This is a genomic window from Nocardia sp. NBC_01329, from assembly GCF_035956715.1.
Classification (GTDB): Bacteria; Actinomycetota; Actinomycetes; order Mycobacteriales; family Mycobacteriaceae; genus Nocardia.
The window spans coordinates 2,354,009-2,411,679 of sequence record NZ_CP108381.1 but is presented as its reverse complement, the minus strand read 5'-3'; the positions used below and the strand labels follow the sequence as shown (position 1 = coordinate 2,411,679).

Genomic DNA, 57,671 nt, shown 5'->3' with positions numbered 1-57,671 from the left:
ATGACCAGCTCCCCGGACTCACCGTCCAGCCGCACCGGGCCCTCACCCTCGGCGAGCACCGCTTCGAGTTCACCGACCGCGGTGTGCAGCTCGTCGATGACGGCGGCCAGGGCGACGCCGGGGTCGGCCGGGCGCCCGACCAGACGGCAGAACTCACCGCGCTGTGGTTCCCACTGCTCGGTTGTGAGCAGGTAGGCGGCCGGGTCGGCGTAGCGGCGTGAGCCGGGCACGTACACGTCCCCGCTGCGCAGCCCGTCGCGCAGCCCGAGCAGCACGCACAGCTCCCAGTAGTGCCGGTAGGCGGTAGCGCTGCCGGACTTGCGCGCCGCGTCGAGGTAGCCGCGCCACTTCGCGGGCACGAAGCCGGTCGGGGCCTCGTCGAAGACCTTCCGGCGCCCGGTGGCGTTGAGTTCGCGCAGCATCGCCACCGCGATCAGCAGCTCGGACGCGGCGGTCCCGCCAGCGAAACCAACCGTCGACAGCACCGCGGGCGTGAACTGGCGCAGGTAGTTGTAGGAGGAGTCCAGCGCGGCCAGATGCCCGTGATCACGCGGCAACCGGGGTTTGGCCTGAGCGATCGCCGCGCGCAGGCGCTCCCACCCGATCGCATCGCCGCGGATCAGCGCGCCGATCTCCTCATCGGCCACCGCCGGGTCGGTGACGATCGCCAGCAGGTCGTCGAGCAGGGCTTGGCGGTCCTCTCCGGAGCGGCCGCGTTCGGCCAGTTCCTGCTGCATCCGGCGTTCGGCGGCACCGAACTTCGCCGAGATCGCCTGATCGAACAAGGCCACGACCTCGTCGAGGACGTCGGTGCCCGACTGGGCCAGCACCGTGAGCAGGATCGGGTACCGGCGCTGCGGGTCCCGGCGTTCCAGCGCCTGCGGGGTCAACCGGCGCCCCATCGTGGCCAGGAACCGCCGCCGCTCGGTCGGGAGCACCGACATATCGAGGCGGTCCGCGCCCAGCCCGCGCTGGAACGCCAGCTTGTCGACCTCCGCGCGCGCCGCGGCCGCCGACGCCTCCACCGGACCGGTCGACAGCCACCGCAACCGCGACACCCCCAACGAGGCATCGGTGACCAGCAGCGCGTCCAGCTCGGTGCACCGGGCCGGGGTGAACTCGTGGGCCAGCCGGTCGTAGGTCTCGCGCTGGGCCTGCTCACGGGCATGAGCGATGCGTTCGACCATGCTCACCGGGCCGGGCCGGATCACCCGCGCCGAGATCAGGTACTCACATCCACCGGAACAGCAGAGTCGGGGAATCGTGCTCCATCGCCCGTGCGAGCAGGAACTCGTCGAGCTCCTTGAGTTCGAGCGCACCAGCCGCCCGCCAGCCCAGATACTGGGCGACCAGGCGCAGATGATCGGTGCGGGTCTGGGCGCGGCGGCCGTAGGAACGGATCTCGCTACCGTCGAGGCGCAGCTGCTCGGCCAGCCTGGCCACCGCGACCGGCGGGGCGCCCACCACGCGGTCCGGCACGAACCCCAGCCATGGCAACGTGCACAACGCGATCGCGATACCGAGCCGATCAGCCGGACCACGCCCGCGCCCCGGATCGACGAACGCCAGATCCGCCGGCGAGAGCGTGAAGAACCGGAACAGCTCTTCGCGGCCGATCTCCGGGAACTCCCGCAGACGCGCCAACTCCTCATCCGCGAACACCCGCGTCGCCACGAAACCGACCTCCCACCAACCAACCACGTTGGGAGCCAAGCCAACCAGTAACCCGCCTCCACCGCAGACCGAACCTGGCCTCACCAGCGGCCAGCTGCGGCTACGCCATATCCGTTGGTTTTTCGGCGGTTACGGCACGTGGGGTCCAGATCCGAGAAATCCGGCGGTAAGGCCCGGCGCACTGCCGCAGCGGTGAATCCTGTTGGCGTTGGAGCGGATTCGCCCGCCTCGACTGGCAGGCTGACCCAGCAGGTGGTTTCATGACCGGCTGTGCGTGATGAGGTTGTCGTCGAATACGGCCGGTTCGGTGCGTTGTCGCGGGTGGAGCTGGAGCGGTTCTTCTACCTCGATGACGAAGACCGCAAGCTGATCGCGGCCCGGCGCCGCGGCCACAACCGGCTCGGATTCGCGATCCAGCTCGTCACCGTCCGGTACCTGGGTCTTTTCCTCGCTGATCCGCTCGACGTGCCCGCCGACTTGGTCGCCTACCTCGCTGAGCAGCTCGACATCGCCGACCCCGGTTGTGTGAGCGCCTACACCGAGCGGGAGAAGACGAAACTCGAACACGCATGGGAGATCCAGACCGTGTGCGAGCTGACCTCGTTCGCCGACGTCGAAGGCGAGTTGGTGGCCTGGGTCGTTGATCAGGCGTGGACGACCGGTGACAGCCCGAAAGTGTTGCTCGACGGCGCCGTGCGATGGCTGCGCGAATGCAACGCCCTGCTGCCTGGCGTCACGACGCTGGAACGGCTGGTCACCGAGGGCAAGCAGGTCGCGGACACACGGCTGTGGAGCCATCTCGCCGAACAGCTACGCGGCGGCGAGCCCGCCCGGTTGCTCGGTCTGCTCGACAGCCGCGAGGAAGGCCCCCGCCGCCGCAAGGTGGTCGAGTTGGAGCGGCTTCGCAAGGGCGTGTTTGCGCCATCCTCAACCGGCATGAAAAACGCGTTGGGGCGGGTGCGAGACCTGAACGCGGTGGTCCCGTCCTCGGTGGACCTCACGCAGGTGCCGGCGCGGCGGTTGATCGCGTTGGCCTCACACGGGATCACCGGCAAGACCTCGCATTTGCGGCGGCTGCTGACCCAGCGGGAGCGCGCGTTGGCGTTGCTGACCGCGACGGTGTTCACCCTGCGGTCCAAGGCCATCGACGACGCACTCGAGTTGTTCGACCTGCTGATGGTGACCGACCTGATGGCCAAGGCTGATCGCCAGTCCAAGGACGAGAAGCTGGCGCGCTACCCGAGGGTGAGTCGCAACGCCGGCAAGCTTGCTCGCGCGGTGCGGGTGCTGTTGGAGATGGGTGAGAGCGCCCCGCACCTGTCGTTGGAGATGGTGTGGGACCTGATCGAGAACACCGTGTCGAAGGCGGAACTGAGGGCCGCGCTCGCGGCGATCGACGAGCTGGTGCCCCAAGCCGACCCCGAGCTCGACGAGCAACGGTTCGAGGAGTTGATGAACCGGTTCGCCACGGTGCGGTCGTTTCTGCCCGCGATGATGGCGACTATCGATTTCGGTGCCACCGGGGCGGGCAAACCGGTGCTGGCCGCGATGGAGGTGCTGGCGGATCTGATCTCACCCCAGCGTGGTCGCGGGAAACACCCCGCTCAGTGGTTGGACGCGCGGGAAGTCGATCACGATCTGGTGGGCGGTGGCTGGAAGCGGTTGGTGTACCCGGAGGGGCGGCCGCAGGAGACGGTGGACCGGGCCGCGTACACGCTGTGTGTGCTCGAACAGTTCCATCGACAGCTCAAGCACCGCAACATCTTCGCCGAGAACTCCTCGAAGTGGCGCGACCCGCGCGCGCACTTGCTGACCGGCATGGACTGGGAGCAGGCCCGGGAGAAAGGGCTCAACGCGCTCGGGCTACCCGACAACCCGCGTGCACAGCTCGCCGAACTGGCGGAAAGCCTCGACGCGATGTATCGCGAGGTCGCCGAACGCCTCGGCGACGCCGCTCCCGCCTCCGTCGACGAGAACGGCCGACTGCACTTGGCCGCGCTCGCGGCGGTGCCGGACCCGCCATCGCTGACCGATCTGCGGCGCCGCGCGGCCGCGATGATTCCTCGGGTGGATCTGCCCGAGATGGTGTTGGAGGTGATGAGCTGGCACCCGGAGTTCGGTGAGGCGTTCACCCACGTCGCGGGCAGCAGCGCCCGTGTCGCCGATCTCGGGCTCTCGGTCGCGGCCGTGTTGTGCTCGGAAGCGATGAATGTCGCGTTGACCTCGGTGGTCTCGCCCGGCAACGAAGCGCTGACCAGGGACCGGCTACGGCATGTCGATCAGCACTACGTGCGGCCGGACACGATGGCCGCGGCCAACACCGTGCTGGTCAACGCCCAAGCGGCGGTGCCGTTGGCGGCGTTGTGGGGCGGCGGGGCCGTCGCGTCGGTGGACGGGATGCGGTTCGTCGTGCCGGTCCGGTCGATCCACGCCCGACCCAATCGAAAGTATTTCGGTCCGAAACGGGGCTCGACTTGGCTGAACATGCTCAACGACCAAGCAGCCGGCTTGAACGCGATGGTCGTCTCTGGCACCCCGCGCGACAGCCTCAACGCCATCGATGTGATCTTGCGCCAACCGACCGGCAGCAAGGTGCCCGAGGAGATCATCACCGACAGCGGCTCCTACAGCGATATCGTGTTCGGGCTGCTGCATCTGCTGGGCCGCAAGTATCGGCCGCAGTTGGCGAACCTGCCCGATCAACGGCTGTGGCGCATCGACACCCGCGCCGATTACGGCCCCCTCGACGCCGCAGCGCGCGGCCGCATCGATCTGGACAAGATCAGCGAGCATTGGGAGGATATGTGCCGGATCGCGGTGTCGATGAACCGCGGTGAGGTCTCCGGCCACGAGGTCACCCGGATGATCTCGCGCGACGGTAACCCGACCGGGTTGGGGCAGGCGATCGCGCACTACGGGCGGATCTTCAAGACCTTGCACATCCTGCGCCTGGCCGACGACGAGCCCTACCGACGTGAGGCCAAGGCCCAAGCCAACCTTCAGGAAGGCCGCCACGACCTGGGCCGCACCGTGTTCCACGGTAAGAAGGGCCAGATCACCCGCACCTACCTCGACGGCATGGAGAACCAGCTCTCCGCGCTCGGGTTGATCCTGAACTGCGTGGTGCTGTGGAACTCGGTCTACCTCGACCGCACCCTCGATCAGCTCCGCGCCCAGGACTATCCGGTCCGCGACGAGGACACCGCCCGGCTCTCGCCGTTCATGCGCAAACATGTGCGACTGGAAGGGCACTACAGCTTCCACCTGCCCGAACTCGAGGGCAAGCACCGTCCGCTGCGCGATCCCGACGCGAGCGAAGACGACGAGTGAGCGTGGGTCAGGCGCGCAGGATGCGGTAGCGGCCGGGGATCTCCTGGAAGTTCACCGCGGCGCTGATCTCGTCGTCACTCATCGTCGTGCCGGACGCCACGACGACCAGTTTGTCGTCGTCCTCGTCGGTACGGTGGACGATCGCGATCACCTCGCCCTGCGCACGTTCCAGGGGCACCGTGGTGCCCAGGAAGTAGGCGTCGAGTTCGTCGCCGTCGGGTGCCCTGGTGCCCGGAACGAACCCGTAGTTGGCCTCGTACCGGAAGCCGTGGCGCACTTAAAAGACAAGCTCAGAGCGCGTCTGAGAACCATAGGGCACTGTCGCCCGAATACCTCAGAGCATGTGTCTGGCAACGTAGATGGCTTGGTCAAGACGGTCGTCGCCATAGGCGGCCGAGTTGGTCAGGTGCCCGTCATACGGCCCAACCTTGCTCACGGCCCGACCGTCCCTGAACACGATCTGCAGGCCATGCTCTGGCTCCCAGTCGCATTCGCATTCCAACTCCACATAGACATGCCGATCACGGTAGGCATCGCGGACGATTCTTGGTTCGTCGCCAAGCCGGACATGGTTGAACACATCGTGCGGGCTTTCGATACCGACGTACCAGTCATCGTCCCCGGAGGCGACGATGTCATCCATAATGTCGCGGTAGTACGCGAAAATTGACGTTGCAGCCGCCCGAAGCGCCGACGGGTCCAGGCCCAGGAAGGCCCGGATTGCCGCATGGAAGTCTTCCGGTGCCGGGTCATCGTCATAGCCGTCGAGGATCAGGCGGCACCAAGCGCCGTCAAGGACTGCCACCGGGATCGGCTCGCTCTTGTACCAGCCCAGCTCACCGTCGAGCACAAACGTGCCGAGGTCGGGAATCTGCATGCGCTCGAACGTTACTCCGAGGGGAAGCAGTCGGCGTGTGATGCCTGACATGTAGAGAGACTCCCGGTACGACTGAGGTTTCCACACCAAATTGTCGGAGCTCGAAAGTCCCTGTGTCAGGGTCGCTTACCTGCCCGTGTTCGTCGTGCCCGAGCAGTTAGCGGCGACGCCGGGTGAGCGGGTCGGTGTCGGCTTGCCAGCGCATCAGCGACTCTGCCGATGGCCGCGAGTACTTCCCGAGCGAGCGGACCGAGGTGTGTCCGCTCATCCGCATCAACATCGGTGTCGACGCGCCGTCCTCGGCGGCGTGGGTGAGCTTGGAATGACGCAACTGGTGCAAGGTGAACGGTCCACGGGCGAATTCGCTGGTGTGCTGTTCGAACAGCTCCAGCGCGCGGCGATACGACAGCCGCCCACGCAGGGTCGTCTTGTCGATGTCGTTGACCGCCACACCAGGTCTGGCTTTACGGTCGGTCAGGAACACCGGCCCAGTTCGGCGCCCGACCAGCATTCTGGGCAGCAGTCGGGCGGTGCCGGTCTGCCAGGCCACGACATCGGTCGCGCCGCCTTTGCGGGTGACGGTCGCAGCGCGGTTCACGGTGTCCAGGTCGGGCACATCGAGCCCGAGCAGTTCCTCTGTGCGTGCCGCGGTCTCGTACAGCATCGTCCACAGCACCTTCTCTCGCAGCGCCACATCCGCGCCGAGTACTCGGCCGACTTCGTCACGGGTCATCGCCCGCGAATGATCGGGCGCCACCTTGCGCGGCACCAACCGAACGAGCGGGTCGCCGACCAGCCATTGTTGGAGCCGCCAGTAGTCGCACGCCGCGCGGAGTGAGGCGAGGCGGACGTTGAACGTTTGCGCCGAGACTCCGCCCCACTTGTAAGTGAACCAGCCACCCACCCGCTCGGCTTCGAGGAGACCGACATCGGAATCGGCACCGAAGTCGCGCACCAATTGCTTGAGGGCCACCGCATACCCTCGCCGGGTATTCGGGCTCGGGATCGTCGATAGAAACTGTTCAGTGGCGTCCTTGAGTCGCACGCCCCGCATCGGCAATGTCCGCACCTGTCCCACGATCACCCTTCCGCTCGACCGCTGGAGCCCGATCGACACTACCGCAGATAATTTACGGAGTCGCCCCGAACGGGCCGGGGAGTAGCGCCAGGTCGCTCGAACCTGCCGACCTAGGTTACCGCAGATAATGGGCGGTTATCTGCGGCAACTCCTTAGCGCCGGATTTCGTGAATCTGGGCGGGAACGCTCCGAAACCCCAGTCCGCCGAATAACTCCCGACCGCCGGCCCGTAATGGAAGACTGGCACGGTGTCGGGATTCACGCGCGACAGCTATCACTACGGCGACCGTCTCGTGTACGAGGCGTTGCACTCGAAGTGGGGCCGTCACCATGCCCGCTACTGCGGGTGTGGCCAAGATTGGCTCACCACCCACGCCGAGTCGGCCGGGTTCACGGTGGTGAAGTCCGGCGGCGGATACACCGCACTGGTCGGACCCGGCCTCACCGAAGGCGTTGACGAGGACGCCTTGACGGCGAATGCGTTGTGGGAAGCGGTCACCGGAACCCCGGCAACCCAGGACTGGACCGACCCGGTGCATGTGGTCGACCGCAGCCCCGAGACGCAGGCCGCGCTCAAGGCCGCCAGCGCCGCGCGCTACGCGCAGCTGCGCGAGCGCACCGCAGCCGCCAAGGTCGAACCCGCCAGCGTGAAACAGGTCGCCTACCTCGACACCCTCGCCGCCCAAACCGATCCCGACCGGTTCGACGCCGAGTTCGCCAAGGCGGTCAAGGGCAGCGGCATCCTCCCGCGCGGAGAAGCCGAAACCGCCGGCCGCGCGGTGCGGCGGCTCACCCGGGCCAGCGCCCGCAAGCTCATCACCGCCCTCGTCGGCCACCGCTGAGCCTCCGCCGCACCCAGTCGCGCCGGATCTACGCCTCCGAATCAGGATCCAGCCTCAGCAGCCCGAGCTGCTACGGGACATATTCGCTGGTCGAGCCATTGTCGTTGTTTTCCGCGCGACTACTACGAGCCCTTAGCGCCGGATTTCTCGGATCTGGACCCCACGTGCCGTTACTACCGGAACCCCCGCACGCGCGAGCGAGCGACTGTTCGGTGGGGAATTCGAGCTCGACGACCTGTGCAGCGTCGAGTAGGAAGTAGCCGAGGAAGGTGACACCGTCGTTCTGCGCGTCGAAACGTTGAATGCGGACCTCTGCGGGTTCGTAGAAGACATCGCCGGGATGCAGGGACTGTGGATGGTTCGCCCTGCATGACGGCGACGATCGTCAGGGCAGTACGAAGTAGTGCCGGAGCGGTGGACTGAGCCGCCGAACCCCGATTCGGCCTGTAGCTTCCTGCGGCTCTACCAGCGTGGGGGTGGATGCCTGCCCGGCCACGTAACCGCCGGTCGTTCCCGGCTCGACCGCTCCGCCGCGATGACCATCGTCTCTACATGCCTCTCGCGGCATAGACAGCCGCCGCCCAGCTGCGCGATTTTGGCTACCAAGACAGACGGCTGGCTTGATGTGCTAAATTTTGGCTATGGTGCCAAATTCTGATCATGACGGCCAGTCGCGTTCCTTCATCGAAGAGGCGCGCCGAACTCAGATCGTGACCGCCGCCGTGGAGACCATCGCCGAGGTCGGTTACCACCGCGCGTCGATGGGCAGGATCGCCGCCCGTGCGGGGATCAGTCGCGGGCTGATCTCGTACCACTTCGCGGGGAAGTCCGAACTGATCGGGCAGGTCATGACCACCGTCTACGCCGACGGGGCCGCATTCACAGCACCGATGATCGACGCCGAAACCACGCCCACCGGCCGGTTGCGCGCCTACATCCGCTCGAACCTGGAATACATGCGCGCCCACCCGACGCGGATGGTCGCGATCGTGGAGATCGTCACCAGAGGCGGTCTGGCCGACCTGCCCGGCATCGACCCGACCGAATCCGACCGGCAGATGCTGCTGCCGCTGGTGGAACTGCTCACCGCGGGCCAGGCGGCCGGCGAGTTCCGGGAATTCGACGTAACCGTCATGGCCCGCATCGTCCGCGCCGCGATCGACGCCGTCCCCACCGCGCTTTCCCACGATCCCGACCTCGACATCGACCGCTACCTGCGGGAAATCACCACCGCCATCGACCTCGCCACCCAGCCCAGCCCACACCTGGAGAACATATGAGCCCCCTCGACGGAAAAGCCGTACTCATCACCGGCGGTGCCGGCGGAATCGGCGCCGCCATCGCCCGGCGGTTCGCCTCGCGCGGTGCCCGCGTCCTCATCGCCGATGTGGACCAGGCCGGAGCGGCCGTCGCAGCCGAGCTGGGCGGAGTGTTCGTCCACACCGACGTGACCAAGCGGACCGACAACCTCGCGGCGGTGGAGGCCGCGACCGAGCACTTCGGCGGTCTCGACATCGCGGTGCTCAACGCCGGAATCGGCGAAAAGAGCGGCTTCGTCGAGGAGTTCCGGCCCGAGCACTACCGCGACCTGGTCTCGGTGAACCTCGACGGAGTGGTCTACGGCCTGCACGCCGCGCTGGAGGTGTTCACCGCGCAGGGTTCCGGCGCGATCCTGGCCACCTCCAGCCTGGCAGGGTTGACCGAGAGCCCGATTGGACCGCTGTACGCGGCCACCAAGCACGCCGTGATCGGGCTGGTCCGGTCGGTCGCGCCCACCGTCGCCGCCCACGGCATCACCGTCAACGCCCTGTGCCCGACCTTCATCGACACCCCGATCCTCGGCGAGGCGACCCCGTTCATCACCGAGATGGGGGTGGCCGTTCTGCCACCGGAGCGGGTCGCCGAGGTCGCCGAGCTGGTGCTCACGCGCGGCGGCACCGGGCAGGCGTGGCCGGTGGTACCGCACGGCGAACCCGGGCCGTTCGTCTTCCCCGGCCTCCCGCCGATCATGACCGACCCCAACCGACAGGCCACAGCATGACGATTCTCGCCCGCACTCGCGACCTCACCCGCAGGTACGACAACAAGACCGCGCTGGACGGCGTGACCCTGGACATCCCAGCCGGACAGGTGCTCGGGCTCCTGGGCCCCAACGGCGCCGGGAAGTCCACATTGATCAATGTGATGGTCGGTCTGCTGCGCCCCAGTTCCGGCAGCGTGGAACTATGCGGCGGCGACCCTCGGAACGAGGCGACCCGCCGCGTGATCGGGGTGACGCCGCAGGAGACCGGGCTACCCGAGACTTGGCGGGTCGCCGAACTGGTGGACTTCGTCTCGGCACACTTCCCCGACCCGGTAGGCCGCACAGAACTCCTCGACCGCTTCGACCTCACCGAGTTGGCGGACCGGCAGACCGGCGGCCTTTCCGGTGGCCAACAGCGCCGGGTCGCGGTGGCGCTGGCCTTCGTGGGGCGTCCCCGGCTGGTCTTCCTCGACGAACCGACCACCGGCCTCGACGTCGACGCTCGCCGGGCTCTGTGGGACGGCATCCGGTCCTTTCACGCCGACGGCGGTGCCGTCGTGCTGACCAGCCACTACATCGAAGAGGTGGAGGCGCTGGCCGACCGGGTCGTGGTGCTGGACCACGGCCGGGTGCTGGCAGACGGCGGAGTCGCCGAGATCCGCGGCCGGGTGCGGCTCAAACGGGTCACGCTGACCGACCCGGTGCTGCCCGAACTGCGCGGGGTCACCTCGATCGAGACCGATGCCGACCGCGCCCACCTGCTCACCAACGACGCCACCGCGCTGATCCGCGAACTGGTCACCACCGGCGCGTCTTTCACCGACATCGAGATCGAATCCGCCTCGCTGGAGGACGCCTTCCTGGCGATCACCGGCGACCGGCCGATCACCTGACCCGAAAGGCCCGATCAATGTCCTCATTGACCATGACCTACACCCGGCGGAACCTCGCCGAGACCATCCGCACGCCCACGATGTTCCTGACCGTGGCACTGGTCCCGGTCGGAGTGATGGTGTTCTTCGTTGTACCTTTCATCGGACAGGACGCGGCGGCCATCACCTCGGCCGCTGGAACGCTGGTGGTGTTCGGGGTGCTGATGGCCTGCGTCGGCCACTTCAGCGTCGCGATCGCGGCACAACGGGAATCGGCCTGGGGGAACTATCTGCGCACCCTTCCGGGCGGAATCGCACCGCAGATGTTCGGCCACCTGCTGGTCGGGCTGGTGGTTGTCGCGGCGGCGATCATCCCGATCCTGCTGGTGGCCGGACTGTTCACCGCCGCCTCGGCTCCGCCGTGGCGGGTGCTGGCGGCGGCGGTGGCGCTGCTGATCGCGGTGGTGACCTTCACCCTGCTGGGGGTGGCGATGGGCTACCTGATGTCACTGCGGGTGGCCGCCATCGCGAACAGCATCGGTTTCCTTCCGCTGGCGGTGGCCGGCGGGATGTTCTTCGACCGCGCCGACACACCGTCGTTCATCACGCAGATCGCGCCTTTCGTGCCCACCCGGGGCGCGACCGACCTGGTGCTGGTCGCGCTGACCGGGGAGTCGGTGGGCCCGCTGTCACTGGTGATGCTCGCGGTGTGGATCGCGGTGTTCGCCGGGCTCACGGTCTGGGGCTACCGCCGCGACCAGATCCACCGGTTCGACTGAGACCGTCGCCCGGCTGGGCGACTCCGACCGGATACTCCGCAATCCTACGAGCGCGGGGTCCGGTGAACTCGTGAGTTCATCGGACCCCGCGTCGGCTGTATCCGGTGGCCGGGCGAGCACCCGGCCGGATGTGCAGCTCTATTACTGCTGGCGAACCTGCTGGCGAACCTGGTGGAACTGCAGCTCCCACTGCATGGCGCGATCCTGGGAGCGGGTGGACTGATCCTCGGCCTGCTGCGCCAGCTGCGCGGCCTGGTCGGCCTGGTCCTGGGCCGACTGACAGCGCTGCGCGGCCTGGTTGGCCTCGCCCTGCGCCTGCTGGGCCTGGGCCTGGGCCCGGTCGGCCTCGCTCAGTGCCTGCTGGGCCTGGTTCTGCGCCTGGATTGCCTGCTGGCGGGCCTGCTGGGCCTGGTTGTTGGCCTGGTTGGCCTGGTTCTGCGCGATCTGCGACTGGTGTTGCACCTGGCGGGACTGCTGTTGCACCTGCCGGGCGAGGTTTTGTGCCTGCTGCGCGTATTGCCGCGCGTTCTGGCATTCCTGCCGGATCTCGTCCAGGCCCATGCGCAGCATGTCCAGGCTCTGGATTTCCTGCTGACTGCTTCCGTTGCTGGAACGGGTGGCAGTACTGGTTTCTTGCGCCATCTGAGCATCCTTCCAAAGGTGGTTTGAAACGGAACGACTCGTGGAGCGCTCAATATCCTCGCACAGCACGGGGCCGTACCCGTGGTCACGTTCGGGCAAACTTCGCGGGAACAACCGCAGCTCGGACGGCATATCGCGGTTATCGGACTCGACCCCGGCATGACGCCGAGCGATACGCTCACCCGCTACATCGGCGGATGCCATACCGAGACCTCACCGTCATCCGCACCGGTACCGGCTCGCTGTCACAGTCCGAGTTTGGTGACCGCGTTGTCGGCGAGGGGGTCGGCGGTGCGGATGTAGCGGTGCACGGTGCGCGGATTGCTCCACCGTCCTTGCCGCATGATCTCGCGGTCGGCCGCGCCACCCAGCGCGGCTTGGGTGGCGAATCCGGCGCGCAGGGAATGTCCGGAGAACAATGCGGGGTCCAGGCCCGCGCGGGCTGCGTAGCGTTTGACGAGTTCGGCGACGGCTCGGCCGGACAGCGGGGACGCACCCAGTCCGCCGTGCCGGTTGATCGCGGGGAACAGCGGCTGCTGCGGTCGCAGTCGCGGGTCGGGGTGGTAGCCGTGGCAGCGATGGATGCGGGGGTCCGGGGCGGCCTGTTCCTCGACCCAGGCGCGGAGGCTGCCCGGATCACCGGTGTGCGCGGCCAGCAACCGCATCCAGTCGGTGCAGGCGCAGACGGGGCAGGTGTGTGCCTGACGGCCGCGGGGGAGCGCGACGTGTTGTTCGGTGATGCCGGTGGGGTCGGTTTTCGTGGTGGGCAGGTGGATCAGCAGGAGTGGTTCGCCGGTGCCGTGGTCGGTGCCGAAGTGGATATCGGCGATTCGCAGGCCCGCGAGTTCGCTGCGGCGCAGTGCTCCGGCGAAACCGAGGAGCAGTAGCAGGGTGTCGCGGCGCCGGGCGGGTTCGCCGGGCCAGCCGGATTCGGGTAGCCCGGCGAGCAGTTCGCCGAGGGTGTGCAGCAGGATCGGTCGTTTTCGGTTGGGCCGGCTGCGTCGGGTGCGTCGGATACCGCGCAGGGTGAGCCGGACGACGTCGCTGCGGGTGGGGGCGGGTAGTCCGTTGGCGGCGTGGACCGCGGCGATGGCGGCGGATTTCCGCTCCAGGGTGGCCGGCCCGTAGGCATAGCGGCCGTCGGGTGTGCGGGCGTCGGCGGCGGCGGCGAGGTAGACGGCGATATCGAGTGGGTCGGCGGGAAGTGCGCAGCGGTTCTCGGTGGTGCACCAGGCGGCCCAGGCCGTCCAGTCGGTGCGGTATGCGCGCAGGGTGTTGGGGGATTGGGAGGCGGTGAGGTAGCGGCCGAGCGCGGTGGCCTGTTCGCTGTCGAAGCGTTCGCGTACCTGTCGCAGGGCGGCGGTGTCGACGAGGACGCTGGTGACGCCGCGGCGCAGTTCGGTGCGGACGGTATCCGGCAGTGCGAGGTCGGTGTCGTATTCGGTCACGTGGGCCCCTCGGTAATTTCGTAGCAGAATTCGTTTGGTTGCGGTGAACGTAACGAAACGTATTGCAGATCAGCCGTTCTCCACACACTCTACAATCCTGACCTCCGATAATGTTCACTTATCGGAGGTCAGACCAAACCCGGTCTCCGAAGGCCTTCCGGCGACTCTCGCTATTGTGTTTCGTGTAAATACGTAGTGCGCAAACGAAACAACGCTACGATTCTCCAGTGCCCACAGTTTGCAACTACCCTGGCTGCGCCCGCCCCCTCGCCAAGCCCACCGGCCCCGGCCGACCCTCCGAATACTGCGAACTCTCGGACCACACGCGTTGGCGCGCATGGCGGGAACGGCAGCGTCTACAACAAGAGGCGGACAGCCCAACCGAAAACGTCACTGTGACATCACAGGGTCCGGTAACCACCGCCCGACTGCGCGCCGATGAACTACTCACCCAATTCCGCACTCTCGCCGACCAACTCGGCAACACGCTCACCGCTGCCGTCACCGAAATGAGCACTCTCGCCGACCCGTCCGCTGCCGAGGCGCAAGTCCAGGCGGTCCAGGCAGACGCGGCACGCCGGATCGCCGAAGCCGAAATGGCCGCAGCCGCAGCCGAACAGTCACGACGGGAAGCGCACGAGGCCCGGGACCGGGCCGAAGAAGCTGCCGAGGACGCGGCCTATGCCGCCGAGGCCGCCGAAACGAGCATCGCTGCCGCGGATACCCGCACGTCCGAGGCCGTACGCGACCGCGACGAAGCGCTACGTGAGGTCGAAAAGATCACCGCCCGCGCCGCCGAGGACGTTTTCGCTGCCCGTAGCGCCGCCGAAGCCGAGATCCGCGCCGCGCGCAACGAATCGGCGGAAGAGCAGCAGCGGTTGCGCGACAACTGCGCTCAGGAAATCGAGCGAGCGCAGCGCGCGGCCGAGGCGGAGATCGAACGGATGCGCCGCGAATCCGCCCAACGCGAATCCGCGGCGGCGGCAGAACGCGACCTCGCCGTCCAGCGTGCCGCCGATACCGAGCGCGCCCTCGAACGTGCCGAACAGTCGGCCACCGAACGCGCCGAGACCGCCCAGGAGATGAGGGCGGAACTGCATCGCCTGCGAGCGGATACCGACCGGCTCCGCAACGAATCCGCCGAATTCCGCCGCACCGCCGCCGCTGAACTCACGGCCGCGCGCACCGAAGCCGGCGACCGGTTGGAGAAGGCACGCGCGGAGGCCGCGCAGCGTCTGGACGCGCTGGAACACGCGCGGATTCAGACCCTTGCCCGCGCCGAACGCGCCGAACGTCAGCTCGATGCTCTGTTCGCCGAACACGGGCCGCACACCCCGCAGATACCGGTGCCGGTCGGCGACGCGGGCTGACGGAGGAGCACAATCTCCGGTATGGCTGTCATCCACCGCACGACCATGGAACCGACGAAAATCGAGCTGCTCGGCCGTTGGCTCCCGAGTCGCCCGTGGTATTCGGGTCCCGGCAGAGCGGAGAGCCTACGCAGAGTGGGCGGCTTCCGTCTCGACGACCCGACCGGCGCGGTGGGGATCGAGATGCTGGTGGTGACCGATATCGGCAGCGCCGAGCCGATCACGTATTTCGTACCGCTGAGCTATCGGGACGCCGAACTGGAGACCGAGGCCGATGCGCTGCTGGACACCGCGGAACACGGGGTGCTGGGCACGCGCTGGATCTACGACGGCGCTCGGGATCCGGTGGCCGTCGACCGGATGGTGGCATTGCTGGCAGGTGGGGCGCAGGCACAGCACGGCACCGACAGCGATACTCCCGACATGGGTGTTCTGGTGGCCGCCGCCGATCTGCCCGCCGACGGTTCGGCGCTGGTATCGGCGGCCGAGAACCCGGCGGGCACCGATATCACCGTCACCGGCGGCCAGTTGCGCGTGCACCGGGTGCTGGGCCGGTCCGAGCCTGTCCTGCGTACCGGGCAGGTGGTCGTGCCGTGGACCGCGCCCGATGGGAGCACGGTTCGCAGCGTGGTCCTGTCGGAGCTCCGCTGAGGCGGAGACGCAATGCGATAGGCCGCACCGTTGCGGCGCCCGCCGGGGAACCGGTGGGCGCCGCACTGTCGCGAGTTACTTCACGTACACCGTGTCGTAGAACTGCATCGCCGCCGCGATTCCGACGGGCACCCCGATCAGGACCACGCCTGCGGCGACACCGAGGGTGACGCCGGCCGCGGCCCCGGTGATACACAACCCGATCGGTCCGACGAAGAAGGTCGGAACCACCAGTGGTGCGCCGATGATCGCTCCGGCGACGCAGCCGAGGGCGCCGCCGATGAGACTGCCCAGCAGGGTGCCGATTCCGGTGGCCAGACCGAACTGGGTGGCCGCCGTGCTCAGTGCGCTGTCGAAGTCCTCGGCGCCGACCGGTTGCAGCATGGCGGCCGGGCGGGCCTGCGCGGGATCGGTGCTGGGTGTGAAGGTGGCGGTGTTCCCGTCGACCTTGGCCGCGATCGGCCATTCCTTCCCGTCTTTGAGGTAGGTGAGGGGCAGACCGGCGACAAGGTGTCCCTGGTCGTCGAGGACCTGGAACTGGTTGCCCTGCACGGTGAGGGATCCGCCTTCGGTGCGCAGCACGACCGAACTGTCGACGACGCTCGCGGTGTAGTGGATACCCGGCATGATGTCGGTCTGCAGCGTAGAGCCGTTATCGGGCGCGGTGGGAACCGGCGCGGCGTAGGAGGTGGCGGAGGCGGCGCCGAGAGCGGCGACGGCGAGCAGGGAAGCGGCGATATACCGGCGAGTTTGCATCTGTCTACAGCCTTTGTCTTGCAGCAAATGGACATCGAGCTGCCCTCTGCGGAGGTCTCTCATCCAGGGGGTGTACTCGGTGGGTCCGTACCGGCATACGCACCCGCCAGACGATGGTGTGCGCGCAGTGTTGCCCTCCCGGTACCCGGGGCGTTCCCGTCTCGTTAACGGGTCCACGAAATGTTGTGGTCACGTTAACGTTTCGCCGCCCCGACATCACATGCGCAGCGGCAGACCGGCTTCCGTCCGCGCGACCCGGTCCGCGTGCACGATATGGGCCTGTTCCAGTAGCGCCATCAGTTCGGTTTCGCCTTCCCGGATACGGCGCGTGTATTTACGGGGGAGCGCGGCGATCGTGTCCTCTTCGGCGGCCATCTTCGTGTAGGTCCGTTCACGCAACGCCTGATCGGCTTCGTAGCCGAGGTCGAGATACCGGGTGGCGTGCCTGCGGGCATTGGCTACCGCGGTCTGGGCGCGCCCCGCCGGGCTGAGCAGCGATGCCGCGACCGTCACCAGCAGCACCGCCACGATCACCGCCAGCGACGCGGCGGTGGATATCTCGGTGACCGGCACCGGGTCCCCGTTGTTGATGAACGGCACACTGTTCTCGTGCAAGGCGTGCAGGACGAGTTTCACGCCGATGAAAGCCAGGATCGCGGCCAGACCGAAGCCCAGATAGATCAACCGATCCAACAGGCCTTCGAGCAGGAAGAACAGTTGACGCAGGCCGAGCAGGGAGAACGCGGTGGCGGTGAAGACGAGGAACACGTTCTGGGTGAGACCGAAGATGGCGGGGATCGAATCCAGGGCGAACAGTACATCGGTGGCGCCGATGGCGACCATGGCCAGCAGCATCGGAGTCAGCCGTTTGCGGCCGTCGATCACGGTGACCAATTTGTCGCTGTCGTAGCTGTCGGTGGTACGCAGGAACCGGCGGGCCAGTCGCAGGACGAACGTATCGCCGGAATGGCTGTCCTCACTCTCCGGTTTCAGCATGTTCCCCGCGGTGATCAGTAGCGCGGCCCCGAACACATAGAACACCCACGAGAACCGGCTGATGAGGGTGGCGCCGACGAAGATGAATCCGGTGCGCACCACCAGCGAGAACACGATCCCGACCAACAGCACCTTCTGCTGGGCCGCGCTCGGCACCCGGAAGGTGGTCAAGATGATGAGGAAGACGAACAGGTTGTCCACCGACAGGGCCTTCTCGGTGATGTAGCCGGCGAAGTATTCGACCCCCATGGTCGTCCCGCCGAACACCCACACTCCGAAACCGAACGCGACGGCGACACCGACATAGGCCGCCGACCAGATCGCGGCCTCGGTCAGCGACGGAGTGTGCGCGCTGCGGACATGGAAGAAGAAATCGAACAGCAGCAGAGCGGCGATCAGCACGAGTGCACACACCCAAGCCAGCGCGGGAACGGTCACATCGGTCTCCTGCCCGGTGCGTGGGTGCGGGACTGGGGCGACTGTAGCGCCGGAATCACGCCCTGCCGGGTTTGTGCAGGTGGTGTCGTGGGGTCGCCGTGGCGCCCGGGTTGCTCTGTGTCCCGATCGGACCGGGCGACCGGGACCTGGGTGAACGTGATCCGGTTGACGGTCACTTCGGCGAATCGCGGCAACCGTTGGGCAATCCGAGGTGTAGACCCATATCATTCTGCTATGCCGACCTACGAGGAAGCGGAGGCCGCTCCGGTGTTCGGTCGCGGTGTCCGCCAGACAATGCTGGCGATGGGGGTCTGTTCGGTGGTGATCGGGGTGGCGACGGTGCTCTGGCCGGACAAATCCCTGGGTACGGTCGGCAACCTGTTCATGTTCTCGCTGTTGTGCGGCGCGGTGACCCTGGCCGCAGTGGCGTTCGGCAGCCGGCTGGGCCGATTCCCGCGGGCGTTGCTGCTGCTCGCCGCGCTGGTATCGCTGTTGACGGCGGCTCTGTGTTTTCGGGCGGGCGACTGGACGCTGTTGCTGGCGATGTGGCTGGGGCTGGCGTGGTCGGTACGGGGGATCGCGCACGCGGTGGCGGGGGTGTGGGACGACGATGAGGTGACCGGCAGCGGGAAACAGGAAGTGTTCGGTCTGATGACGCTCACCGCCGGGCTGGTGATCGCGATCGCGCCGTTCGACGATATCGCGACACTGGCTCTCGTCGCGGGCTGCTGCATCACGGCGTTCGGGGTGCTGGAGGTGTGGACCGCCGTTCGTTCACCGGCAGCGATCCGTGGTGCGGGCTCCGGGTGGCAGACACCGGACGAGCATCTGACGACGGTGATCGCGAGTGCGGGAGGTTCCGGGGGACGCACCCGAGACTGAGGCGCCGGACGAGCCCCGATTTCGATACTCTTCCAGGTATGGCGATCATTACGAGCCATCGGATCATGCGCTTGCGTGCCCTCATCGAGCACCCCAATACCGGCGCCGACGAACGCGCGACCGCACAGCGCATGCTGGATCGGATGCTGGACCGCTCCGGCTATTCGGCGACCGGTGACCGCACGTACGGGAATCGTCATCACCGCGTCGGTAAACATGCCGCGCTGCCGTCGGTGGCCGAGATGATCCGGGCCGATATCGCGCTCGGCCGCATCATGTTCGCCCCGCAGACCCGCCTCGGCGAGCCGGCGATACGGGATCCGCTCGGTGACGCGCCGGTGCAGATCGAGATCACAGTGGACCTACCTCATCACGGGTGCATCGATATCACGATCGACAACGTTCCGCGGGAGTGGGGCTGGGTGATCGAGGACAGCATCGAATGCGTCAGTCCGCAGTTGCAGGAGCTGGCGACCGAGCTGGCCGATATCATGAACGGCTACAACTGCGATGGCAGCGATATCGCGAAACGTTTCTTCGGCCGGGTGCGGATCCCGGATTACACCCTGGTCTGGTAGCGGCCCGGCTGGTGGACGAGTACCGGCTCTTCGTCGGCCGGGTACTCGTGGGCGGATTCTTCGCGCAGATCCACCATGCGGAATTGTTCAGGTGGGCCAGTTGAATTCGGGGTCGCGGGCGTAGTCCTGGCGCCGCTGGTCCAGGGCGATGGCCACCATCTGCTGAGCGCCGGGTCCGATGATCTTGCGCAGTGGCGGGTCGGGAAGATTCACCAGTTCCAGGACGGCGGCCGCGGCGACAGCCGGGTCGGCGTCCACCCATTCCGCCTCCTCGGTTCCCTCGGCGGCAGCCGGTTCGGTCGCGACAGCGCGCGGATCGGGGTAGTCCGCCGTGCCGAGTGTCGCGGTGCGCAGATCGGCGTAGACGGGATTCGCGGTCGCGAAACGCATACTCGATCCGGCCCAGTCGGTGGCGAATCCGCCCAGCTGCGCGATCGTGACCGCGATACCGAAGGGGCGGAGTTCATCGGCGAGTGCCGCGCTGAACCCTTCCAGCGCCCATTTCCCGGCGTTGTACATACCGAACAGCGGCATACTGCCGACCGCTCCGACGGTGGATATCTGCACGATATGGCCGTGTCCTCGGTTGCGCAGATGAGGGGCTGCGGCTTGGGATACCCAGACGGCGCCGTAGAAGTTGGTATCCATCTGGTCGCGGATCTGGGATTCGGAGAATTCCTCGATGGCGCCGACGAGTCCGTATCCGGCGTTGTTGACGATGATGTCGAGCGAGCCGGTGGCCGCTATGGCCTTGTCCACGGTCGCGCGCACATCGTCGCGGTCGCGGACGTCGAGGGGGAGGACCGTGAGCCGGTCCTGGGCGAGATCCTCCAGGGTGCGGGGGTCGCGGGCTGTTCCCACCACGTGGTCGCCGTGGGCGAGTGCCGCTTCGGTGAAGGCGCGGCCCAGACCGCGGTTGGCGCCGGTGATAAACCATGTTCTGGTCACAAGGACCCCTTTCGGAACGAGACGTTTCGTCTCGCCAAGAGTGACAGCGAGCGTGTTCATTGTCAAGACGAGACGTTCCGTCTCGCTGATGCTAAGGTCGGCCCATGGCAGAGACTCCGGCCACGCGCCGCAGCCACCGGGCCCGCACTGCGATCCTCACCGCGACCGCCGACCTCATCGGCGAGATCCCCTACGCCAAGCTCACCGTCGAGGCCATCGCGGCCCGCGCCGGAGTCGGTAAACAGACCATCTACCGGTGGTGGCCGTCGAAGGGGGCGGTGGTGTTCGAAGCCATGCTGGAATCCGACGCCGGCCCCGAAGGGCTCGCCCTCCCGGATACCGGCGATATCGACTCCGACCTGCGCACGCTGTTGCGTGGCTCGGTCGAGACGCTCACCGACCCCCGGACCGCAGCTTTCCTGCGCGCGATGTCGGTGGAGATCCAGCAGGACGCCGACCTCGCCGCCACCTATCGGGAACGTCTGCTGCTGCCACAGCGCGCCGCCGTCGCCACCCGGCTGACCTCCGCGATCGAAGCGGGGGAGTTGCGGCCGGACCTCGATCTCGAACTCGCGATCGATCTGCTGTTGGGTCCCGTTCAGACCCGCTGGTCACTCGGACTCGGCGGCCTCACGCCCGCCTACGCCGACGCCGTCCTGGCAGCGGCCCTCCACTGCCTGCGTGCCTGAGCCGCCACGACCCGTACACAGCGGAGCGCCCGGGAGTCGGAGGACTTCCGGGCGCTCCGCTACTGCTATCCGGTCACGCAGTCCGGATCAGACCAGATCGAACCGGTCCGCATTGATCACCTTGTTCCAGGCCGATACGAAATCGCGCACGAACTTTTCCTTCGCGTCGTCGGCCGCGTACACCTCGGCCACCGCGCGCAGTTCGGAGTTCGAGCCGAACAGCAGGTCGTAGCGAGTACCGGTCCACTTGACCTCGCCGGTCACGGTATCGCGGGCCTCGAAGGTCTCCTGGGACTCGTCGGTGGACTTCCACTCGATACCCATATCGAGCAGGTTCACGAAGAAGTCGTTGGTGAGTGTCCCGACCTTGTCGGTGAACGCCCCCTGCTCGGACTGCTTGTAGTTCGCACCCAGCACTCGCAGGCCACCGATGAGCACGGTCAGTTCCGGAGCGGTCACACCGAGGAGGTTCGCGCGATCGATCAGCAGGTGCTCCGACGGCAGCCGGTGACCTTTACCGATGTAGTTGCGGAAACCGTCGGCGCGGGGTTCGAGTACCGCGAAGGAATCCACATCGGTCTGCTCCTGCAGCGCGTCGTTGCGCCCGGGCGCCACCGGCACGGTGACCTGCACGCCCGCCGCCTTCGCGGCCTGCTCGACACCGGCGGCACCGGCGATCACGATCAGATCGGCCAGCGACACCTTCTTACTGCCGGACTGGGCGCCGTTGAACGACTCCCGGACCTTCTCCAGCGCGCTCAGCACGGTCGCCAGCTGCTCGGGTTCGTTGATATCCCAGCTCTTCTGCGGTTCCAGCCGGATGCGGGCACCGTTGGCACCGCCGCGCTTATCGCTGGACCGGAACGTCGAGGCCGAGGCCCACGCGGTGGACACCAGCTGCGGAACGGTCAGGCCGGTGGCCAGGACCTGTTCCTTGAGCGCGGCGATATCGGCTTCGTCGATCACCTCGAAGTCCACGGCCGGGATCGGGTCCTGCCAGAGCAGGACCTCGGAGGGGACCTCCGCACCCAGGTAGCGCTCGACCGGGCCCATATCGCGGTGGGTCAGCTTGTACCAGGCGCGAGCGAAAGCGTCCGCGAACTGGTCCGGATTCTCCAGGAAGCGGCGCGAGATCGGCTCGAACTCCGGGTCGAACCGCAGCGCGAGGTCGGTGGTCAGCATCATCGGCTTCTTGCGCCCGGCCGGGTCGTGCGCGTCGGGGATGATCTCTTCGGCATCCTTGGCGATCCACTGGTTGGCACCGGCCGGGCTCTTGGTGAGTTCCCACTCGTAGCCGAAGAGGATCTCGAAGAAATCGTTCGTCCACTGCGTCGGTTTGGTGGTCCAGGTGACCTCCAGACCGCTGGTGATCGCGTCGCCGCCCTTACCGGAACTGTGCGTGCTCTTCCAACCGAAGCCCTGCTGCTCGATGAGCCCGCCCTCGGGCTCGGCACCGACGAGTGCGGCGTCACCGGCGCCGTGGCCCTTGCCGAAGGTGTGACCGCCGGCGATGAGCGCGATGGTCTCCTCATGGTCCATCCCCATCCGGGCGAAGGTTTCCTTGATGTCCACGGCCGCGGCCAGCGGATCGGGGTTGCCGTTCGGGCCTTCGGGATTGACGTAGATCAGACCCATCTGGACCGCGCCCAGCGAGTTCTCCAGATCGCGTTCCCCGCTGTAGCGCTCGTCGTCGAGCCAGCCCGTTTCCGGGCCCCAGTAGACGTCCTCGTCCGGCTCCCACAGATCGGCACGCCCACCGGCGAAGCCGTAGGTCTCGAAGCCCATGGATTCCAGCGCGACGTTACCGGTGAAGATCATGAGGTCGGCCCAGGACAGCTTCTTGCCGTACTTCTTCTTGACCGGCCACAGCAGCCGGCGGGCCTTGTCCAGGTTGCCGTTGTCGGGCCAGCTGTTCAGGGGCGCGAAACGCTGCATACCGCCACCGGCGCCGCCGCGACCGTCGCTGGTGCGGTAGGTGCCGGCGCTGTGCCAGGCCATGCGGATCATCAGCGGGCCGTAGTGACCGAAGTCGGCGGGCCACCAGTCCTGCGAGTCGGTCAGGATCGCGGTGATATCGCGGCGGACCTCGTTCAGGTCGAGAGTCTTGAACTCCGTCGCGTAATCGAAGTCGGGCTCCATCGGATCGGAGGCGGGCGCGTTCTTGCGCAGGATCTTCAGGTTGAGCTGGTTCGGCCACCAGTCACGGTTGCCGGCACCCGTCGTGGGGTGTTTGGCTGCGAACGGGCACTGGCCTGTGGTGCTGTCGGGCACTGCGTTCCTTCCGGTGAACGTCGGTCATTTCGGGCTGGGCGATACAGAACAGTCGGGGCACAGACCCCAGTAGATGACCTCGGCTTCTTCGATGGTGAAACCGTGGTCGTCGGCGGCGGTCAGGCACGGGGCGGGGCCGGTGGCGCAGTCGACGTCGGCGATCGCGCCGCAGGACCGGCATACGAGATGGTGGTGGTTGTCGGCGACCCGCGTTTCGTATCGGGCCACCGAACCGGTGGGCTGGATGCGACGCAGGAGACCGGCGGCCGTCAGCGCCCGTAGCACGTCGTAGACGGCCTGGTGGGAGACGGCTCCCAGGGATTCACGTACCCGGCCGATGATCGCGTCGGTATCGGAGTGCGGGCTTTCGTGTACCGCGCTCAGCACCGCCAGACGCGGCGCGGTCACACGGAGCGCGACTTCGCGCAACATGTTCTCGAACTCCGCGGTCGTGGTCACGAATCGGAGCTTACCGCTTTTCTTGAATGAATCAAGTATCAGTTTGCATCAAGAGTTTGGCTCTATCAAGAAAATCCTGCTCAGCGGAGACACGGCGGATGCCATGCCCCCAGCACGTCGTGAACGACTCCGATCCGCCCGGGAGGAGCAGGATATATGCGTTCCACAGTCCGCCGCAGGGTTATCGCCCTAATCGGTGCGGCCGCCATCGGCTGCGCCGTCCCCGTCGCGACAGCGACCGCCCAGCCCACCTACTACGACCCCGAGATCGGCCATTGCGGGCATCCGTTCCGGGCTCCGCCGGACGCTCCCCGCGCCGGCGCGGCGGTGTACCGGGCAGGCGTGCCGGCGACCGGACACCACACGACGGACAGTGCATTCTCGCTGCGGTAATACCGGGGTATTATCGTGTGCAGTCGTGGAGTACGAATGGCACGCGTCCAGCGCACCGTTCCTTCGACACTTCGAGGTCGCGGCCTGGGAAGTGGTGGAGGTGCTGTACTCGCCGCGGCGGTGGTCGCGTCCGGCGACCACCGCTCAGGCACTGGCGGTGCTCACCGTCTGGGGCCGCACCGAGGACGGGCGGCCACTGGTGGTGGTTCTGCGACCGCGTTCGTACCCCGACCGGTGGCAGATCCTCATGGCCGCACCCATGGGGTCACGTCAGCTCGCCGAATTCACCGCATGGGAGGCGACCCGAGATGAATAACGAACACGAACCCGGTTTTCCGCGCAGCGCCGCCGAAGCCGAACAGTTCCTCGACGAGTTGGCTTTCGACGACACCGTTCAGGTGCCACCGCTCCCGCCGGCCACCGACGAGATCGAGCGCGGCATGGTCACGACCTCGCTCAAGCTGCCGCAGGATATGCGCGACCGCATACGCGAGGCCGCCGCGGCGCACTGCATCACGCCGTCGATGCTGATCCGCCAGTACATCGAACTGGGCCTGTCCAGTGAACAGCCCGAACGCATGATCCCGCTGTCGGATGCCATCCGCGTGCTGTCCAGCCTCCGGCCCACCGCCTGAGCCGAGACTCCGCCACGGGGTTGCGCGCAGTGACCGCGCACGGCCCCCACCCGGCCCGTAGCGGGCTGCGCCCTGCGCCCGGCCTCCCGGTGACCCCACACCTCCCGGACTCCACCGAGTGGGCCGCGCACCCTCGGTGGGTTCCCGGGATCGGTCAGCGCGTCGATCGACGAGTTCCGATAAATTTCGGGACGGTCTACGATTGATTCGGACGCCGGAGTATAAAATTCGCAGACTGCGCCCTTCGCCCCGCTCTCCGCAGGGGTCAGGGAATCGTCGTTGCGGACCTCGCTCAACCTCGCTTACTATGGCGTTCCGAAGCTGGTCGTCGAGATTATCGGAATGCACTTCGGCGACTGCCGGTCCGATTGCCGGAAATGCGGCAGGTCGGCACAACAATGGGTTCTCCCGATTGTCGGGGTTGCGGGGAATCCACCGGAAAAACCTGCACCAAGGTAAGCCACGGCCAGAAGGCGATTTGGTGAAACCGATGAATACCGACAGCGTTCACCTCCCGCTCACCGAACCCGACTCGGTTCCGAGCCACATTCGTGACCTGCATGTATCCCACTTTCGGGACGGTAACGATGCGTGCACGCACAGCAAGGGGCCCGTATGCGGCCGGACCGCCGGTCGGCGCCGGCGTAGCCATCCGCTCCACCGAAAACGCCGCACCACGTAGGCCCTTGCGGCCGCTCCGTCCGCCGGCCGAGCCAGCCGCCGGAAATCCACGGCCTTCATAACCGTAGGGTCTCGCGCAGCCCGCTTCATTTCCTTTCGGGATCGAATTCGAGCCATTTGGCATCGCTGCCTCGAACGAGGCACGGAAATGTCTCGAATCAACGACATCAAATGTTGTTCCACTGAAATATCCTGCGCATTTTCGGAGCAGTTGCCGGTTGTATTCGTGACCGAATTCTCGAATGCCGGGAAATTGGAGGACAGGTGACCCAGTCCAAGCGCAATGTCGACAGCGGTCGGGGCCGATCGAGTTCGTCGCGGGCCGACGCTCCCGCGATATCGGGCTCTACGGCTTCGAGTTACGGTTCAGGTGTGCGGTCCGGTGCCGCTCCGTTCACCGGCCCGCCACGCCGTGACGTCCTCCGCTTGTCGGCCGCCCAGCGCGGAATCTGGTTCGCGCAACATCTCGCGGGCTCGTCGCCGATCTCGGTAGCCCAGTACGTCGAGATCGTCGGTGAGCTGAAAACGGATCTGCTCGTCGAAGCCTGCGAGACCGCCGACCGCGAGTTCGGCTCCGGGTACATCCACCTCATCGAGGTCGACGGCGAGCCCTGCCAGTACGTCGACGAAACCGCCGGACCCTCGGTAACGGTGGTGGACCTGCGGCGCCACGCCGATCCGGTCGCGACCGCGCACCGCCTGATGGTGGACGACTATTCCGCTCCGCTGAACCTGCTCGGGGACCACCTCATGAAGAGCGTGATCTACCAGGTGGGCACCGATCACTACCTGTGGTATCAGCGCGCCCACCATATCGCCCTGGACGGATTCGCCGCGGTGACGATGCTGCACCGCATCACCGAGTTGTACAACGCCTGGGTCGAGGGAAACGACGCCCCACCCGCGACAGCGAAGTACCTGGGCGACATCATCGAGCAGGATCTGGCCTACCGGGGATCGGAGCGGTTCGCCAACGACCGCAAATACTGGACCGAGCACCTCGCCGGAGCCCCGCCGGTGGTGAGCCTGGCCGGCCGGGTCAGCAAGCCCACCATCCATCCGGAACTCATCAGCGCCTCCTTGCCCGAGACCACCGCCCAGCTGCTCGACAGCGTCGTCGCCGAACGCGGTACCAGCGTCACCCCGATCGTGGTCGCGGCGTTCGCCGCCTACCTGGCCCGGATGACCGGAAGCGACGAAGTACTGCTCAGCCTGCCGGTATCGGGCAGGCATTCCGCGATACTGCGCCGCTCGGGCGGCATGGTGGCCAATGTGGTCCCGCTGCGGATCCGGGTCGCCGGCAGCACGGTCGGCGAATTGATCGACTCTACGCAGAGCGAGCTGACCAGCGCGCTGCGCCGCCAGCGCTACCGCCAAGAGGACATCTTCCGCGATATGGGGATCGCCCGGGACGAGGCCGCGTCGTTCGGTCCTGCCATCAACCTGATGATGCTCGAGAACGAGGTCGTATTCGGCGAAACGACAGGCCGCCTGAACGTGCTCACCTCCGGCCCGACCGCCGACCTGTTCGTCAACATCTATCCAGGAGCCGGCAGCGACACCACCCATATCGATTTCCAGGGGAACCCGAACGTCTACAGCCCGGCCGAACTCGCCGGACACCACCGGCGGTTCCTGATGTTCCTGCGCGAATTCCTCGCCGGGGGAACGGAATATCGGGTCAGTGGACTGCCGCTGCTGGAGGCGCGGGAACGCGCCGCGCTACTACCCGTCCGCGGCCCCCACAGCACCCGAACCCGGCTGCTGCCCGACATCCTGTCCGCCAGCGCCCGCCGCCACGGCAACGAGAACGCCATCGCCGCACCCGGCCGGACGGTGACCTATGAGGAGCTGGACACCAGATCCTCGCAGCTGGCCCGCCACCTCATCGCTGCGGGGTGCGGGCCCGACACCGCGGTCGCGATCGTGCTACGCCGTTCGGTCGAATCGGTGATCGCGGCGTGGGCCGTCGCCAAATCCGGGGCCGCGATCGTGCAGGTCGACCCGGAGTATCCGGCCAAACGCATCGAGCACATGGTCACCGACAGCGGAGCCCACGTGGCGATCACCGTCGGTGACCACCGGGAGCGGCTGCCGCGGCAGGTGCGCCCGATCGTTCTCGACGACGCGGCGACCCAACGAGAGTTCGAGTCCACCGCGAGCGATCCGGTCACCGATACCGACCGGATCCGCCCCTTGCGGGCCACCAACCTCGCCTATCTGACCTACACCTCCGGGTCCACCGGTCTACCGAAAGGCGTGCAGGTCACCCACACCGGGCTGGCGAACCTCATCGCCGACCGTAGCGACACCCATGGCATCGACGCGACGTCGCGGGTGTCCTATGCGCTCTCACCCAGTTTCGATGCCTCGCAGGAACAGTTCCTCACCTGCTTCGCGAACGGCTCCACCCTGATCGTCGTGCCCCCGGAGGTGATCGGCGGCGAACAGCTGACCCGGCTGCTCGCCGAAGAACGCGTCACCCACCTGACCCTGACCCCCGCCATGCTGGCGACCGTGGACCCCGAACCGCTCACCGATCTGCGCGTCGTCGTGGTCGGGGGCGACGTATGCCCGCCGAACGTCATCGAACGGTGGACACGGTCCTGGTCGATGTACAACGAGTACGGACCCACCGAGACCACCGTGACCGCCGCCGGCGCACCTGTCGAACCCGGCCGCGACCTCACCGTCGGCGGCCCCATCCGCGGTGTATCCGCCATGGTGCTGGACCGGGCCCTGCAACCCGTCCCCAAGGGCACGGCGGGCGAACTGTATCTGGCCGGCCCGGGTCTGGCCCGCGGCTACAGCCATCGGTTCGGCGAAACCGCCGCCCGCTTCGTCGCCGACCCCTACGGCAGCCCGGGCGACCGCATGTACCGGACCGGTGATCTCGCCCGCTGGTCCTCCGGGGACAGCGCCGAGATGACGCTGGAATTGATGGGCCGCAGCGATTTCCAGGTCAAGATCCGCGGCTACCGGATCGAACCCGGTGAGATCGACGCGGCCCTCACCGGATATGAGGATGTGGACCTGTCGGTCACCGTCCCGGTGCGGAACAAGGCCGCCGCGACCGTGCTGGCATCCTATGTCGTCCCGGTGCGGGGTCGCCGTATCGATATCGCCGAAGTCCAGCGCTTCGCACGCGAATCCCTGCCACCGCATATGGTCCCGGCGGTGATCCTGCCGCTGGACAGCCTGCCGGTCAACGCGTTCGGGAAGCTGGATCGAGCTGCCCTCCCCGAACCCGATTTCGGGACCGCCCCGGCCGGCCGGGCGCCGGCCACACCCCGGGAGAATTTGGTGGCGGGCCTGTTCGCCGAAGTCCTCGGCGTCTCCCAGACCGGTGCCGACGACAGCTTCTTCGCTCTGGGTGGCGACAGCATCCTGTCGATCCAGCTGGTGGCGCGCGCCAAGGCCGTCGGGTTGGGTTTCTCCACCCAGGATGTTTTCGAATACAAGACCGTCGCCGGGCTGGCCGCCGTGGCGACCGAGGCCGGGGACGCGCCGCAGCTGGCCGAAATGCCCGGTGGCGGAGTCGGGCCGATGCCGCTCTCACCGATCATGCACGCCATGCTCGGCCGCGGCCACTACACCAGGTTCGCGCAGGCGACCCTGGTCCAACTACCGGAGAATATCGAACACACCGACCTGGTCCGGGCGTTGCAGTCTCTGCTGGACCGGCACGACATCCTGCGCGCGGTCCTGCGCGGCGCGGAATCCCTGGACCGGTTCGTCGACGTCCTCGACCGAGGCGCGGTCGATGCGGATTCGGCTCTGGTCCGGCTGCCGCTGGAGCGGCGGGACCCCGTCGAGGTCGACGCCCACCTGCAGGCGGCCGCGGATCGGCTGGACCCGGGCAACGGAGTTCTCCTGCAGGCGGTATGGCTGCAGGACAGCACCGGTTCGGGCCCAGACCTGCTGTGGCTGGTGATCCACCATCTGGCTGTCGACGCCGTATCGTGGCGGATCCTGCTGACCGACCTCGCGCAGGCCTGGACGCAGATCACCGAAGGCGGCGAACCACAATTCACCGCGCCGAGCACCTCGGTGCGGCGCTGGGCGCACGGCCTGGTCGAACAGGCACCGGCCCGGCGCGCCACGGAACTGGAGCTGTGGAAGGAAATCCATGCGCGGGGCGACCGGCTTCTCGGCGCACGCCGCCTGGACCCCGCACGCGACGTCGCGGCCACGGCGGGCCGGGTCCGGGTCCGGATCCCGTCCGATATCACCGAGGCCGTGCTCACCACCGTCCCGGCCCGCTTCCACGGCAGCGCCAACGACCCACTGCTGACCGCGCTGGCCCTGGCACTGGGCGAGTGGCGCCGCCGCCGCGGTATGTCGCCCGGGGCGGAATTGATCTCCTTGGAAGGACACGGCCGCGAGGAACAAGCGGTGCCGGGCGCCGATCTGAGCTCCACGGTCGGCTGGTTCACCACGCGATTCCCGATCCGCCTCGAACTGCGGGATATCGATCCGGAGGATGCCCTCGCCGGGGGCGCGGCAGCGGGACGCGCGATTCAGCAGGTGAAGGAGCAGCTGCGGGCGGTGCCGGACAACGGAATCGGCTACGAAATGCTGCGGTGCCTGGACTCACGGGGTAGTGCCGAGTTGGGGAGCTCGCCGGAACCTCAGATCAGTTTCAACTATCTGGGGCGGGTGGGTGTCCGCGAACACTCGGGGGCGTGGACACCTACCCGTGAATTCACCTCGTTGACCGCCACTGATGATCCGCGGATGGCGCTACCCGCGTTACTCGATATCAACGCGATCGCCGAACCGGGAACCGAGGGACTCGAACTCGAAGCGACCTGGGAGTTCGCCGGGCAGGTCCTCGATGCGGCCGAGGTCGACGAACTCGCCGGCCTGTGGGTGCGCGCGCTGGGTGCGGTCGCCGAACATGTCCGGTCCGAATCCGCGGGCGGTTTCACCCCGTCGGATTTCCCGCTCGTCACCGTCTCGCAGGACGAGATCGACGGCTGGCTCCGCGACTATCCGTCCCTGACCGATGTGTGGCCGCTGACCGCGCTGCAGACCGGGTTGCTGTTCCACGCGATCTACGATCGCGACACCACCGACGGCTACACGGTGCAGGCGGCACTGAGCTTCGCCGGAGCGGCCGACGCGGATCGGATGCGGTGGGCGGCCCAGGCGCTCGTCGACCGCCACGACAGCCTGCGTACCGCGTTCGTCGAGAGCGCCGGCGGACCGCGTCAGCTCGTGCTCGGCGACACCGAGGCCGTCTGGCGATACACCGATATCAGCGATATCGGTGACGATGCCGACCGTGACGACCGGCTCCGCGACCTCGCGGTCGCTGACGCGGCGCCGTTCGATCCGGCGCGGCCGCCGCTGCTGCGGTTCCATCTGGTACGCACCGGTGCCGACGAATGCCGGCTGCTGGTCACCAACCATCACCTCGTGCTCGACGGCTGGTCGATGCCGGTGCTGATCCACGAACTGCTGTCGCTGTACGCGTTCGGCGCGGACGCGGCCGAACTCGCGCCGCCGCGCTCCTACCGCGACTATCTGCACTGGCTGCACAGCCAGGACCCCGACGCGGCGACCGCCGCCTGGCAGCGGATGCTCGACGGAATCGAAAGCCCGACCCGGGTCACCGGACGCCCGGACCGTACGGTCACCGCGCCGAGCGGCGAGGTCGGGCTGCACCTGAATGCCGCGACCACCGCCGCGGTACTCGATCTGGGGCGTTCCCACGGTGTCACCGCCAATACGTCGATCCAGGTGGCGTGGGCGCTGCTGCTGACCGTCCTGACCGGCCGGTCGGATGTGGTGTTCGGGAACACGGTGTCGGATCGCCCGCCGCATATCCAGGGCGTCGAATTCATGGTCGGGCTGTTCATCAACACCCTGCCGGTGCGGGTACGGCTCGACCCGAACGAGACCGTCGCCGATCTGCTCACTCGCGTGCAATCCGAACAGGCCGCCATGCTCGATCACCGCCACATCGGCCTGGCGGACCTGCAACGGGCGACCGGGATCGCCGACATGTTCGACACGGTGACGGTGCTGGAGTCCTACCCGCTCGACCGGGAGGGCCTGTCCCGCGATCTCGGTGCCGCCGGGCTGCGGCTCCTCGACCTCGACGCCCAGGACGCCACCCCGTACCCGTTGAGCCTGCAGGTGACCCCACCGTCGCGAGATGCCTCCGATAACGAGGAGTCCGCGACCCACACGGTGACGCTGCGGTTCGCCACCGACCGCTTCGAGCCCGACTACGCGCACACCCTGCTCGAACAATTCGAACTGTTACTGACCCAGCTCGTCACCGATCCCGGCCGCCCGGTCGCCGCGGTCTCCTCGACCTGGGATCCGGAACGCGCCGAACTGCTCTCGGTGCGCGGCGAACCACCGGTCACCGAACGCAGCCTGCACGACATCCTGTCGGCCACCGCGCGCCGCCACCCCGACGCGACGGCCGTGCGTGCCGGCGAAACCACTCTCACCTACCGCGAACTGGAACAGCACGCCGACGCCCTGGCCCGGCGGCTGACCGCCCACGGCGCGGGTCCGGAAACATTCGTGGCATTGGCCCTTCCCCGATCCATCGCATTGGTCGTGGCCATGTGGGCGGTGGCGCGGAGCGGTGCGGCCTTCGTCCCGCTCGACCCGGCCAACCCACCCGAACGTATCGCGGAACTACTCGCCGATTCCCGCAGCGCACTGGGCGTGACGACAGACGCCGAGGCACGCCGTCTACCCGATACGGTCGACTGGCTGATCGTGGACACCACGCAACCGCCGATTCCCGCCGGTGAACCGGCCACGCCGGGCAGGTTGCTGCCCGACAACGCGGCCTACGTGATCTATACCTCCGGGTCGACGGGCAAACCGAAGGCAGTGCACGTCGGCCACCGCGGTCTGGCCGATATCGTCGCCGCCCAGGCCGAAGCGTTCGACACGACCCCGGATTCGTCGGTCCTGCAGGTCGCCTCACCGGGATTCGACGCCTGTGTCTCGGAGTTGCTACTCGCCCACAGCAGCGGCGCCTGCCTCGTGATCGCACCACCGGAGGTATACGGCGGTGCCGACCTGGAGGAACTGCTGCGCGCCCAGCGGGTCACCCACGCCATCATCACCCCGTCGGTACTGGGCACCATGGACCCGGCCGCACTCCCGGGGCTCGAAACGGTCGCAGTGGTCGGTGAGGCCACCGGATCCGACATCGTGACCCAGTGGGCACCGGGCCGCCGGCTCATGAACCACTACGGACCGACCGAATGCACGATCTGGGCGACCGGATCCGATGTCCTGCGGCCCGGTGAACCGGTGACCATCGGCGGCCCGATCCGCGGCGCGACAGCCGCGGTACTCGATATGTGGCTGCGCCCGGTGCCGGTCGGTGTCGCCGGGGAACTCTATATCGGCGGGCCCGGGCTGGCCCGCGGCTACTTCGAGCGGCCGGCCACGACCGCGTCGCGGTTCGTCGCCGACCCACGATCGGTTCACGGGGATCGGATCTACCGCACCGGTGATTCGGTGCGCTGGGTACGTGCTCGCGGCGGACTGGAACTGGAATATCTGGGCCGCGGCGACCAGCAGGTGAAGATCCACGGACTGCGGATCGAACCCGGAGAGGTCGACGCCCACCTGGCCCGGCATTCCGCTGTCTCCCACGTCGCCACCGTCGCCCAGGAAGGCCCGGCCGGGGAACCGGTGCTGGTGTCCTATGTCGTACCCACCCCGGGCACGACGCTGGATGCGGCGGCCCTGCACGACGACCTCGCCGGCTCGCTGGCCCACTACATGAACCCCGCGGCCATCGTGGAACTGGAATCGATGCCACTGACCCCGGTCGGCAAGATCGACCGGAAAGCGCTGCGCGAACGCGCGTTCCTCGCCGAGGAGGCCACCGGCCGGCCTCCCGCCACACCCGCCGAACGGGTCTTCGCGCAACTGTTCGCCGAAGTTCTGCACCTGGACACCATCTCGGCGGAGAGCAACTTCTTCACCCTCGGCGGTGACAGTATCGTCTCCATGCGGCTGGTGGCGCTGGCGCGCGCCGCCGGGCTCACCCTCACTCCCCGCGATGTGTTCGAAGGCAAAACAGTCGCCGCTCTCGCCGCGATCGCTCGCCGCGAATCCGATGCGCCGACCGCCGAGGACCTGCCCGGCCGCGCGCGCCGCATCGAAGATCGCGCCTATCGTCCATCCGATTTTCCGCTGGTCAGGCTCTCGCAGACCGATATCGAACAATTGGAGCAGCGCTACGACAGACTCGCCGATGTATGGCCGTTGTCGCCGATGCAATCCGGTATCCACTTCCACTCCACCTTCGCCCCAGAGGCCGGCGACAACTACACCGTCCAGACCGCCATCGGTTTCACCGGCCACGTCGACGGCGAGCGGTTACGCCGCGCCGCGCAGGCAGTGGTCGACCGGCACGACATACTGCGCGCCGCGTTCGTGGAAACCGCGGCCGGGCCGTGCCAGATCGTGCTCGATCACGCCGAGGTCCGATTCCAGGAAGTGGCTCTCGCGCTCGGCGGTACCGATCCCGCCGGCGAATGGGACCGGATCGCCGACGCCGACGCCGCGGCCGGTTTCGACCTGTCGTCCCCGCCCCTGATCCGCTTCACCCTGATCCGCGCCGCTTCCGGGGCGTCGCGGCTGCTGATCACCAACCACCATGTGATCCTGGACGGCTGGTCGATGCCGTTGATGCTGCGCGAACTGCTCGACTACTACGGAGCGCCGGGACATATCGGCGCCGCCGGGCCCGCCCCTTCCTACCGGGACTACCTGCACTGGCTCTCCCGGCAGGACCCCACCGCATCCCGGGCCGCTTGGGCGCAGGCGTACGCGGACGTCGACTCGCCCACCCGGGTAGGCCGCGGCGCCGGCCCGGCAAGTTCGGCGGCGGCCACCGAGGTCACCGCGGAACTTGCGGCCGACCAGCTCGCCGACCTGCGCGTGGTGGCCGCCGACGCAGCCGTCACTGTCAACACCGCGATCGCCGCCGCGTGGGCCCTGAACCTGCGCACCCTGACCGGGGAAACCGATGTGATCTTCGGATCCGCGGTCTCCGGCCGCCCACCCGAACTGCCCCGAGTGGACCAGACGCTCGGCATGTTCCTGAACACGATCCCGGTCCGGGTCGGGCTCGACCCCACGGTCTCGTTGCGCGAATTGCTGACCCGTATCCAGTCGCAGCACGCAGCCATGCTCGACCACCACTACATCGGGCTCCCGGATATCCATCGCAGCGCCGGAATGGCCGAACTCTTCGACACCGCGATCGCGTTCCAGTCCTTCCCGGTGGACCGCCCGGCCCTGCAAGAACTCGTCGAATCGGCGGGCCTGCACGTGGACGAGATCACCGGGGTCGACGCGACCCCGTATCCATTGAGTCTGGTGGTCGCGCCGAAACAGGACGAACACGGGACGGGGCAGGGCCTGCAGATCACGCTGCGCTTCCTCGACCGGGAATTCGATACCGTACAGGCCCGCCGGATCCTCGACCGCTTCGTCGAGGCGCTGCATCGCATCGCCCGTTCGCCGGCCGCCCGGCTCGGTGAGCTCACCCCCGCCGACGTCCGCGACCCCGTTCTGCCCGCCCCCCGCACCGAGCATTTCCCCGCGAAAACGCTGGGCGGCCTGCTCACCGCGACCGCTGCCGCCGATCCCGATGCGATCGCGACCACCTACGGGCCGGTCGCGCTGACCTATCGGCAACTCGACGAACACGCGAACCGTCTCGCCCGGCTGCTGATCCGGCACGGTGCCCGGCCCGGAACCCTGGTCGCCGCCGCAATGCCCCGATCCCTCGATACGATCGTCACGATCTGGGCCGCCGCGAAAGCGGGTGTCGCGTTCCTGCCCATGGACCCGAACCTGCCACCGGAACGTATCGAGTTCCTGCTGTCGGATTCGGGCACCGCCCTGGGCGTCACCGACAGCGCCTCCCGGCATCACCTGCCCGATACTGTCGACTGGCTGATCGTCGATACCGAAACCGCCGGCGATGATCCGGCGATGTCGGCGCCGATCACCGACGCCGACCGCGGCGGACCGATCCGGCCCGCCCACCCGGCGTACGTGATCTACACCTCCGGGTCCACCGGAACACCCAAGGGTGTCCTCATGGCCCACCGCGCACTGGCCGACGTCGTGGCGGCGCAGCGCCGCATCCTCGGCGTGGACTCCGGTTCGACGGTGCTGCAGGTCGCCTCACCCAACTTCGACGCCTCGATCTTCGAACTGCTGATGGCGCACGGTTCCGGCGGCAAACTGGTGGTGGCACCCCCGGATGTGTACGGCGGTCCCGAACTCGCCGAACTGATCCGGCGCGAACACATCTCCCACGCCGTACTCACCCCCTCGGCGCTGGCCACCCTGCCCCACGACGGCCTCGGCGAACTGCGAGTGCTGTCCACCGCCGGTGAACCGGTCGGACCGGAACTGGTCGAGCGGTGGGCACCGAACCGCACCCTGGTCAACCTGTACGGTCCCAGCGAAACCACGATCTGGGCCACCGCCGACAGCGCACTGACCGCCGGGGTCCCGATCACGATCGGCAAACCGGTCGGACCGGTCTCGGCCGCGGTCCTCGACACCTGGTTGCGGCCCGTCCCGGCCGGGGTCGCAGGCGAGCTGTACCTGTTCGGTCCGGGCTTGGCCGACGGCTACATCGGCCGGGCCGGACTCAGCGCGGCCCGATTCGTGGCCTGCCCGTTCGACGAACCCGGCCACCGCATGTACCGCACCGGCGATATCGTGCGCCGTGATCGCAACGACGAACTGGAGTTCGTGGGACGCAACGATTTCCAGGTCAAGGTCCGCGGCAACCGGGTCGAACTGGGCGAGGTCGACGCCGTCCTGGGCGCCCGCGCGGACGTAGCGTTCGCGGTGACCGTACCGCGCAGCACCGAGGGCAGGCCCGTGGCCCTGGTGTCCTATGTGGTGCCCAAGCCCGGTACGACCGTCACGAGCGAGGAACTGACCACCGACCTGACCGAAGCCCTGCCCCCGTACATGGTGCCGGCCGCTGTACTGCTGCTCGACGACCTCCCACTGACCGCCAACGGAAAATTGGACCGTGACCGCCTTCCGGAACCGGTGTTCGCCGCGCGCACGTTCCGGGCCCCGGCCACCCCGGTGGAAACCGTGGTGGCGGAGGCCTTCGAACACGTGCTCGGCATCGAACGAGTCGGGGCCGACGACGATTTCTTCGAGCTCGGCGGCGACTCGCTCAGCGCGTCACTGGTCGTGGCACGGGTCGGTGCCGCCCTGGACGTGCGGGTACCGGTGCGATCCATGTTCGAGGAACCGACAGTCGCCGGACTCGCCGAATACGCGGCATCCCTGCACGGCGGCGACCGGGTTCCCCTCACGGCGGGAGTCCGTCCCGACCCGATCCCGCTGTCGCTGGCGCAGCAACGAATGTGGTTCCTCAACCGCTTCGAACCGGATTCGGCCGCCTACAACATTCCGGTGATGCTGCGGCTGACCGGCCACCTCGACACCGCCGCACTCGCCGCCGCGCTACGCGATATCGCCGACCGCCACGAAGTGCTGCGGACGATCTACCCCGAAACCGCCGGCGAGCCCGAACAAGTGATCCTGGACGAACCCGAGGTCGCACTGGAACCGGTGCACGTGGACACGGCCGCGATCCCGGATGTGGTCGGCGAATTCCTGCGCGGCGGTTTCGACGTGACCGTGCAGGTGCCGATGCGGGTCGGCCTGTTCGAGACCGGCACCGACGACGACACCCCCGAATACCTGCTGGTACTGGTGGTCCACCATATCGCCGGTGACGGCCAGTCCATGGGCCCGCTGTCGCGCGATGTGATGTGGGCCTACGCCGCCCGGGTCGCCGGACACGCGCCGCTGTGGGAGCCGCTGCCGGTGCAGTACGCCGACTTCGCCCTGTGGCAGCGCCGGATGCTGGGATCCGCGCAGGACCCCGACTCGCTCATGTCGGCCCAACTGGAGTTCTGGCGCGCCACCCTGGCAGGCGCACCCGACCGGCTCGATCTACCATCCGACCGGCCCCGGCCGGCCGTGGCCTCACTGTCCGGCGGCCGGGTCCCCCTCGAAATCGGCGCCGGCCTGCACGAACGGCTGATGGAACTGGCCCACGCCCGGGGCTCGTCACTGTTCATGGTTCTGCACGCCGCCCTCGCAGTGGTTCTCGGCCGGTTGGGCAGCACCGAGGATGTGGTGGTCGGGACCCCGATGGCCGGACGCGGCGAACCCGGCCTCGACAACCTGGTCGGAATGTTCGTCAACACCCTGGTACTGCGCACCCCGATACGCCCCGGTGAACCGTTCGCCGACCTGCTGACCCGGACGAAGGAAACAGATCTGCAGGCCTTCGAACACGCCGACGTCCCCTTCGAACGTGTGGTGGAAGAGCTGAAACCGCAACGATCGGCGGACCGGCACCCGTTGTTCCAGGTGGCGCTGGCATTCCAGAACCTGTCGTCGGTCGACGTGGTCCTGCCCGACGTCACGGTGTCCCGCGCCGAAGTGGACACCGGCATGTGCCAATTCGACCTGCAGCTCGTCGTCGCCGACTCCTACGGAAAAGCCGGTGCCGCCCAGGGCATCTCCGGCATGATGATGTTCGCCCGCGACATCTTCGACGAAGCGACCGTCGCCGGATTCGCCCAACGCCTGATCCGGGTACTGGAAGCCGTCGCCGCCGACCCCTCGACAGCCGTCGGCGATATCGACTGGCTCGACGCGGACGAACACACCACCCTGATCTCTCGTGTCGGGCCGCGAATCGAAGGCGCACCCGCCCTGCTACCCGACGCTTTCGCCGCAGCCGTACGGGACAACGGCGACGGCACCGCCCTGGTCTCCCGAGACACCGAACTGACCTACACCGAACTCGATATCCGCTCCAACCGGCTGGCCCGGGAGCTGATCCGGCGCGGCGCCGGACCAGAGGACCCGGTGCTGGTCGCCGCGACCCGATCGGTGGAATCGGTGGTCGCCTGGTGGGCAACCGTGAAGTCCGGTGCCACCTATGTACCGGTCGACCCTCGCTACCCGGCGAGCCGGATCGAACAGATGGTCATCGATTCCGGCGCCACACTCGGGGTGACGGTGACGACGGCGCGGACCGACCTACCCGAAGCCTTGGACTGGCTCGTCCTCGACGACAACACCGTCCGCGCCCGGATCGACGCGCTACCCGGCGACCCGATCACCGACGACGACCGGCAGGCCCCGCTGCGGGCCACCAACACCGCCTACATCATCTTCACCTCCGGCTCCACCGGTGTACCCAAGGGCGTCGCCGTCGAACACCGTGCTGTCGCCGATTTCCTCGCAGCCCAACACGCCGGGCACAGCACCGGGAACACCTCCCGGGTACTGCATTTCGCCTCACCGTCCTTCGACGCCTCACTGCTGGAGATCCTGCTCGCGACCGGAGGTGCTTCCACACTGGTACTGGCCCCACCCGGAATGTACGGCGGCAGCGAACTCGCCGATCTGCTCCGCACCCAGCGTGTCACCCACGCGTTCGTCACACCGGTGGCCCTCGCGTCGGTCGACCCGGCCGGCCTCGACGACCTGCAAGTCGTCATGTCCGGCGGTGAAGAGGTCCCCTCGGATCTGGTGAACCGGTGGGCCGGTACCGACAGCGCCGGTACGCGAGAATTCCGGATCCTGTACGGACCGACCGAGACCTCGGTCGTCGCCACCGGGGCGCCCTGCATGCTTCCCGGGGACCGGCCACGCATCGGTGGCCCCCGCCCCGGGATGCGGGCCCTGGTGCTGGACTCCCGGCTCCGGCCGGTTCCCGTCGGAGTGGCCGGCGAACTGTATCTGGCCGGCCCCGGCTTGGCCCGCGGCTACCTCAACCGGACCGGCACCAGTGCCGCACGTTTCGTCGCCGACCCCTACGGGGACGCCGGTCTGCGCATGTACCGCACCGGCGACATCGTGCGCTGGAACGCCGGCCACGACCTGGAATTCGTCGGACGCAACGACTTCCAGGTCAAGGTTCGCGGCTTCCGCGTGGAACTCGGCGAAATCGACGCAGTACTCGGCGCCCGCGACGACGTCTCGTTCGCGGTGACCGTGCCCCGCCGCGAAGGCATGGGCCCCGTCCTGCTGGTGTCCTATGTGGTACCGGCACCGGGCAGCAGTGTCTCCGGCGAAGAACTCATCGCGACGGCGGCCGACGTATTGCCCTCCTACATGGTGCCCGCCGCGGTGATGGTGCTCGACGAGATCCCGCTCTCGCCCAACGGGAAACTCGACCGCAAGGCCCTGCCCGCACCTGTACTCCAGGCCAGGCAGTTCCGGGCCCCTTCCTCCCCGGTGGAGGAGGTCGTGGCCGGGGTCTACGCCGAACTGCTCGGCGTCGACGGTCCGGTGGGCGCCGACGACGACTTCTTCGAACTCGGCGGCAACAGCCTGGTCGCGACTCGCGTCGCCGCCCGCATCGGCGCCGCACTCGACGCCTCGGTCCCGGTATCGATGATCTTCGAAGCGCCCACCGTCGCGAAACTGGCCGCACGCGCCGAATCACACGCCGACACCGGCCGGATCGCGCTCACCGCGCAGCAACGCCCCGACCGTATCCCGCTGTCCTACGCACAGCAGCGGATGTGGTTCCTGAACCGGTTCGAACCCGACTCCGCCGCCTACAGCATCCCGATCGTGATCCGGCTGACCGGGCAACTCGATATCGACGCCCTGCGCAGCGCCGTCGACGACGTGATGACCCGGCACGAAGTACTGCGCACCGTCTACCCGCAGTTCGAAGGCGCACCGGCACAGGTCGTACTCCCCGCCGCCGACGCGGTACGGCCGATGACCGTAACCCCGGTCGAACGAGCCGAACTGGTAGCCGACCTCTCCGCCTTCGTCTCGGCGGTGTTCGATGTGACCGCCGAAGTACCGTTCCGGGTGCGCCTGTACGAACTGGGGCACGACGAATGGATCCTGGCCGTGGTGCTGCACCACATCTCCGGCGACGGATCCTCCCTGGCCCCGCTCGCCCGGGACATGATGGCCGCCTACTCGGCGCGACTGCACCACGAACAGCCCGCCTGGCCACCGCTCACCGTGCAGTACGCGGACTACGCGATATGGCAGCACAGCGTGCTGGGCACCGAGGAAGACCCCGACTCGCTGCTGCGCGCGCAGATCGACTACTGGACCGCCCAGCTCGCCGACCTGCCCGCGCTGCTCGAACTACCCACCGACCGGCCGCGGCCGCCCACCCAGACCTATGCGGGCGCGAACGTGCCGATCGAGCTCGACGCCGACCTGCACGCGAAACTGGAACAGGTCGCCCGAGCCCACAACACCACCCTGTTCATGGTCTTCCACGCCGCCCTCGCAGCCACCCTGTCCCGGCTCGCGCATACCGACGATATCGCCATCGGCACCCCGTACGCGGGGCGCGGCGAACCGGAGCTCGACGATCTGGTCGGCATGTTCGTCAACACTCTCGTGCTGCGGACCCGGCTCACCCCCGGGATGTCGTTCACCCAACTACTCGAACACGTACGCGGCACCGACCTGGCCGCGTTCGGGCACGCTGATGTCCCGTTCGAACGCCTGGTACAGGAAATGAACCCGGTGCGGACCCACGCCCACCACCCGCTGTTCCAGGTGATGCTCGCCTTCCAAAACCTCGCCACCACCGACTTCGAACTCCCGGAGCTATCGGTATCGGCCGTCGAAGCCGACACCGGAACCTCCCTGTTCGACCTCCAGGTCACCGTATCGGACTCCCACGACGCCACCGGCGCACCGACCGGGATCACCGGTGGCATCACCTACGCCACCGATCTCTTCGACGAAGCGACCGCCACCTCCATCGTCGACCGGCTGCTACGGCTACTCGACGCGATGGCGACCGACCCCGCCCGGCCCGTACACGATGTCGACCTGCTCGATGCCGACGAACGCGACGCCGAACTCGTGCGGTGGAACACCACCGCCTACCCCCTCGCGCCGGACGAGACACTCGCCTCGGTGTTCACCGCCTCGGTGCACACCCACCACGATCTGCCTGCCGTCACCGCGCCGGACGAGACACTGACCTACACGCAGTTCGCGTCCCGCGTCAACCGCCTGGCCCGGTTGCTCATCGCTCGCGGGGTGGGCCCGGAAACTCTGGTGGCCCTGCGGATGCACAGGTCACTGGACCAGGTCACCGCCATGTACGCGATACACGCCGCCGGCGGCGGATATGTCCCGATCGACCCGGATCATCCGGCCGACCGCATCGACTACATGCTGGACACGGCGAAACCCGTCGTGGTGCTGTCGACACTGCAGGGCCTCGACGTCTCCGGATACGACGACAGCCCCGTCACCGACAGCGAACGCCTGGCACCGCTGCGGCCCGAGAACGTCGCCTACGTCCTGTTCACCTCCGGCTCCACCGGCCGCCCCAAAGGCGTATCGGTCCCGCATCGCGCGGTACTCAACCAGTTGCATTGGATCAACGGAACCTATTCACTGACCCCCGACGACGTGGTGTTGCAGAAAACCCCGGCCACCTTCGACGTCTCGGTATGGGAATTGTTCGCCACTCTGATCGCGGGCGCGCGGATGATCATCGCGGCACCGTACGGACACACCGACCCCGTCTACCTCGCCGAAACCATCGCCGCCCACCGGGTCACCCTCACCTCGTTCGTGCCCTCGATGCTCGCCGCGTTCGCCGAGGCGACCCCGCGGCGATCGCTGCTGGCATCACTGCGGGCACTGCTCGTGGGCGGTGAGGCATTCGGCCAGGAAGTCGTCACCGCCGCCCGCCGGGTTCTGCCCGACGTCGGATTGCACAACCTGTACGGGCCCACCGAATTCACCCTGCACGCCACCGAACACCTCGTCACCGAAGACGACGACGGCAGCATCCCGATGGGCGCACCGGTATGGAACGTCCGCGCCTACGTGCTGGACAGCCGGTTGCAGCCCGCACTGCCCGGCGTCGCGGGAGACCTGTATCTGGCGGGCAACCAAGCCGCCCGCGGCTACCAGGACCGGCCCGGACTCACCGCGGAACGATTCGTACCCGACCCGTTCACCGCGGGGGAGCGGCTCTACCGCACCGGCGACCTGGCACGCCGGCTCCCGAGCGGCGAACTGGAGTACCTGGGCCGCACCGACTTCCAGGTGAAGTTGCGGGGGCTGCGGATCGAGCTCGGCGAGATCGAAGCCGTACTCGCCGAACACGACACCGTCGCCCGCGCGATCGTCGCGGTACACACCACCGCGGCCGGTGATCAACTCGTCGGCTACCTGGCGCCGGCGACCGGCGCCACCGTCGACACCGCCGCGGTCCTCGCCCACGCGGCCACCGAACTACCCGGCTACATGGTGCCTACCACGGTGATGGTCCTCGACACCGTCCCCTTCACCGCCTCCGGCAAACTCGATCGCAACCATCTACCGGAACCGGAATTCGCGGTCGGGGAGTTCCGGGAGCCGGCGTCCTGGCTGGAAGGCGAGGTCGTCCGAGCGTACGGGCACGTACTCGGAGTGGAGCGTGTCGGAGCCGACGACGACTTCTACGCACTCGGTGGCAACTCGCTGCGTTCGGTGCAGGTGGTGAGCGAACTGAAGAAGGAACTCGACTACGACGTCCCGATCCGATGGATACTGTCGGACCCGCGCCCGATCGATCTCGCGAAGCGGATCGAATCGGGTATGCGCTCCGGCCACATCGACACCGATCCGGCCGCCGCCTTCGGTTTCGATGTGCTGCTGCCGATCCGCACCGGCGGCGACCGGGCCCCACTGTTCTGCGTCCATCCCGCCTCCGGTCTGGCCTGGAGCTACCGCCCGTTCGCCGAATACCTCTCACCCGACCGGCCGATCTACGGTATCCAGGCACCTCAGATCAGCGGCGAGACCCCGGGACCCGCCACCATCGAGGAAACCGCCCGCCGATACTTCGCCGAGATCCGGAAGGTCCAGCCACACGGCCCCTACCATCTACTCGGCTGGTCGCTGGGCGGTCAGATCGCCCACGCGATCGCCGTAGAGATGCGGGCAGCGGGGGAGCAGGTCGCCCTGCTGGCACTACTGGACGCCGAGGCCGACAACATCGACCCCGCGGAAGTCGTCACGGTCACCGCCGGCGAACTGATCAGCAACCTCGGTCCGGTCCTGGGCATCGACTTCGTCGACGAGACCGCCACCCCGCAGGAGGCCGCCGACCTCATCAGGACGCACCTCGGGGAAGGGTTCGCGGTCGACGCCGACATGATCGAGCGGATGACCGACGCCTACAACCAGTCCATGCGCGCGGCGAGTATCTGGCGGCCACAGGTCCTCGACGGTGACCTGCTGTACTTCACGGCGACAGCGGACCGCAGTCCCGACGCCACCGGCTACGAGGGTTGGGTGCCGGTGGTCCGCGGGCAGATCTCGAATATCGATATCGACGCCGCTCACCTCGCCATGACAACCCCGCCGGCGATCGAACAGATCGCCCGAATCCTCAACACCCGCCTCGATCGATGAATCCTCGAACAATACCGACCGTTTTGTAGGGAAACAATTCCGGCGAATCGGTAGACAGTTCCGATATCCGACGGTTGTGAGTACCGCCTGGTCAGGAGGGCGAGACAGAAGACCAGGTCATCGGCCTAGACCAATTGTTGTAGTAGTTCACGATGAGCCGGAAGACTGTTTGTGGCACAATACTTTTCGTGTCTCGGTCGGTCAACGGCAACTGTGCGGCAACGGTAGCGCCGCAGAGTCAGGCGACCTCCGATCTCCTTCACTCCCGTTTCCGGCTCGCCGCGATTCCTCCGGACAGACCCACGCCCCGAGTCGACCGGGTCCGCTCAGTACACCGCGCAGATGCCGAACCCGTTGTGTCGCACAGACCTATCGCACGGTCCGCTCGATCGGAGTGCACTTCAACACCGGAAGGTCCCACGTCCGAGCCCGATCGGCCCTCCGGCACTGCTGCCCGTACCGCGGCGGGCGAAGGAAGACCTGCGCCACTGATCGCCGGTCGGTATCATCTGGCGCCGTTGTCGAAACACAAGCCGGTAGAACACATTGCGGCGACCGAGTCCACCGATAGGGCGCAGGAACTCGGCGTATTCCGGCCATGCGAAACGTTGGGAGTGCAGGACATGTCGAGGTCGCACGAACCGTACGGATCGCTGCCCATAGCCGGTGTAGCGCGTCGGCGCCCCCCAGGTAAGGCTCCACACCTCGGCTGACTCCATCGAATCGCCCGTGCGGACCGAGGCATCCCTCCCGCCTGTGCGCGCCTTGCCACCCCTTACAGATACCAAAGGAGACACCCCTCTTGTACGACCAGATGCAACTGCGGCCGGGCGGCGCGCACCAATCAGCGCCGCCGTCCGTACCGGATTCGGAACGCGTTGCGATCTACACTCAAGATTTCGCCAATGACCCGCACAGGTATTACGAGTGGATGCGCGGACGGTTCGGCTCCTTAGCCCCGGTGTGGATCGAGGAAGGTATTCCCGCGACGCTGGTCCTGAACTACAAGACCGCGGTGGCCATTCTGCACGACCCAGTGCGATTTCCCGCCGACCCCCGTCGGTGGCAGGCGAATCTGCCGCGCGACCGGGAACTCAATATTGTACCGATGCTCGGGTGGCGACCCAATGCACTGCGCAACGGTGGCGAAGTCCACCGGCGGCTCCGGGCCGCGGCGAACGATGCCTTGGCCGACCTCGACATCACCGCCCTCCGCCCGATCGTGGAACAGAATGCCTTCAACCTGATCGAGACATTCCCGACCGACACTCCGGTCGACCTCATAGGGGAGTACTTCGTACCCCTGGTCTTCTCATCGGTGGTCAACCACATCATGGGTTGCCCGGACTCGATAGGGCAACAGATCGCCGCAGCCAGCAAGGCACTGTTCGAGGCTCAGGTAGGCCAGGACGAAGTCGACCGCATGATGAACGGCGCACTCCTGGAACTATGCAATCTCAAAAAGGCGCAACCCAGTGAGGATCTCACAACTTATCTGGTTCGCCATCACGAGAATCTCACCGATCAGGAGTTGATCCACGCCCAAGTCACCAACTGCTCGGCCGGTATCGAGATCACTGTGAACCTGGCAGCGAACGCCCTACTGGTGATGCTGACCGATCCCCGGTACGACCAGTACCAGACGCCGGGCCAAACACCGCCGATCAACGCCGCGATCGATGAGATCCTCGCCAAAGACCCGCCGCTGGCCAACTTGTGTGTCACATATCCAGCGAGCCCGGTTCCGCTCGATGAAGATTGGCTGCCGGCCGACGAACCGGTGATCATCAGTATGGCTGCATGCTGTCGCGACCCGGAGTACGGCGCCGACAAAGCCGCCCTCAACAGCGCGCACCTCGCCTGGGGCGGCCCGAGCCAGCACGCGTGCCCCAAGCAGGCACAGACTGCCTCGTACACGATCGCGCACGATGCCATAACCCAACTCTTGGATCTCCGTCCCGACGTGCAGTTGACCGTCGCGGCCCAGGAACTGGAATGGCGTCCGGGCCCATTCCATCGCGCGCTGGCCGCATTCCCGGTAATCGCCATGTAAAAGCGGATACCCGCAGAGGAAAGGGCGTGTCTATGGGTAGCTGAGGTGAGATCGCTTGGCCGAGGCCTTACTGCTCCACAAGAGCAGTAAGGGTCGCACAGTTCGCGGGCCAGCGACCTGGCCCCCCGCGTATTCAGAGTGAGTGCACCATGACAATAGAAATCCCACTGGTATCTGTGAACGGCCGCGCCGACAGGGGCACCGCCGTAACAGAACCGGGACGCCCCGTCCCCACCGCAGCGGCCACGATCGCCGCATTGCAGACAGCGATCCTCGGAGCGCACGGCGAATTGCATCGCCAACTGCGCGACATCGTTCGCAGCGTGGACGACCGCCCGTTGCTGAACACGACGTACACTGAGGAGACACGCCGAGCACCCGCATTTCTTCGCGCCTTCCTCGCCCGCATCGGTCTGCCTGCGCGGGAGATCTCCGCTGACCCGCAACTGAGGGGCGCGTTGTGCGATGCGGCGCAGGTCCTGGCACCGCGGCTGTTGCTGGTGTTGACCGGACACTTCGATCTCGCCATCGGGGCAATCCTGGGATTGGGCAACGGCTCTGAATATCAGCAGGAGTGCCTGACCGAGTTGGACACCGGCGAAGCACTCGGAGTCCTGATGCTGACCGAACTCGCCGGCACCAACGGCGCCGACCATCAGACGACCGCAGTGTGGGACCCGGAGACGGGCGACTTCATACTCACCACTCCGTCCATGGGCGCAGTGAAGTTCATGCCGAATGTCGCCGATCCGGGGGTGCCGAAGACCGTTGTGGTCACCGCACGTCTCTTGATCGACGGTCGAGACGAAGGCGTCCTGCCGTTCCTGCTGAAGCTGCGAGCGCGCCCTCGGCGCAGCGGCCCGCTGCGGATTCTGCAGCACCTTTTTCCGTTCCTCGATCTACGAGCAGAGCCGGCACTCGCACAGGGCGTGTACGTCCAAGCGCTACCCGACAAGCCCGATGCGCCGATGGACCATGCCATGATCAGGTTCGACCGCGTCCGATTGCCGCGAGAGTCGCTACTGGGCGGTAACTGGGCCGAAATGCATACCGACGGCACCTTCGAATGCGAGGTACCGGTCCGTCAACGCTTCCACAAAGCCATCGCCGTATTGGGCGAAGGCCGACTCGATCTGGCCAACGCAGCCGCCGCAAGTGCCCGTGCAGGCCTGGCGGGCTTGGTCAACTACGCCGGACAACGCCAGTCCGGTAGCGGTGTGGTGATGTCCGAGCGCGATGCAGTCCTCCGGGATGTCGTCTCAGCACTCGCCGACGTCTACGCCATCAGCGTGCTCGGTCGCCATCTTCGGGATATGCGCGCCGACGGCGCCGGAGGGTTCAGGAAACAAGCACTACTGGCGATGCTTGCGAAGCCGTTGCTCTCGAACGACGCGCAGGCCGCGTTGAGGATGTGCCGGGAGCGCACCGCGGCGCAGGGAGCGCTTCGCAGCAACCTCATTGTCGACTGGCTCGGCAATATCGCGGCCATTGTCACCGCGGAGGGCGAGAATCAGATCATGCAGGTCACCGCAGGGAAGCGCGGGCTCGACCTGCCTGCGCTACAGCTACCGGCCACGCCGTCGGAATTGCCCTGGTATGTCCGGATGTTGGTAGACCGGGAAGCCGCGATCGCGGATTACCAGGCCCGCGGTGTCCACCATCCCGCGAGCGTGGCTCTGGGACCAGATTCAGCAGCGATCGAGTTGAGTGAAGCCACCGGGCACCGTCTGGCAGCGACCGCCCTCCATCTGGAGGCCCGCGCCGCTGGCGATCCGAAAGCGCGAAATCTCCTGCACGCAGTGGGTGCGGCGTACGCACTCCAAACGGTGTATGCGAACAGTGCCTGGTATCTGAACCACGAGGAGTACCCGCGGGTAGTCGGAGAACTCAGGCGAAGCCGCGCCGCACTGGTCGATAACCTCCAGACCTTGGTGGCAGGGTTCGATGTTCCACCCCTCGAAGGTCCGATCTTCGACGACTACCTGCAGTGGTGGGAGCGCTATTCGAAATGGATGCTTCGCTGAGAAGGCGTTCGAGGTCGATATTTCATCGCAGCTGAGCATGTCGTATCGACCGTGGGTGATTTCCGGCCTGCCGAATGGCGAACGGAAGTCACCCACTGGGCCTGTTCGGAGTGCTGAAGCAGACGCGTAGGTGAGGGGGTGATGCCGACGCCGACGCCGACAGGGAAGGGCTTCCATCGAGCTACTGGTAACCCTGCATATTCGATTACTGCATATTGATCCCCACATCCTTCGGCCTGGGAGTGGCCCGTCTGGCATCCTTTGATGTGTGTCAGACAGGGAAGAAGCTGCTGGGAAGCTATTGTCCAGCACCTCGCTGCGTGATTTTTCCCCGCCGAAGGCGCTTGAGGAGCGTTACTACGACCTGCCGTCGTACCGTGCGACGCTCGCGCCGCAGGAGGCTCCGATCCCAGTGCTGCTTCGTCATGCGCTGACTCTCATCGGGATTCGCCACGACGGCCCCGGGGAGAAGGTGGCGTGGTGGGTGTCGTTTGCCTACAAGGGCTATCACTGCGAACTCGCCCACCAGAAGTTCGGCCTCCGGCTGCGTATCTGGGGCAACCTCACCGAGGACCAGGCGGATGAACTGCTGACTAAGATACGGAAGAAACTTGGGTCGGCGGTCAAGACTGTGGAAGGGCTTTTGGCCGCGACGGCGAGTGACACCCTCAATACCGGCGACGTCACGGTCGTGAACCAGCACCGACAGTTGCGCCAGGCCTACGACTACTTCCGCGAACGGGCCACCAACCCCGATATGGTTCACGACATTACAGAGAGCGGGACGAACGAGTTCGGCTCGTGGTCAACGTTCCTGCTGGGTAAGAACGTCATGGCGATGCACGCCTTCCATGACCTCGTGGCCGCTATCACGGCCTTTGTCAGCTCGCTGGAGCACGACTTCGTCCTAGCGTTGCCTTTCCTGGACTTCGACCCGACTACGGACGACCTCACCAAGATCATCGGTGACCGCTGGGGCGAGAAGTGGCGGCGCGTAATGGGCCACTCGGACTCGGAAGCGGTGCACCTCCGCGAGCGGCTGATCATGGTGGTCGAGCGATGGCGCAACCCCTACTCTCACGGGGGTTTCGAGAAGGGGCATGGCGCTACAATCTACCTGCACACGCCGGGGATCGGCGCCTTGCCGATCGGGCTGTCCGGCATCCGCGACAGCCCGCTGTTCCCATTCCACGCCGCCTCGGATACAGACATCCAAGGCGTCTTCGCCTTGTTCGACGAGATTGATGCCTATCTAGGTCGGACGATCCCTCACGCAATGGAGTGGATCGATTCCGGTCTCGACGTCCGGTTCGACGCTGTATTCAGGGCGCAGGTTCTTGCTTGCATCGAGTCCGATGGCGCCCTTGAGCGGTTGATCGACGTGTACGCATCCTCGGCCGACACGATCGCCAACATGGACTACTAGCTGTTGCAACTTGCTCGCGGCCGATCAGTCGTATGCGGCGGCAACCCAGGCTATTGAACAGTAGAGTCTGACTCACGCTGGCTTGATTGGACTCCAGAGCCCCTCCTGCACCAGAGACGGCAATGAGTCGCGTGGTACCAGGTAGTCCACGGTTCCTTGGAGGGTGGGGTGTCGTGCCAGTGTTGTCGTTTGTGTGCGGCGTGACAGTCGATCGATCCGACGCAAAGCCACAAGGGCGCCCCGAACTAACCCGCCGTCGTAGTTTGTCTCGGCAAGCTCGACCAGTTTAGCGATATCATCCGGGTCGTGCCCCAATGCAAGCAAATTAAATGCCAAACTTCGGAGGAATTGCGGCTGGTTTGCATCCCAAGCGATTCTGCGAGCGTACGCGATCCACTCAACCGGTGGTTTGTGGATCACCTCCAGCATGGCAGCAATTAGCCACGCCTCCTGATACTTCTCAAGCCCCGGCTCTCCGGGTTCGCCTAGATATTGGGTGATCGCCGACTGAACATGCCGCTCGGATATAAACGACCTTAGATAGAACGCGGAGTCCTTGGATACCTCGGTCAGCTGCTCCAGCCGCTTCAGTACCCTCTTGAGCACCCCGCGATCAACTAACCGCCCGAGCCGGAACAGCGCGAACCGGGCATGGCGACGCTTGATTACCTGCTCGGTCAGAGCATCATTGAACATGTCGCGTAGAATCTTGCGTGACTCGTCGAAGCCGTTACGCAGCGCGTACTCGGCCCACTTGAATGGCGCATCTTCATCCGACTTGGCACCGGGTCGGGTCTTTTCAATCTTGGACTTGCCGGCCCCGGCCACGATAAGACCACGTTTTCGGCATAGGACCTCGAATCGCCGCAGTGCGGCTCTGCCGTCCCGCTCAGAGGGCGCAACGATTCGTACATCGTCCATGTATCGGTAGTAGTCGAACCCTTCGGTCAACATTTGCCGGTCGACCCTGACGAGAAACAGGTTCCCGAGAAGACGCGACGCATCGGGACCGATTGGAAGTCCACCGCGCGAAGACCTGCGCCAAGTCTTGAGCAGCGTCCGGAGCGGGCGCGTAATCTCTTCCGGTACACCCAGATCGCGGAGATCTTCAAACAGAAGTTCGTGGCTAATTGTCTCAAAGTAGCTCACAAGGTCTGTCGACACTACCCAGGATTCCAGTCCAGCCTTCTCCTCCACGGTCTCAAGGAAAGCTGAAAATTGCGATATGCCAGGTACAAAGAAGGGGCCAGGGCGCTTGTTGAGTCGCGAACTGAAGACACGATCCGACAGAGCAGCTTCGACCTTCTGGGCGAAGGTCGAACACAGCATGTGATAAGCGAGGCGGTCCTCTACGCTCAGTAAGGCGCCTGCACGACTTAACAGAGTTCCCTTGGGAACTTCGACCACTTCGAACGGGTCGGCCTGGCCGGTCGAGCACTTAGACAGCGCCGAGGAGATCGCCGCATCTGGACGAGCTCGAGTGTCTTCCCAGTTCAGAATGTCCGGAACCCACAGATCTCTGCGATCGGTCTTCATCAAGAATTTGATGGCGGTTGACGGATCCAACTCAAGTGGCGCCGCACTGGTGGTGGCATCAGCGGGTCGCGAGGGAAGTCGATCCCCATGCACCAGCCACCTGCCACCCACCTTCTCGCCGGAAAGGTTTCCACTGGCGAGTAGACGCCGAATGGTGGCCACCGACTTGCCCGTCCGAAGCGCAGCTTCCTCGACACTTATGTTCTGCCCCAACGCAACTCCCCTTGTGAGCGATACCGCTCATAATATCGCTCACAAGGGGGAGCGTCCAGTCATTAGCTCACTGGGCCTGTTTGGTCATTTCGTCGCGTACCGAGCCCAGGGCTCGGCGGCCAGTGCGGCGTGGCGGTGCGCGACTTGGTTGCTGTAGCCGAGCATCTCGGCGACCAGCGGCGCGGGCACTGCGCCCACCAGAGTCCGAAGTGCGGTGTTCCGTGAGCCCAGCAGGTCGATGCCGAGCGCCCGAACCCGGTTCCTGAGGTAGGTGGGATGGATGTGCTGCCCCGCGCGATATCCCGGAAATAACCAGTCGCTGGTGCCCCCAGCTGTGCGCAAGTTCGGCCGGTTCGCAAGATGGGCCCGCAGAAGCTCGTCGAACGGCTTCGGAACGGTAACCGGATCCATTCCCAGTGAGAGCAACATCTCGTGAGGTGTCACGACGATGGCAGTGGTCTTTAAGGCCGCGACCTTCACGAGGGGCTGCGCGTAGAGCAGTAGCAGTATGCCGGCGATCCGGCAGGAAAGCGTCTCGCTGTCGCCGGTGAGTAGTTCGCGGAGCCATTCAATCCGCTGTTCTTGAGTGATGAGGGGAACCGACTTTGGCTGACGAAATCCGATGGCGACGGCCGTGTTCATCCGGGCCTCTCTTGCCCAGACGAAGAATGTCCGTATCGAATGCCGGGTGGTAGGCCCGGTCGTGAGCCATTCATCGATGTCCTGCTGAGTGCAACTGCTGGCGGTGCCAGCGTGCGTCTCATGAAGCCAGGTCAAGAACTTGATGGTCTCGGTGATTTCCTGCTTGGAAGCATGTGCCGGACCTCGGGTGTTCTTGCCGTCGTCGGACATTCCTCGGATACGTGCGAGATGATGCCATTTGGCGAACTGCTCCACCGGTTGGCGGATTGACAGCTCAGTAATCGCGTCGAGTTTCTTCTCGATCCAGGCCTGGAAATTCGCCAGATGGCGGTCCCGTGACGGCAACAGGCCGTGGTGCTCGAGCAGTGCCCGCAGGTGGTTGACGCGCCGCCCGCCTCCTTCGGTGTCGAATGCCTCGTGGGTCAACGGGATTTCTCCAGAGCATAGGCGGCGTAGGAGATCTTGGACCTCAGCCGATCGTTTCCAGGTGAGAATGCTCTCCGGTCGATCGGCAGCGCAGAACACGTCCACGAGCCGACCCATCGCGCTGGGGTCGGACGGGTGGTCAAGCAGGAGACCGGTCAGATCCTCGCGAAGTGCGCATCGGGCGCAAATGCCGTGCCGATAGAACTCGCCCTCGACTTCGCATCTTCCGCAATGGAAGTTGCGCGGAATCCCGGCGCAAGTAACGCAGACTGGATCGTCATAGGTGTCAACGCGCCCCGGAAGCAACCGCTCGACGTTGCAGCCGGGACAGACGCCGCGCATTCGCATGGCCTGGTGGAAACAGGTTCCGCAGATCCGGCCATCGGGCCAGTCGACCCGATGTTTATTGGCGCTGTGGTGGCATCGGGCGCAGGTGAACGAGCCCGTTGTCCGCGGTCGGCCTCGGGTTGTCGATCGAGCGTTGACATCAATCGGCATCGCTGATCACCCTGGCGCGTTTCGGCCGTATCGCCTTGTTCAGTGCGACGACATTCGTCTCCGAGCTGGCCTTCCGCCGCCGAACATCGGTCGCGGTGACCGCCACCAGGTCCTCGATGCCGCAGCCGAAGATGTCGCAGAGTGCCGCCATCATCTGCAGTGAAACCCGCTCGGGTCGTTGATTGACCAGCCGATAAACCTGCGGCCGCGATAGCTCGATTCCACGCTCATGCAACAGAGGCATCAGCTCGGTGCTGTTGTGCATACCATTGCGCGCCATCAGCTCGGCCAAGCGCCAGGTGTAGCCAACTTCCCGTTTCATACCACTTCTCCCTTATCCGAGCCCAGCGCCTCTGACACCGTGGCGTCCAATGCTTTCCGCAACGTGCGGGTGCGAAAATCGCTGGAAACACAGGTATATAGGGCCGTCGTGCTGGCGTGCTCATGGCCCATCTGCTGCTGGACGAACAGCGGATCCCAACCGTCCTCGATCAGGTGCGTAGCCATCGACCTACGCAGCGAATGCAGGTCCAAGCCGGGGGAGAAGCCCAGAACGTCGCAGTATCGACGGAACCGCCTCAGCAACGTCGACTCCGAAACCAAAGTGCTGCGCTCGCTCGGGAACAAGTCGATGCCGTCGTCCATATGAGGCTGGCCGTGAGTCAGCCAGTCGGTAATGATCTCGGGTGTCCAGGCGAAAACAGTCAATACGCTGCGACGTTTCGGCGCTGAACCTCGTTTCGCCTTGCCGTATCGGACGTGGACCAGGCCGTGGCGGCCGAATTCCTTCGCGTGGGGATTCCGCGCGAAGTCAATGGTCTGCAGGTGGCGCAGCTCGTTGAATCGCAGCCCGTAGGAATAGGCGAGCTTGAACATCACCGAGTCCCGATAAGCCGGCAGATATCCCTTGCGGCCGCTCGCGGCGATCAGCGCGACCTGATCGTCGGAATAGTCGAAAAATTCTTGCAACTCCAGCTTCGTGAACGCCCGCTTCTTCGGATCCGATTCGTTGTCCTGGACGTGCTGGGCGGTATTCCATCGGTGGAACACCTGCGCCGGATGAGTGCCAAACCGCTGCTCACAGACTCGGTCCCACCCATAGTCCGGATCGCTGACATATGAGCAGAACTGCCGTAGCGCCTGACTGTAACCGCGGATCGACGATTGCTTGGCGTGGTTAACCGACCGCAGATCGCCGAAGAACTCGTCGACCTGCGCCGGTGTCCATGTCCACGGAAATTCGTTGGTGTAGTCCAGGAATCGCTTCACGAAGCGCTCCCGCTGGTCGATCGTGGATACCTGCAAATTCCGGGCGAGTTGCTGGTTCCGGAAGCCAGTGAGCATCTCGTCCACCGTCTGCTGCTCTGGATGGAGCAGCGGAACCGATTCGACCAATCGCACACGACCGACCTTGTCGACAGCCAACCCAATCCTCCCAAAGACCAGAAAGCGGATTCATCTCATGAATCATTGATTCGCCGGATGAATCATAGGGGTATCTGCGCTGGCTACGGGGCCGTTTGCTGAAGTGCATCCGCCGCCTTCTCGGATGCATACAACTAGGCCGGTGGTCCACACGCGCCCCGGCGGGTCGATCACGCCAGGTCGGAGCAGGGTTTTACGCAGTCGGAGAGTTGGCGCCGGGGTGATCAGGGGAGGTACGTCTGATTCATCTGATGCAATACGCAGCGCTTAAGTTGACATAATGTAGATTATCGGCGTTCGAGCGGAAGTGGGTTCTGCGGACGGATCCGCCGGACCGCTCTGCGTTTCGTCCGATGGGAACCGACCTTCCATATCCCGGAACTACCGGCGTGTGCGATGCGGCCGATTCTCCGAAAGCGTTACGGCGGGTGCCGTTTCAGGACATCCTTCCCCCTACCTCCATTTCGTCACCTGTGATGAAATGGAGGTGAGTGAGGACCCGGTCCGATATCCCTGGCTCATGAATCCTTCCGGATCCGGAACCCGTGAAATCGCGGCCTGCATCGCCAGAGATAGTGGACCGATCCTGTCCGCTCGGTGTGCCAGAGTTGCCCCATGGATGCAGACGGATTCGACTGGAACCATCAACTGCGCGAGCAATGGGAGTTCCACTGGAACCATCAACTGCGGGACAGGCTCACCGGGCTCACCGATGAGGAGTACTTCTGGTCGCCGGTGCCGGAAGCCTGGAGTGTCCGGCCGCGAGGCAGCTCCACGGCCCCGGTGCAGGCGGGCGCGGGCGATCACACGATCGATTTCGCCTTCCCGCAGCCGGTCCCGGCTCCCTTCACCACGATCGCCTGGCGGCTCGGCCACGTCATCGTCGGTGTCCTCGCCGCCCGTAACGCGGCACATTTCGGTGCGGCCCCGGCATCGTACGAGACGTGGGAGTACGCGGGCACCGCCGCCGGTGCGCTCGATCAGCTGGGCACCCAACTCGATACCTGGCTGGCGGGGGTGCGCGCCATCGGCGCGTCCGAGCTCCGGGACCCGATCGGTGACGCCGAGCCGTATCCCGACCTGCCCGTGGCGGCGCTGGTGCTTCACATCCACCGCGAACTGATCCACCATCTGTCCGAGGTCTGCCTACTGCGCGATCTCTACCTGCACACTCACCTTTCCGCGAACGGAGCAACCCGATGAGCCGCCAGATCCAGGTCACCTTCGACGCCCATGATCCGCGAGCGCTGTCCACGTTCTGGCGCGAGGTACTCGGCTATGTTCACCCGGGTCCGCCCGGTGTCGAGCTGCCCGAGGGCGCCGATCCGCTCGCTGCGTGGGATGACTTCCTGGCCGGGATCGGTGTCCCGGAAGATCAGCGCAATACGCGATCGGCCGTCGAGGATCCGGCCGGGAACGGTCCGCGGTTGTTCTTCCAGCAGGTGCCCGAGGACAAGGTCGCGAAGAACCGCGTCCATCTCGATGTGCGGACGGCTCCCGGACTTCAGGGTGAGGAGCGGATGGCGGCCTTGGAGACCGAGTGTGCTCGTCTGGTGGCGCTGGGCGCGGCCCGGATCCGTCGGCACGAGCCCGCTCCCCCGATGGAAACCGGCTTCATCGTGATGGCCGACCCCGAAGGTAACGAGTTCTGCCTGGACTGAACCGTCGGGACGGTGGCGCTTCCCCCGCGACGAGCCGACACTGTTCGGTTCGCCGATGCGACGAACCGCTGGGGCTAGGCTCGCACGGACAGGGCTCGGTCAGCGACGACCTCGGAGGCGGGCAATGCGCAGACGGCGGGTGGCAGCTCTCGGGGTCGCGGCGATCTCTGCCGCGGGTCTGGTGTCGGCGTGTGGCGACCGGGAACCGACTCCGGTCCCGGGGGCCGCCGCGCCTTCGACGTCGGTGGAGGCACCCCAGCCCGATCAGGCGGCGGGGGTCGCCATTCCGCGCGGCCGGGTGGAACACATTCTGGGCACCCTCGAATACCGGGCCGACGAACTGATGCGGAACACCAATATTCCGGGTATGGCGGTGGCCGTTGTCTACGACGGCGAGGTGGTGTTCCAGCAGGGCTTCGGGGTTCGGGATGTCGACGGGCGGCAGCCGGTGAATCCCGAGACGGTGTTCCAGTTGGCGTCGCTGTCGAAACCGGTGGGTGCCACGGTGGTCGCGCGTCAGGTGGCGGCGGGCGTGGTGCAGTGGGATACGCCGGTGCGGGAGCCGGCGCCGGGGTTCGCGTTGAGCGACCCGTATGTGAGTGATCATGTGACTGTCGGTGACCTGTATTCGCATCGTTCGGGGCTGCCCGAGCACGCGGGCGATAAGTTGGAGGATCTGGGGTTCGACCGGGCTCAGATCCTGGACCGGTTGCGGAGGCTGCCGTTGGCGCCGTTCCGTGATTCTTACGCGTATACGAATTTCGGGCTTACCGCGGCGGCGATGGCTGTCGCGGATGCGTCGAAGCAGCGCTGGTCGGCGCTGTCGGAGCAGTCGATCTACCGGCCGCTGGGTATGTCGTCGACCAGTTCGCGGTATGCCGATTTCCTGGCGGCCGGTGACCGGGCTTCGGGGCATGTGCTGATGGACGGTGAGTACCGGCCGGCGCAGCCGGGCCGTCAGCCCGATGCCCAGTCCCCCGCCGGTGGTGTCAGTTCGTCGGTGTCGGATATGGCGCAGTGGATGATGATGGTGCTGGCGAACGGGAAGCACGGCGGTGAGCAGCTGGTGGCGCCCGAGGCGCTGTTACCGGCGGTGTCGCCGCAATCGGTGTCGTCGCCGCCGAGTGAGCCGGATGCGCGGGCGGGCGACTACGGGTTCGGTTTCAATGTGGGCAATTCGGCGGCGGGCCGGGTGATGTTGAGCCATTCGGGGGCGTTCGATCAGGGTGCGGCGACGGCGCTGACGATGATTCCGTCGGCGAATGTGGGGATTGTGACGCTGACCAATGCGGCGCCGATCGGGGTTCCGGAGACATTGAACGCGGAATTCTCGGATCTGGTGCAGTTCGGTGAGGTGCGGCAGAACTGGTGGGAGCTGTATTCGAAGGCGTTCGGGCAGTTGAACGCCCCGGCGGGTGAGCTGGTGGGGGTGCCGCCGCCGGCTGCCCCCGCGCCGGAGCGGCCGTTGGAGGATTATGCGGGCAGTTACGGAAATGACTATTTCGGTGCGGCGTCGGTGTCGGTGGAGGGCGATTCGCTGTTGTTGACGATGGGGCCGCGGCACGTCGCGATGCCGTTGCGGCATCGCGACGGTGACACGTTCGTCTTCTCCCCTGTCGGTGAGAGTGCGAATCCGGGCAGTATTTCGCAGGCCCGGTTCGACGGGGACCGGTTGTGGCTGGAGTTCTACGACTCGGACGGGTTCGGTACGTTCGTGCGCTGATATCTGGTCAGGCGCCGATGTAGGAGGCGAGGTGTTCGCCGGTGAGGGTGGCGCGGTCGGCGACAAGGTCGGCGGGGGTGCCTTCGAAGACGATTCGGCCGCCGTCGTGTCCGGCGCCGGGGCCGAGGTCGATGATCCAGTCGGCGTGGGCCATCACGGCCTGATGGTGTTCGATGACGATCACCGATTTACCGGAGTCGACGAGCCGGTCGAGGAGTCCGAGCAGTTGTTCGACGTCGGCGAGGTGCAGGCCGGTGG

36 protein-coding genes and 1 pseudogene (2 of these 37 running past the window's edge) are annotated in these 57,671 nt (G+C 66.4%); 21 read left to right on the top strand and 16 right to left on the bottom strand.

The window, feature by feature from the left end:
* Window positions 1-1,674, bottom strand: a pseudogene (locus tag OG405_RS11240) (Tn3 family transposase) (it extends 1,344 nt beyond the left edge of the window).
* A 270-nt stretch (window positions 1,675-1,944) separates the two neighbouring features.
* On the opposite strand from OG405_RS11240, the gene OG405_RS11235 reads away from it, so the two are divergent.
* Complete coding sequence (locus tag OG405_RS11235; RefSeq protein WP_327151567.1) at window positions 1,945-5,004, top strand: Tn3 family transposase; 3,060 nt, start codon at window positions 1,945-1,947, stop codon at window positions 5,002-5,004.
* Window positions 5,005-5,011: 7 nt separating this feature from the next.
* Here the strand turns inward: OG405_RS11235 and OG405_RS11230 are convergent, their stop codons facing one another.
* The 3 genes from OG405_RS11230 to OG405_RS11220 form a co-directional block, all read right to left on the bottom strand.
* A complete protein-coding gene (locus OG405_RS11230; RefSeq protein WP_327151565.1) occupies window positions 5,012-5,281 on the bottom strand; it encodes an inorganic diphosphatase in 270 nt (89 codons plus the stop codon).
* A 57-nt stretch (window positions 5,282-5,338) separates the two neighbouring features.
* The gene (locus OG405_RS11225; RefSeq protein ID WP_327151564.1) at window positions 5,339-5,881 is read right to left on the bottom strand and encodes a DUF6985 domain-containing protein; all 543 of its coding nucleotides are present in this window, start codon (window positions 5,879-5,881) and stop codon (window positions 5,339-5,341) included.
* A gap of 157 nt (window positions 5,882-6,038) precedes the next feature.
* Window positions 6,039-6,854 carry a tyrosine-type recombinase/integrase gene (locus OG405_RS11220; protein ID WP_327151563.1) on the bottom strand — a complete coding sequence of 272 codons (816 nt, stop codon included), beginning with the start codon at window positions 6,852-6,854 and terminating at the stop codon, window positions 6,039-6,041.
* Between the two features lie 353 nt (window positions 6,855-7,207).
* On the opposite strand from OG405_RS11220, the gene OG405_RS11215 reads away from it, so the two are divergent.
* The 5 genes from OG405_RS11215 (at window position 7,208) to OG405_RS11195 (ending at window position 11,475) form a co-directional block, all read left to right on the top strand.
* The gene (locus OG405_RS11215) at window positions 7,208-7,801 is read left to right on the top strand and encodes a hypothetical protein (RefSeq protein ID WP_327151562.1); all 594 of its coding nucleotides are present in this window, start codon (window positions 7,208-7,210) and stop codon (window positions 7,799-7,801) included.
* 641 nt (window positions 7,802-8,442) lie between these two features.
* Window positions 8,443-9,081: a TetR/AcrR family transcriptional regulator gene (locus tag OG405_RS11210; protein ID WP_327151561.1), complete on the top strand. Its 639-nt coding sequence runs from the start codon at window positions 8,443-8,445 to the stop codon at window positions 9,079-9,081.
* On the top strand, window positions 9,078-9,842 hold the full coding sequence (locus OG405_RS11205) for an SDR family NAD(P)-dependent oxidoreductase (protein WP_327151560.1): 765 nt from the start codon (window positions 9,078-9,080) through the stop codon (window positions 9,840-9,842). The genes OG405_RS11210 and OG405_RS11205 overlap by 4 nt, the downstream gene beginning before the upstream one ends.
* Window positions 9,839-10,717, top strand: a complete 879-nt coding sequence (locus OG405_RS11200) for an ABC transporter ATP-binding protein (RefSeq protein WP_327151559.1) — start codon at window positions 9,839-9,841, stop codon at window positions 10,715-10,717. Before OG405_RS11205 ends, OG405_RS11200 begins: the two co-directional genes overlap by 4 nt.
* Window positions 10,718-10,734: 17 nt before the next feature.
* A complete protein-coding gene (locus tag OG405_RS11195; protein ID WP_327151558.1) occupies window positions 10,735-11,475 on the top strand; it encodes an ABC transporter permease in 741 nt (246 codons plus the stop codon).
* A 141-nt stretch (window positions 11,476-11,616) separates the two neighbouring features.
* Here the strand turns inward: OG405_RS11195 and OG405_RS11190 are convergent, their stop codons facing one another.
* Window positions 11,617-12,117: a hypothetical protein gene (locus OG405_RS11190; RefSeq protein WP_327151557.1), complete on the bottom strand. Its 501-nt coding sequence runs from the start codon at window positions 12,115-12,117 to the stop codon at window positions 11,617-11,619.
* 245 nt (window positions 12,118-12,362) lie between these two features.
* Window positions 12,363-13,565 (bottom strand): site-specific integrase, encoded by a 1,203-nt coding sequence (locus OG405_RS11185; RefSeq protein ID WP_327151556.1) that lies wholly within the window; start codon window positions 13,563-13,565, stop codon window positions 12,363-12,365.
* Window positions 13,566-13,960: 395 nt separating this feature from the next.
* Here OG405_RS11185 and OG405_RS11180 point away from each other — a divergent pair, with 395 nt between their 5' ends.
* Both OG405_RS11180 and OG405_RS11175 read left to right on the top strand, forming a co-directional pair.
* Entirely contained in the window at window positions 13,961-14,935 is a 975-nt protein-coding gene (locus OG405_RS11180) for a hypothetical protein (protein ID WP_327151555.1), read from the top strand.
* A gap of 21 nt (window positions 14,936-14,956) precedes the next feature.
* Window positions 14,957-15,586: a maltokinase N-terminal cap-like domain-containing protein gene (locus OG405_RS11175; RefSeq protein WP_327151554.1), complete on the top strand. Its 630-nt coding sequence runs from the start codon at window positions 14,957-14,959 to the stop codon at window positions 15,584-15,586.
* Window positions 15,587-15,661: 75 nt separating this feature from the next.
* Here OG405_RS11175 and OG405_RS11170 read toward each other — a convergent pair whose 3' ends face one another.
* A complete protein-coding gene (locus tag OG405_RS11170; RefSeq protein ID WP_327151553.1) occupies window positions 15,662-16,342 on the bottom strand; it encodes a hypothetical protein in 681 nt (226 codons plus the stop codon).
* Between the two features lie 216 nt (window positions 16,343-16,558).
* Window positions 16,559-17,776 carry a TerC family protein gene (locus tag OG405_RS11165; RefSeq protein WP_327151552.1) on the bottom strand — a complete coding sequence of 406 codons (1,218 nt, stop codon included), beginning with the start codon at window positions 17,774-17,776 and terminating at the stop codon, window positions 16,559-16,561.
* 234 nt (window positions 17,777-18,010) lie between these two features.
* On the opposite strand from OG405_RS11165, the gene OG405_RS11160 reads away from it, so the two are divergent.
* Window positions 18,011-18,658 carry a DUF308 domain-containing protein gene (locus tag OG405_RS11160; protein ID WP_327151551.1) on the top strand — a complete coding sequence of 216 codons (648 nt, stop codon included), beginning with the start codon at window positions 18,011-18,013 and terminating at the stop codon, window positions 18,656-18,658.
* A gap of 38 nt (window positions 18,659-18,696) precedes the next feature.
* Window positions 18,697-19,236, top strand: coding sequence for a hypothetical protein (locus OG405_RS11155; RefSeq protein ID WP_327151550.1), 540 nt, complete (start codon window positions 18,697-18,699; stop codon window positions 19,234-19,236).
* Window positions 19,237-19,323: 87 nt separating this feature from the next.
* On the opposite strand, the gene OG405_RS11150 is transcribed toward OG405_RS11155, so the two are convergent.
* Complete coding sequence (locus OG405_RS11150) at window positions 19,324-20,184, bottom strand: SDR family NAD(P)-dependent oxidoreductase (protein ID WP_327151549.1); 861 nt, start codon at window positions 20,182-20,184, stop codon at window positions 19,324-19,326.
* Window positions 20,185-20,288: 104 nt separating this feature from the next.
* On the opposite strand from OG405_RS11150, the gene OG405_RS11145 reads away from it, so the two are divergent.
* Entirely contained in the window at window positions 20,289-20,873 is a 585-nt protein-coding gene (locus OG405_RS11145) for a TetR/AcrR family transcriptional regulator (RefSeq protein WP_327151548.1), read from the top strand.
* Window positions 20,874-20,960: 87 nt separating this feature from the next.
* Here OG405_RS11145 and katG read toward each other — a convergent pair whose 3' ends face one another.
* Complete coding sequence (katG, locus tag OG405_RS11140) at window positions 20,961-23,144, bottom strand: catalase/peroxidase HPI (protein WP_327151547.1); 2,184 nt, start codon at window positions 23,142-23,144, stop codon at window positions 20,961-20,963.
* A 24-nt stretch (window positions 23,145-23,168) separates the two neighbouring features.
* Window positions 23,169-23,576, bottom strand: coding sequence for a Fur family transcriptional regulator (locus tag OG405_RS11135; RefSeq protein ID WP_442790746.1), 408 nt, complete (start codon window positions 23,574-23,576; stop codon window positions 23,169-23,171).
* A 183-nt stretch (window positions 23,577-23,759) separates the two neighbouring features.
* Here OG405_RS11135 and OG405_RS11130 point away from each other — a divergent pair, with 183 nt between their 5' ends.
* The 7 genes from OG405_RS11130 (at window position 23,760) to OG405_RS11100 (ending at window position 49,289) form a co-directional block, all read left to right on the top strand.
* Window positions 23,760-23,996 carry a hypothetical protein gene (locus tag OG405_RS11130; protein ID WP_327151545.1) on the top strand — a complete coding sequence of 79 codons (237 nt, stop codon included), beginning with the start codon at window positions 23,760-23,762 and terminating at the stop codon, window positions 23,994-23,996.
* Window positions 23,997-24,021: 25 nt separating this feature from the next.
* Entirely contained in the window at window positions 24,022-24,312 is a 291-nt protein-coding gene (locus OG405_RS11125; RefSeq protein WP_327151544.1) for a hypothetical protein, read from the top strand.
* Entirely contained in the window at window positions 24,305-24,631 is a 327-nt protein-coding gene (locus OG405_RS11120; protein WP_327151543.1) for a hypothetical protein, read from the top strand. The genes OG405_RS11125 and OG405_RS11120 overlap by 8 nt, the downstream gene beginning before the upstream one ends.
* Window positions 24,632-25,684: 1,053 nt before the next feature.
* The gene (locus OG405_RS11115; protein ID WP_327151542.1) at window positions 25,685-43,786 is read left to right on the top strand and encodes a non-ribosomal peptide synthetase; all 18,102 of its coding nucleotides are present in this window, start codon (window positions 25,685-25,687) and stop codon (window positions 43,784-43,786) included.
* 802 nt (window positions 43,787-44,588) lie between these two features.
* On the top strand, window positions 44,589-45,839 hold the full coding sequence (locus tag OG405_RS11110) for a cytochrome P450 (protein ID WP_327151541.1): 1,251 nt from the start codon (window positions 44,589-44,591) through the stop codon (window positions 45,837-45,839).
* A gap of 149 nt (window positions 45,840-45,988) precedes the next feature.
* Complete coding sequence (locus OG405_RS11105) at window positions 45,989-47,863, top strand: hypothetical protein (RefSeq protein WP_327151540.1); 1,875 nt, start codon at window positions 45,989-45,991, stop codon at window positions 47,861-47,863.
* Between the two features lie 268 nt (window positions 47,864-48,131).
* Window positions 48,132-49,289: a hypothetical protein gene (locus OG405_RS11100; protein WP_327151539.1), complete on the top strand. Its 1,158-nt coding sequence runs from the start codon at window positions 48,132-48,134 to the stop codon at window positions 49,287-49,289.
* Window positions 49,290-49,361: 72 nt separating this feature from the next.
* Here OG405_RS11100 and OG405_RS11095 read toward each other — a convergent pair whose 3' ends face one another.
* The 4 genes from OG405_RS11095 to OG405_RS11080 all read right to left on the bottom strand — a co-directional run bounded on the left by OG405_RS11095 (window position 49,362) and on the right by OG405_RS11080 (window position 54,029).
* Complete coding sequence (locus OG405_RS11095) at window positions 49,362-51,038, bottom strand: reverse transcriptase domain-containing protein (RefSeq protein WP_327151538.1); 1,677 nt, start codon at window positions 51,036-51,038, stop codon at window positions 49,362-49,364.
* Between the two features lie 84 nt (window positions 51,039-51,122).
* Window positions 51,123-52,604: a hypothetical protein gene (locus OG405_RS11090; RefSeq protein ID WP_327151537.1), complete on the bottom strand. Its 1,482-nt coding sequence runs from the start codon at window positions 52,602-52,604 to the stop codon at window positions 51,123-51,125.
* Window positions 52,594-52,926, bottom strand: a complete 333-nt coding sequence (locus tag OG405_RS11085; protein WP_327151536.1) for a helix-turn-helix domain-containing protein — start codon at window positions 52,924-52,926, stop codon at window positions 52,594-52,596. Before OG405_RS11085 ends, OG405_RS11090 begins: the two co-directional genes overlap by 11 nt.
* Window positions 52,923-54,029 carry a tyrosine-type recombinase/integrase gene (locus tag OG405_RS11080; RefSeq protein WP_327151535.1) on the bottom strand — a complete coding sequence of 369 codons (1,107 nt, stop codon included), beginning with the start codon at window positions 54,027-54,029 and terminating at the stop codon, window positions 52,923-52,925. The genes OG405_RS11085 and OG405_RS11080 overlap by 4 nt, the downstream gene beginning before the upstream one ends.
* A 615-nt stretch (window positions 54,030-54,644) precedes the next feature.
* Between OG405_RS11080 and OG405_RS11075 the strand changes: the two genes are divergently transcribed.
* From OG405_RS11075 to OG405_RS11065, 3 genes are all read left to right on the top strand, one after another.
* Window positions 54,645-55,232, top strand: a complete 588-nt coding sequence (locus tag OG405_RS11075) for a DinB family protein (protein WP_327151534.1) — start codon at window positions 54,645-54,647, stop codon at window positions 55,230-55,232.
* A complete protein-coding gene (locus OG405_RS11070) occupies window positions 55,229-55,690 on the top strand; it encodes a VOC family protein (protein ID WP_327151532.1) in 462 nt (153 codons plus the stop codon). The genes OG405_RS11075 and OG405_RS11070 overlap by 4 nt, the downstream gene beginning before the upstream one ends.
* A gap of 124 nt (window positions 55,691-55,814) precedes the next feature.
* Entirely contained in the window at window positions 55,815-57,413 is a 1,599-nt protein-coding gene (locus tag OG405_RS11065) for a serine hydrolase (RefSeq protein WP_327151531.1), read from the top strand.
* A gap of 7 nt (window positions 57,414-57,420) precedes the next feature.
* Here OG405_RS11065 and OG405_RS11060 read toward each other — a convergent pair whose 3' ends face one another.
* Window positions 57,421-57,671: the 3' portion of an excinuclease ABC subunit UvrA gene (locus OG405_RS11060; RefSeq protein ID WP_327151530.1), read on the bottom strand. It continues 2,140 nt past the right edge of the window; 251 of the gene's 2,391 nt are visible here — the last part of the coding sequence; the start codon falls outside the window, past its right edge; its stop codon occupies window positions 57,421-57,423.

What these genes read in the sequence shown, in the direction of transcription:
- OG405_RS11090 (WP_327151537.1), bottom strand. Translation starts at nt 52,604, where the DNA reads ATGCCGATTGATGTCAACGCTCGATCGACAACCCGAGGCCGACCGCGG.
- OG405_RS11135 (WP_442790746.1), bottom strand. Translation starts at nt 23,576, where the DNA reads ATGTTGCGCGAAGTCGCGCTCCGTGTGACCGCGCCGCGTCTGGCGGTG.
- OG405_RS11205 (WP_327151560.1), top strand. Translation starts at nt 9,078, where the DNA reads ATGAGCCCCCTCGACGGAAAAGCCGTACTCATCACCGGCGGTGCCGGC.
- OG405_RS11200 (WP_327151559.1), top strand. Translation starts at nt 9,839, where the DNA reads ATGACGATTCTCGCCCGCACTCGCGACCTCACCCGCAGGTACGACAAC.
- OG405_RS11160 (WP_327151551.1), top strand. Translation starts at nt 18,011, where the DNA reads ATGCCGACCTACGAGGAAGCGGAGGCCGCTCCGGTGTTCGGTCGCGGT.
- OG405_RS11085 (WP_327151536.1), bottom strand. Translation starts at nt 52,926, where the DNA reads ATGAAACGGGAAGTTGGCTACACCTGGCGCTTGGCCGAGCTGATGGCG.
- OG405_RS11120 (WP_327151543.1), top strand. Translation starts at nt 24,305, where the DNA reads ATGAATAACGAACACGAACCCGGTTTTCCGCGCAGCGCCGCCGAAGCC.
- OG405_RS11190 (WP_327151557.1), bottom strand. Translation starts at nt 12,117, where the DNA reads ATGGCGCAAGAAACCAGTACTGCCACCCGTTCCAGCAACGGAAGCAGT.
- OG405_RS11130 (WP_327151545.1), top strand. Translation starts at nt 23,760, where the DNA reads ATGCGTTCCACAGTCCGCCGCAGGGTTATCGCCCTAATCGGTGCGGCC.
- OG405_RS11065 (WP_327151531.1), top strand. Translation starts at nt 55,815, where the DNA reads ATGCGCAGACGGCGGGTGGCAGCTCTCGGGGTCGCGGCGATCTCTGCC.
- OG405_RS11070 (WP_327151532.1), top strand. Translation starts at nt 55,229, where the DNA reads ATGAGCCGCCAGATCCAGGTCACCTTCGACGCCCATGATCCGCGAGCG.
- OG405_RS11170 (WP_327151553.1), bottom strand. Translation starts at nt 16,342, where the DNA reads ATGCAAACTCGCCGGTATATCGCCGCTTCCCTGCTCGCCGTCGCCGCT.
- OG405_RS11195 (WP_327151558.1), top strand. Translation starts at nt 10,735, where the DNA reads ATGTCCTCATTGACCATGACCTACACCCGGCGGAACCTCGCCGAGACC.
- OG405_RS11075 (WP_327151534.1), top strand. Translation starts at nt 54,645, where the DNA reads ATGGATGCAGACGGATTCGACTGGAACCATCAACTGCGCGAGCAATGG.
- OG405_RS11210 (WP_327151561.1), top strand. Translation starts at nt 8,443, where the DNA reads ATGGTGCCAAATTCTGATCATGACGGCCAGTCGCGTTCCTTCATCGAA.
- OG405_RS11145 (WP_327151548.1), top strand. Translation starts at nt 20,289, where the DNA reads ATGGCAGAGACTCCGGCCACGCGCCGCAGCCACCGGGCCCGCACTGCG.
- OG405_RS11225 (WP_327151564.1), bottom strand. Translation starts at nt 5,881, where the DNA reads ATGCAGATTCCCGACCTCGGCACGTTTGTGCTCGACGGTGAGCTGGGC.
- OG405_RS11175 (WP_327151554.1), top strand. Translation starts at nt 14,957, where the DNA reads ATGGCTGTCATCCACCGCACGACCATGGAACCGACGAAAATCGAGCTG.
- OG405_RS11105 (WP_327151540.1), top strand. Translation starts at nt 45,989, where the DNA reads ATGACAATAGAAATCCCACTGGTATCTGTGAACGGCCGCGCCGACAGG.
- OG405_RS11155 (WP_327151550.1), top strand. Translation starts at nt 18,697, where the DNA reads ATGGCGATCATTACGAGCCATCGGATCATGCGCTTGCGTGCCCTCATC.